A 57,117-nucleotide genomic window follows, 5' to 3' on the forward strand; every position below is an offset into this window, starting at 1 on the left:
AAGGAGGCCCATCGGTGGGGCGGCCGCGCGGTGACCGCCATCAGCAGGTCGTTGTGGGTGTCGGCGACCACGGAGTCACGGTGGAGATCGGCGGACAAGGGCGGGGTCCTTCCTCGCGGGGCCTCACAGGGATCTTGTCCGCCCGACGCTATCGGCGGCACCGGTCCGCTGTCCCGCGAGAGCCGTACGCGGAGGCCGGTGTGGATCACCGGTGGCGGGCGGGCCGGTAGTCTGCGCACGTGCCTACCCTTGCCGACACGGTCGGAGAGCTCGAATCGATCTATGACCCAGCCTGGGCGGAGTCGTGGGACGCCGTCGGACTCGTCTGCGGGGACCCGGCCGCGGAGGTGCGCAGAATCCTGTTCGCGGTCGACCCGACGGCGGCCGTCGCCGCGGAGGCCGTCGAGTGGGGCGCGGACCTGATCGTCACCCACCACCCCCTCTACCTGAGAGGGGTCACCGGCGTCGCCGCCACGACCTACAAGGGCCGTCTGGTCCACACGCTGATCAAGAACGACGTCGCCCTCTTCACCGCCCACACCAACGCCGACGTGGCCGATCCCGGCGTCTCCGACGCCCTGGCCCGCGCCGTCGGGCTGACCGGGCCGCTCACCCCCCTGCTGCCCTCGGCGGGCGACCCAAGGCGCGGCCTCGGCCGCGTCGGCACGCTGCCCGCCCCCCTCTCCCTGCGGGAGTTCGCCAGGAGGGCCGCCGAAGGTCTCCCCGGTACGGCGGGCGGGCTGCGGGTCGCGGGAGACCTCGACCGGGAGATCAGCCGCGTCGCGGTCAGCGGAGGATCGGGCGACTCCCTGCTCGGTACGGCCCGCGCCGCCGGAGTCGACGTGTTCCTCACCGCGGACCTGCGCCACCACCCGGCCAGCGAGTTCGTCGAGGAACCCGGAGGACCCGCCCTGATCGACGCCGCGCACTGGGCCACCGAGTGGCCCTGGCTGACCGACGCGGCGCACCGTCTGACGTCAGCCTTGGCCGCGCGGGGGATTACTGTTGAGACGCGCGTCTCCGAGACGGTCACGGACGCCTGGAAGACAACAGCAGAGTGCGAGGAATTGAAGTGAAAGCAGCCCCGGCAGCCCAGAAGCGCCTGCTCGACCTGGCCGAACTCGACTCCGTCGTCGACCGGCTGGCCCATCGCCGCCGTACCCTGCCGGAACTGGCCGAGATCGACGAGCTGTCCACCCGGGTGGCCAGGCTCGCCACCCAGGTGATCGCCGCCGAGACCGAGGCGGGCGACCTGGCCCGTGAGCAGTCGAAGGCCGAGACCGACGTCGACGCCGTCCGGGTCCGCGCGGAACGCGACCAGAAGCGCCTCGACTCGGGCCAGGTCTCCTCGCCGAAGGACCTGGCCAGTCTCCAGTCCGAGATCGCCTCCCTGCACCGCCGCCAGAGCGACCTTGAGGAGGTCGTCCTGGAGATCATGGAGCGCCGCGAGGCGGCCGACGCCCAGGTCACGAAGCTCTCCGCCGAGCGCGACGAGCTCGCCGCCGCACGCGACGGCGCCCAGGACCGCAGGGACGCGGCCTTCGCCGAGATCGACAAGGAGGCCGCGGAGGTCAGGGGCAAGCGCACCGCGGTCGCCTCCGACATCCCGGCCGACCTGCTCGCCCTCTACGACAAGCTCCGCGAGCAGTTCGGAATCGGCGCCGCGATGCTGCAGGGCACCCGCTGCCTCGGCTGCCGCACCAGCCTGTCCATCGCCGAGATCAACCGGATCAAGGCCACCTCCCACGACGAGGTCGTCCGCTGTGAGGAGTGCCGCAGGATCCTCGTCCGTACCCCGGAGTCGGGCCTGTGACCTCTTTCGTCGTCGAGGCGGACGGCGGGTCGCGGGGTAACCCAGGACCGGCGGGCTACGGCGCCGTCGTCAAGGACGCCGCCGACGGCCAGATCCTGGTCGAGGTCGCCGACCCCATCGGCACCCAGACCAACAACGTCGCCGAGTACCGCGGGCTGATCGCGGGGCTGAAGGCGCTGCTCGACCTCGCGGGCGACGGTGCCTCCGTCGAGGTGCGGATGGACTCCAAGCTGGTCATCGAGCAGATGGCGGGCCGCTGGAAGATCAAGAACGAGGGGCTGCGTCCCCTCGCGACGGAGGCCGCCTCCCTGGCCCGCCGCCTCAGGGTCACCTGGCGGTGGATTCCCCGGGAGAGGAACAAGGACGCCGACCGCCTCGCCAACGAGGCCATGGACGCCGCCGCCAAGGGGGTCCCCTGGCGCTCGTCCGTCTCGGCCCCCGCCGCCTCCTCCGCCTCCTCCTCGGCACAGGGCTCCCTCTTCGACACCGCCGACCCTGCCCCGGCCCCGGTCGTGGAGGCGGTGGCCGTACCGACCACCCCCGCGACCGCGGGCACCGGCTGGCGTCCGCCTACCACCACGGCGACCACGCTGCTGCTGCTCAGGCACGGTGAGACCCCCATGTCCGTCGAACGCAGGTTCTCCGGACTCGGCGACCCCGAGCTCACCCCGAACGGCCTCGCCCAGGCGGAGGCCGCCGCGGCCAGGCTGACGCGGGAGCCGTACGACGTGCAGGTGGTCGTCAGCTCCCCGCTCAGGCGAGCTCTCGTCACCGCCGAGGCCGTGGCCGCCAGGCTCGGCCTCGACGTCGTCGTCGAACCCGACCTCAGGGAGACCGACTTCGGCGCCTGGGAGGGCCACACGTTCACCGAGATCCAGCGGCACTGGCCGGACGAACTGGCCACATGGCTGGCGGACCCGTCCGCCGCGCCGCCGGGTGGGGAGAGTTTTGGGGATGCGGCGCGGCGGGTCCAGGTGATCGGGGACCGGCTGGTCGAACGCTACGAGGGAAGGACGGTCCTGGCCGTCTCCCACGTCACGCCGATCAAGATGCTGGTACGGTCCGCGCTGCTCGCTCCCCTCGCCGCGCTGTACCGCATGCACCTCGACCTGGCCGCACTGTCCCTGATCGAGTACTACGCCGACGGGCCCGCCGTGGTGAAGGCGTTCAACGACACCTCGCACCTGCGCTGACCACGCCCCTCCCCGGGCGGTACGGCCGGGCGGCCCCGTCGGCGGCCTCCGGTCGCCCGGTTGCCTGGTCACATCTCACCCGCTCCCACTTGTCGCCCGGTTGGAGACCACTTGGGAACGATGGGCTCCGGGACACCGATAGGCTTTGAAGTACGGCGGACGAGCCGGCCGGGCGGCCGCGTCGGGTCTGTGAGGACCCGCCGAGGAAGGTCCGGGCTCCACAGGGCAGGGTGGTCGGTAACGCCGACCCGGGGTGACCCGCGGGACAGTGCCACAGAAAACAAACCGCCCCCTTCGCGGGGGTAAGGGTGAAACGGTGGTGTAAGAGACCACCAGCGCCCACGGTGACGTGGGCGGCTAGGTAAACCCCACCCGGAGCAAGGTCAAGAAGGGACGCTCTCCGGAGCGTTCCGCGCGCGACGTCTGAGGGCTGCCCGCCCGAGCCGCGCGGGTAGACCGCTTGAGGCCGACGGCAACGCCGGTCCTAGATGGATGGTCGCCCCTTCACCCAGTGAAGGACAAAACCCGGCCTACAGGCCGACTCGTCCGCCCTCCCCGCCCCTGACCTGCGGCGGAGCCGCCTGGCTCAGGCGGTGTTCGATGCTTCTCGGGTCGAGGCTCACCGTGACCAGGACGAGGGGAAACAGCGCGCTCACCCGCGCACGTGGCAGCCGGTGACCCGGCGGGCCAGGGCCGCCGCCCGGCTCGGAGGCGCCTCGCCGAGTCGCATGCGCCGGTCCTCCTGGCGCATCCCGACCAGGACGACGACGTAGCCGACGAACACCGCCGCGCCCAGCACCAGGCCGATGATCAGCGGGATCATGGTCGCGTTCACGTCCAGATCACCCCCGCCTCGGCGGTGCCGTACGGGCGCGCCGCACCTGACCGCGCCGCCGGTCGGCCGTCCTGCGCCGGGCCGCCTGACGGCGGGTCCACCGCTCCCGCGCCAGGCACTTGCGGCAGGCGAACCGTCCCTCCTCCAGGACCGCGCTGCATCCGCAGGCGGGCGTGTCGTCGATCGGCCGAATGTGGTTGATCACTGTTGTCTCTCCTCTCGTCGCCACCGGTGCTGCCGTGCGGTATCGAGGGTGCGACGAGCAGGTAGGACGTGATCACTACAGGACGGGACATGTACAGGACGTCCGGTCTACGATTGCCCCGTCCCTGGACGTCCCCGGCTTTCAGGCAGGTGAGATGGCGAACGAGCGGTTGCGCACGGCGTTACTCGAACGGGGAACCACCATCGTGGAGGTGGCCGAGGCCGTCGAGGTCGACGCCAAGACCGTGGAACGATGGATCACCCAGGGCCGTGTACCGTACCGAAAGCACAGATTCGCGCTCGCCAAACTCCTCGGGGTCGAGGAGGTCTATCTGTGGCCGGACGCGCTGACTCCCAAACAGGCCGCCGCGGTCTCCGGAAGCGAACTCGTCACCGTCTACCCGCACCGCTGGGCCGTACCAAAGGAGACCTGGGAACGCCTGTTCTCCGCGGCCCAGGGGGAGATCGGCGTACTGGTCTACAGCGGGATCTTCATCGCCCAGGACACCGGCATCATGCGCACCTTCGCCAAGAAGGCCGAGGCCGGTGTGCGTGTCCGTATCCTGCTGGGCAACCCGGACGCGCTCGAAGCCGCCCCGCATGGCGCGGACGAAGGCCTCGGTGACGGCATGGCCGCGCAGACCCGGATGGCCTTGACGCTCTACCGGCCGTTGCAGCAGGTCGAGGGCATCGAGATCCGGTTGCACCACACCATCCTGTACAACTCCATCTACCGCGGGGACGATCAGCTTCTCGTCAACACCCATGTCTACGGCAAGTTCGCCACCGACGCCCCGGTCATGCACCTGCGCAAGGTAGCGGGCGGGGACATGGTCTCGACCTATATCGACAGCTTCGAAGCCGTCTGGGCCGGAGCCACCCCCGTAGGATCGTGACCCATGACGGCCCCGTCCCCAGTCGTCAACGGCGTGGGCGACATCCTGATGCCCCGCCGTACCGGCAACGGCAACTGGGCCTGGGGGAGTCCCTGCCGCGTGGGGAGATCGGCTTCCTGATCACGGACCGGTCGATGCGGCTGCGGCTCGCTCACCTCCTCGACGGCGCCGGGCCGTACATCGGGTAGGAAAACCGGTTGGCCGGGCCTGGCCGGTGTCCATAAGGTGCGCTCGATGACCCTGTTCACGCACCTCTCCCCAGCCGATGACATCCGTTCGATCCGTCGGGCCGGTATCCGCGCCCGCAGCCGCGACCACGACGGCCGGGCCGGGGTGTTCTGCCTGCCGGTCATGCCCTCCTACCAGCTCACCCACCAGTGGGGCCGGGAACTGCACCGCCGCGGCGGGCGGCGCACGATGGTCGCCGTGGACTTCCGGCTGCCCGACGACGAACCGGTCCTGGTCGGCCGCTACAACCGCCGGCACGTCGAACTCGCGAGCGCTGAGGCCGCAGTTCTGATCGCCGGATGTGAGGACGCGCGGGGGTATGAGGTGTTCGTTCCCCGCGCGATCGGCGCCAGGGAGATTCACCGGGTACGCGGGGTCAACCGGGTCACCGGCTGGCGGTACATGCCCGACGCCCACGGCAGGTTCCCCTGCCCGTGCTGCCTGGAACGTGGAGAGTACGGCAGCGCGAAGATCCGCAAGAAGGCCGAGAGCCGCGGCTACTGACCGCTGTGCCCCAGTGCGGCATGTACGGCGTGCACGGCCGCGACGATGCACGGCGTGGCCTTGGTGATCGACCGGCTGACCAGGTGCTCGGGGCCGTACCGGGAGTGGATCTCCGCAAGGCGGGTCTCGACGCCGACCGGCAGGCAGTCCGGGCCGGTGGTCATGTCGCAGTAGGTCAGCGCCTCGACCGACTCGGGGCGTTCCTCGGCGAAATCGGCGCCCAGCGTGTCGAACCTGGCCCGTGGATTCGCCCGCACTGATCAGCAGCTGATGTCCGGTTCAAGCGATTAATTCTGAAATGCCCTCAATTGCGAGAATGGCGGTAATTGCCTTGCTAGGGGGACAGGCGGAGAAACGTAGCGAAAAGTACACAAAGGCAGAAATGGTTCTTGCGTTGCTCTCCGGCTCTCCGGTAATAGTCGGTCGTGATTGCCTTCAGCAGATACCGGGCGAGTGACCTAGTAGGTACTGGGGCTTTCGCTTCGGTCTGGCGAGCATACGATGATCAGTTGGCCGCGCCGGTCGCGATCAAGGTGCTCGCCGAGCACTGGGCGCAGCGTCCGGGCGTCCGGGAACGTTTCCTGCAGGAAGCGCGCCTGCTGCGCCAGGCAGCCTCGCCGCACGTCGTGCAGGTGTACGACCTCGGCGAGGCGGACGGCCGGCCGTACTTCGTGATGGCCTTCGCCGACCAGGGAACCTTGCAGGACCTGCTGGATCAGGGGCCACCTCCGCTGCCCGAGGCGATCGACCTGATGCGACAGATCTGCGCGGGCGTCGCCGATCTGCATCGGCTCGGCGTGATCCACCGGGATCTGAAACCGGCCAACATCCTGATCTGCGGCACCCCGGAAGGCGGACGGCGACTGCTCGTCGCCGATCTCGGCCTGGCCAAGGCCGCCGCCGATCCGACCGGGCTGACCATCGCGGGCACACCCGGCTACATGGCTCCCGAGCAGCGGCAGCCCGGCGGTTCCATCGATGAGCGCACCGACGTGCACGCGCTCGGCGCGATCGTCTTCCACCTGCTCACCGGCCAGGTGCCGGCACCCGACGCGCATTCGCCGCGCCGACTCAGGCCGGAGGTGCCGGCGGCCGTCGACGAGGTGGTCGTCCGCGCGCTCGACCCGGTACGTGAGCGTCGCTGGGATTCGGTGGAGGCGTTCGAACGGGCACTGGTCGCCGCTGCCGCCGGTGGCGGAGCCGGACGTGTGTGGCGTCTTCGGCGGCTGCTGCGACGACTGCCCCGGGTGTGGGTGTACGGCATGGCCGGGCTCTGCGCCGGCACCGGCGTCGCGGCGGCGCTGCTCATCCCCGACTCCCCGAAGCTGGAGGGCACCGACGTCCCCGCCGAGTACCGTGGGCTGATCGTCGAGGCCGGGACGTGGTGCAATCTGGAGGGCCTGAGCCCCGCACTGATCGCCGCCATGCTGAAAGCGGAGAGCGGATTCAATCCCAAGTTGGTGGACACCCCGAAGGACGAGTACGGCATCGCCCGCTGGACCCCCCGAGTCCTGCAGTGGTACCTGTCCCCGGGCATGGACGCCAAGCAGGCGGCTCTCGACCCGGAGATCGCGATCCCGAAGATGGGCGAACTGATGTGCCGGTACGGGCCCCAGGTGGCCGACGTGCCCGGCGATCCCGCACTGAAACTCGCCGCCGTCTACCGGACGAGCTCGGATTCAGTGCGGGAAGCCGGCGGGATAAAGCCCGCCTTGAGGCCCTACACCGACAGAGTACGTGCCTTCTTGGCCGACTACGGGTCCTGATCGGAACGGCAGTCGGCCAGCTCCCGCGAGGCTTAACCCAGGTACAGCTTCACCGAGTTGATCTGGTCGAAGTTGCGAGTCCTGTAGGTGTACATGTCGATGGGATCGCTGACGCAGTTGCCCCCGTTGTACTGGTAGCACTCCGTGGCCAGCGCCGGCCGGCCCCCGTCGGCGACCTGGTTGTTGAACAGGATGCGGCTACCGTAGACGTTGGAAAGGTTGTGCGCGCCGTAGCTCCAGAACATCTTGTCGACGCCGCTCTCCCAGGTCGACCCCTTGTAGAGGCAGACCGCGCCGACCGGACAGCCGGCCCAGGGCCCCTGCTGGACCGAGACGCTGCTGGTCCGCACGGCCCCGTCCCTGGCGGGACCGGTGTCGGCGCTGGCGGAGGTGCTGAACGCGGCCAGCGCGACGGCCGCCATGACGGTGACTGTACCGATCTTGAACATGTCATTCCTTTCGGGTGGTCGCTGTGACTGTCACAGCATCCGCCCGGACGGGACGCCCAGACTATCCGGCAGCTGCCAGGGTCACCCGAGCAGTTCCAGGTGCTTGGCGTTGACCAGGTCGTAGCGCAGGGCGGTCGCGATCAGGGCGGCCCGCTGCCAGTCGGCTCGTCCTTCGCCGGAGCTGTCCTTGATCCGGAGCTTGCGCGAGGCCAAGTACTCGATCTGGAAGGCGATGGCCTTGCGGCTCAGGCCGTACTTCTTGAGCCGTTCCTGGATCTGCGGCGTGCTGGGGGTGACCGTGGAAGCGGGGTCGAGCAGACGCGGCTCACAGAGGGCGACGAGCACCAGGAAGTACTTGGCGGTACGGTCGAGCGGGTACGCCAGAAGGGTCTCCGCGCCCGTCTCGACGAGGTCGGGATCGGTGAAGGCCTGGCAGGGCGCGAACACCAGCAGCGCCTCCTGAGCTCCGGGCACCAGAATTCTGGCGAACTCGAAGCACACCGGGGCGTCCATCCGGCCCGGGGGGACCTTGATGAACTCTCCCCCTCCCTCGGGGTTCTCGACGACGTATGTCACCCGGCCGCTCAGGTTCGTGAGGACCCAGTGGTCGCCGGTGGCACGCAGCCGCCCGGCCCGGCGTGAGACGGCCGGATCGCCGAGGACGATGTCGGAGGTGTCGGCCCTGCCGAAGACGAGCGATTCCCCCGGTTCCAGCTCCCAGCTCCGGTCGTCCCCCTCGATCTGAACGATGATCGATTTCATAATCGCCACCGTAATCCGTACCGAGGTCGCGGCCTGAGGTTTCACCGGAGTCCCGGTCGGCGGGCGCGGGGGCGACAGCACGTACGGGCCGAGAACAGCAGGTGGGGTCAGCGGCGCCAGGGACCCGGCTGGATGAGGCCCGACTCGCAGGCACAGATGACCACCTGGATCCGGTCGCGCAGCCCGAGGCGTCCGCCCCTCCCTACGGATCGGAAGGTGCCCGGCTGGTGTGCTGTTCGTCCCGGCTCCGGATTTCGGTGCACCGAGGGAGGTCCTCGATGCCTCCGCCTTCGGGGATCATGCCCCAGAGGAAGGGGATCAGGTACTGAGGCGGTTCGCCCAGGAGTACGGCCAGTTCGTCCTCGGCGATGGTGAGGGTGAACGCCGCGCCTGGTCGCCTGGGGTTCCATCCCTGTTCGGCGGCTCGCCGGACGCAGCCGGCGACGAGGGCGGGGCGGACCGCGATCGTCCGTTCTCCGAGCCGGTTGTCCGGCCGGGCGCAGGGAAGCGACACCACAAGAACACATCCCGGCTCCGCGGCCCGCTCAACGGTGAGGGGGCTCCAGCCGTTGCCCTGGTGGTAGGTGGGCTTGTGCCGGATCCGCCAGCGGAAGGCGGTGCCGTCGACGCCGATGAGCCGCGAGCCCTTCCTGGGCATCGTCACGGGCGCCTCCAAGCTTCTGCCCTGTTCCGTCGCTGTTGCGTGGGAGCACCGAAAACAGCGGAAGTGTCGTGAGACGCCCGCAATCGTAATCCCTCTTGTCCGTCTTTCCGGCCTGGTCCGGTATGGGGCGTCCGCAGGGCAGGGCCCGGAGATCATGGAGACGCCCGTCCGTCCCACTTGGTTCACGAGACCAACCCGTTTGGTCGAAACGGGACCGGGAGCCGTCCCGTCACGTCAGGGTGGCCTGGAACGGCCGGCGTCGGCCGCTGCCGGGATCGAATGCGGGTTCGATGAGGTCGACGTGCTTCGGTCTTGGTGGACTCTGCCGGGGAAACTGTCCTCTTCCGGCCATCCGCTTTTTCGGAAGGCGCCGGTTGGCGCTGCTTTCCCTTGAACCTCAGAAGAAAGTCGGAAAATGGAGCAGTGGGTCATGAAAGACGAATTCTTCCCGCCCGGTTCTGTTTCCCATGATGACCCTGCGGTCGAACGGGCCATGGAGACGATTGATGTGCTTCGGCCCTCCGAACAGAGAGAACTTCTGCGCAGTTCCTGCCGGGCGGCACTGGCCTTTGAGCGGACCATGAACATTGACCATCTGACGGATTTCGCAAAGAATCTGCTCGCGACCGTTCATTTGCGCGGCATCCCCGCCTATGCGGAAGCGCTGGAAAACGCCCCCAGGGGTCCTCGCGGATCGGGCGAGGCGCTGGACGTCGAAGAGGTGCTGAACCGACTCATGGAGTGACCATGGCGGAGCTCCGGCTCCAAGCGGGAAGTGAAGAAATACTTGCGCGGTGGTGGGAATCGGCCAAGCCCAAGGAGGGCGATCAGCAGCTTGTCTGCGAGGTTCTGCGAACGATCGCCGACGGGACCTGGCGCAGCAGGTGGCATCCGCCCGAGGATCTGGCGAATGATCAACCCGTTCTCCCCATCAGGGCGTTCCGGCCCCGGGACAGCTTGGTGGTGTTGGTCCGCTTCTGGCCGGCGGAGGATCCGCCGGAATTCGAACTGATCAACATCTTCGACGAAGACGACCTACCGGATGAGGATTGACGGTCCGGGGAATTCGCGGCGGATGTGCGATGGCGGGTACGGCCTCGCCCCCGACGTCGGCTCCTTGCGAAGTGCCGGATTCCCGTTCTTCCGGAGCGTGCGCGGAACGAGCAGGAGACGTTGATCGCTCCGCCCGCCGTACCGCCAGGTGGGTCGGCGGCAGCACCGAATGGCGATCGCTTTCTTGAAGTTCCGACGGAAAACGCGTAGGCGTAACCCGGCCAGGGGGGCGATCGAGCTTTTCGCCGTCAGCCGTGTAGATCACTCAGGCCCGCAGGAGGGAACAAGGCCTGGCCACCCGGGTGCGCTCCCTCAGATGTAAACCGATCAGACCGGACGGCTGTCCTCCTGTGGCATGTGTTGTGTGGAACACACGGCCGAGGAGGGTGTTCATGATGGAATACCGGTTCAACTCGCCTCCCGGATGGCCGGTTCCGCCCGTGGGCTGGCAGCCTCCACAGGGGTGGCAGCCGGATCCGTCATGGCCCCCGGCGCCGCCCGGCTGGCAGTTCTGGGTGGCCGTACAGGCGCCGCAGCCCGCCCCCGCCCCGGCTCCGGCACCCACGCTGCCGGAGCGAAGCGGCGGAGGGCTGTTCGGCGGGAAGAAGAAGCTGGAGGCGGAGAACGCCGAGCTTCGGGCGTGGGTCGAGCGGCTTGGCGGGATGGACGCCATGGGTGTCTCCGCGCTGACCGAGGAGCTACGGGCCGAGCACGGGCGGCTGCGGGCGGCCGTGGCGGACGCCACGAGGCGGTTGCGCGAGGTCGAGCGTCAGGTCGTGCGGACCGAGGAGACCGTGCTGCTGCAGGAGGCCGGGGTCTACGACTACCGGCATCCGCTGAGTGACGCGGTGGCGTACAAGGAGCGGCTGGCGGAGGTCAAGGCCCGGATCAAGGCGATGGCCAGGGAGAACCAGGCGGTGCTGGGCTCCACGGGCTGGCAGGTCAACGGGTCGGCGGCCGAGGGGCGCCGGATGGTGCGTGACTTCTCCAAGCTGATGCTGCGCGCCTACAACGCCGAGGCCGACAACTGCGTGCGCACGATGCGTCCGTACAAGCTGCAGTCGGCCGTCGACCGGCTGGAGAAGGCCGTGGAGATGATCGTCAAGCTCGGTAAGACGATGGACATCCACGTCAGTGGCGACTACCACCGGCTGAGGGTCTATGAACTGGAGCTGACCGCCGACCACCTGGCCAGGCAGGAGGAGGAGAAGGAGCGCACCCGCGCCCAGCGGGAGCAGCAGCGCGAGGAGGAGGCCGCGCGCCGGGAGTTCGAGCGGGAGAAGGCCCGGCTGCGCAAGGAGGAGGCCCACTACAGGTCGGCGCTGTCCAAGCTGATCGCCAAGGGTGACGAGGCCGGGGCGGAGGAGCTGAAGGCGAAGCTGGAGGAGATCGGCGCGGCGGTCAGCGATGTGGAGGCGCGAGAGGCCAACGTCCGGGCCGGGTACGTGTACGTGATCTCCAACATCGGGGCGTTCGGTGAGGACGTCGTCAAGATCGGCATGACCCGTCGCCTGGAGCCGGAGGACCGGGTGCGGGAACTGGGGGACGCCTCGGTGCCGTTCCGGTTCGACACGCACGCGTTGATCTTCAGTGACGACGCGGTCGGGCTGGAGGGACGGCTGCACGCCGCGCTGAACGATCGGCGGGTCAACCGGGTCAACCCGCGCAGGGAGTTCTTCCGTGCCACACCCTCGGAGGTCAGGGACCTGCTCCAGCAGATCGCGGGTCAGCACCTGCTGGAGTACCGGGACGTTCCCGAGGCGCTGGAGTGGCGGCAGTCGGTTCACCCGGCGGTGGGGAAGGACGAGGCGCGCGTCTGAGACCGCATGGCGGTGGAGAACAGGCCACCGAGTCGCGTTTCAGGGGCGGGCGGAACCGGAACCCGGCCCGGAGGAACGGAGACCCGGGTCCGCCGTACGCGCCGGGACGTCCGCGTACGGCGGGTCCCTACTCCTGGGAGGCCATGGTGATCGTGACGTACAGGTACTCGTCCAGGACCTTGGCGAGTGACACCGAGGGTCGTCCGGCGAGGAGGGGCAGCGTGTCCTCGTCCGTCCCGGCCGCCTGGAGTACGGCCCGCGCCCAGGCCCGGCCCATCCGCAGGTGGGCGCCGAACGCCGCACCGTCGCGCGAGCCGTGCAACCGTACGGCGATGGCGGCGTCCCAGGGCATCACGGCGCGTGGCCGCAGGCCGTACAGCGCCTTGGCCGCGGCGGTCGGGCCCAGCGAGCGGGCCGCCCGGCCGGTGGCGACGGGAAGGGCGGCGAGCTCCGCGTACGCCCGGGAGAGAACGTCGATCTCCCCGTCGGAGAGCACCGTCAGGCTCACCGACGGCAGGTCGGCGGCCCGGTTCCGCCACCATTCGGCGAGGCCGGAGTCGAGGAGGTCGGGCTCGCCCTCGCGGGGGTAGCGGATGCGGCAGCCCCAGGAGTTCAGCCAGCGCAGCAGCGCGGCCCGGTGCCCGGCACGCGACAGGTCGGCAGCCGGGCCCGTGGTCTCCAGGAACCTCAGCCAGCCGGCGTCGACGTTGGAGAACCCGTTGAACACCCGGGCCGCCGCCCGCAGCCCGTCCAGCGTGGGAGCGTCCGCGACAGGCGCGGTGGAGACAACGGACGGGCCGGTGCCCTGGAGGTGGGCGGCCGCCACGCGCTTCGGCACGACCATGCGCCACGCCTCGACGACGATCTCCCGCATCTCCGCCGGGGTGACGGCGTCCACCCGGACCCGGACCCAGTTGAAGCGCTCGTCCGACGGCACCGGCATCAGGAACTTCTCCGGCTCGGAGGCGACGAGCGCCGCGCGCTCCTCCTTGGGGAAGGCGAAGCCCATCAGCTCCTCGTCCCTGGAGAAGGAGAGGTAGACGATCTTCCCGACCCGGAACTTGATCCGGTCCCTGACCAGGGCCTCATGCGTGCGGGGCAGGGACAGGGCAAGTTCGCGCACCTGCTCGACCGTGACCGTCTGAGCGGACCTCATCGGTTGGACCGGACCTCCTCCAGATCACTCCCACCGCTCGTCGAACGGTTCGGGTGTGCCGACGCCGCGGCCGGAGACCGTCTCTTCGCCGTCGGCGGACCATACGGTAGGCGAAGTCGGGCGTGCCGTCACCGCGTCGACGACCTGGCCGGTCGGCGAGCCGTGGCGGACGGTCCGGACCAGGGCGTCCCGCCGCCGGTGGAGCGCCTCGGCCCGAGATTCCGGACCGAGGCGATGCCCGCGTGGTCCGGGGTGAGGGTCAGGCCGGGTCAGCGGCGACTAGGCGCTGAGGTGCTCGATCACGCGGGCCCGGCATCGTTGGCCGGACGCGGTGAGCACGGTCTGTTTCGCCCGGTGATCGGTCGGGTGCGGCTCCCGCTGGATCAGACCCTGCTCAGGTCGATCAAGGACGAAGGCGGTCTCACAGGACGCCGGAGATCCCCATGACCGGGCGGTAGGCGGCTCCCGGATCGGGATGGGGCGCCCGGGAAGCGGTTCCCGGGCGCCCCGCTCGCATGAGCCGACGTCCTACGGGGTCAGGATGTCGTCGATGGCGGCGCGCAGGTTGGGCTGCGGGCCGATGCGGTGAGGGTCACCGGCGGGCTGGGCCGTACCGGTGAGCTTGAGGGTGTCGCGGACCTGGGCGGGGGTGAGCACTCCGCCGTTGGCCTTGGCGACGCCCTGCAGGGAGGCGACGGTTCCGGCGACGATGGCGCCGGCGCCGGAGGTGCCGCCGAAGCCACCGGCGTAGGTCTTGTTGGGGTCGGTCTCCAAGGGGGTCAGGTCCTGCCAGCCAGGAGCGGTCGTCGACGCCACGCACTCGCCGTAGGCCTGGACGTCCACGCGGACGCCGTACGACGACAGCGGCAGCGCGGTGCGGTCGGCGGAGGGAGGCGTGCCGACGCAGCTGGGGCTGGGCGGGGTCCCCGCCCCGACCATGATGGCGCCGGAGTCGGGGCGGCCCATGATGACGGCGACGTAGGGGTCGGTGGAGTCGTCGAGGTCGACGCCGCTGTTGCCCGCGGGCTCCACCACGGTGATTCCGGCGGCGGTGGCCAGGACGACCTGGTCGTAGACGTTGCTCTGGTACTCCCAGGGGTACTGCTGGGTGCTGGGCTTGACGGCGATCTCGAACAGGATGACGTCACCCGGCTGGGAGTGCGCGGTGGCGTAGGCGACGGTGTCGAACACGGCGGTGCCGGACAGGTGCAGGGTGGCGTGGGGCGCGATGCCGGCCATGCCGACACCGTTGTCGTCCTGGGCGCCGATGATCCCGGCCACCGCGGTGCCGTGACGGATCGAGAGGTCGTTGGTGCAGGGGTCGCCGAACGCGGACGGCACCTGGACGATCTGACCGGTCGCGACGCGTCCGGCGAGGTCCTCGTGGCAGAGGTTCCACCGGTTGGTGTACGCGACCAGTTCGACGGGGCCGTGCCGGTTGGTGGTGGTTCCGTCACCGAGCTGGCCGCTGCTGTTGAGGCCCCAGACGTGGAACGTCTGGGCGAGCTTGGTGATGGTGTGGGCCAGGCCCGCCGCGGCGATGTCACTGGTCGCCGGGATCACGGTGGGGGAGTACCTGTCGACGGTGGTTGCGTCGCCGAGCTGTCCCTGGTTGTTGTCACCCCAGGCGTAGGTGGCCCAGGAGACCGATTCGGCCGTCGCGACGCTGTGCCTGCTTCCGGCGGCGATGCTGTTGACGTTGGCCAGGCCGGGGACGGAGATCGGGGTGGTCCGGCCGGTGGTGGTCCCGTCGCCGAGCTGTCCCTCGCTGTTGTCGCCCCAGGCCTTGACGGTGCCGTCGGACAGGAGCGCCAGAGCGTGGTCGCCCCGGCTGCTGATCTGGGTGACGCCGGTCAGGCCGGTGACGGCGGCGGGGGTGGCACGGTCGGTGGTGGTCCCGTCGCCGAGCTGGCCGATGCCGTTGGCGCCCCAGCCCTTGACGGTGCCGTCGGCCATCAGCGCCAGGGAGTGGACGCCGCCCGCGGCGACCGAGTCCGGCGCGGTGCGGACGCCGGTGAGGCCGGCTACGGCGACGGCGGCCGGGGAGTCGGGACCGACGTAGCCGAGTTGTCCCAGGCTGTTGTCGCCCCAGGCGCGTACGGTGCCGTCGGACAGGACGGCCAGGGCATGGCCGAGACCGGCGCTGATCGCCACCGCGTTGGAGATCCCGGTGACCTGCACCGGGACGGTGCTGTCGGTGGTGGTGCCGTTGCCGAGCTGTCCCTGGCCGTTGTCGCCCCAGGCCCAGATGGTGCCGTCGCTCTTGAGCGCCAGAGAGTAGTCGTCTCCCGCGGAGACGGAGGTGACGCCGGTCAGGCCGGGGACCTGGGAGGGGACCTTCTTGGCCGTGGTGTTGCCCAGGCCGAGCTGGCCCTGGCCGTTGTCGCCCCAGGCCCACACCTGCCCGAGCGCCGGAGTCCGCGTGATCAGCAGCGAGTGGTCCTGACCCGCGGCGATCGTCTGCGGGCCGAAGTAGGGGATGTAGGTGGACTGCTCTTCGATGTCGGTGACGGTGATGCCGTCGCCCTTGCCACCGGTCTGGGCGTTGGCGTAGTCGGCGTCCACTCCCGCGCCCAGCGAGGAGGTGGCGGCGTTGCGGTACCTCTGGTAGGAGGCCAGCGGTTCGGAGGTGGCGACGGGGGTCATCCTGGCCTGGGCGATCTCCACCGAGGGCAGGGCGTTGAGGTCCTTCAGCAGGCCCTCGACGCCGCTCTTGGGGGCGGTGACGACGAACCAGGAGTTCAGGTCGGGCAGCTGCCTGCCGGTCTTCCTCTCCAGCTGGAGCCGTCGTTCGGTGATCTTCGTCTCGGAGACCGAGGACAGGGGCCTGATGGAGGCGTCCTTGTACCTGGCCAGGACCCGCTGGATCTCGGTCGCGTCCTCGGAGTCCTTGGCGACCAGGCCCTGCCCGCGCAGCCGTACGGCGAGGCCGGGCTTGAACTTCACCGAGAGCTCGGTCGTGGAGAAGCCCTTGGGCAGAGGCCCGTGGGTTCCCGGGGCGGTGCCCTTGTCCTTGCTGTGGTCGTAGGCCGGGGCGGGCTCGGCCGAGGCGGGGCCCGCGGCGACCACGCCGGACAGCGCGCCGACGGCCACGGAGAGCAGGGCCGCGGCGAGTCGCCGTGACCGTGGTCCTCCGCGGCTCCGGGAGTCAGAGCGAAGTGACAACAAATTCTCCTCTGGCGTCGTTCTCGGCGTGCGGGCACGGAGCATTACAAGCCGTGACTCCAAGAATGCGGAAATCGATGGAACGCCTGTCCTGCCGCCTCGGACCAAGGCCTTTCCGTATGCCGCGCTTCGCCGTACATCATGAAAACAACCGATCCGACGAGTCAGCATGACCGAGAACCCGTGTGAAAATCAACTGTGAAAATGGATTGCACGGTCAGTTTCCGAGCGGGCGCGTGAAGTGATTTTCGATGATTCATGGAACGGAAAGAAGCTCCCTCTCCGTGGTTGACAGGGGAGGATGCGCGACGTATGGACGATGAACCTCGTTTTCCTGAGGGGGTAAGGAACGTCACAGACCTGCGGATGTTTACCGGATCGATCTCCGTTTGCCGACGGGGAGGACGTGTCGCTGAATGGCAGGAACGCGGCCGGTAATTCGTGACCGAGTGATCGCCCTCCGTGTTACACAGAAACGCAAACAAACGCCTGGACGGCGCGAAATCTTCGGCATTCCTCCATGCGGAACGAGAAAAAGGAATTCGCACGGAACGGCGCGCCCCGCCCGGAGGCGGGACGCGCCGGTGTTTTCCGTGAGGTCAGGCCGGGGCGGGGGAGCCTGCGCCGGGGACGAGCAGCCGAGGAGCCCCGGTGCCGTCCGCGGGGACGGACCAGACGTTGTTGGTGCCGTCGCCGGTCTGCAGCGCGTAGGCGACGGTCCGGTCGTCGAGCCAGGCGGCCTGGTCGTCCACGCTGCGCGTCTCGGCCAGCGGGGTGACGCGCCGGGTCGCCAGGTCCAGGACCGAGAGCCGCCAGCCCTTCTTCGGGTCGGCGTCGACGGCGGACTTGTAGGCGATCCGGGTTCCGTCGGGAGACAGGGACGGGCACTCGACGTTGTCCCGCAGCGTCCTGACGGTCCCCGCGGCGAAGTCGCCCTCGACCAGGTGACGACGGCCGTTCGTGGACAACGTCGCGTAGAAGCGGTTGTCGTCCGAGGCGAACGTGACGCCCCAGAAGTTGACGTCGGAGTTCCGGTACGGCCTGCCGTCCAGCGTGATCGAGAAGTCCTCAAGCGAGGAGACCAGCCGTCCCGTGCGGGTGTCGAGGATGCCCGCCCGGGTGGAGAAACCGGTCGTCGCGTAGGAGTGCCCGTCGATGAACAGCGTCCAGGCGACCATCCGGCCGCTGGCCGAGACACGCAGCCGGTTCGGGAAGCCGGTCAGCGGCAGGCTCCTGCGCTCCTTGAGAGAGGGGTCGAGGACGATCAGCCCGGACGAGCTGAGCGGGCCGACGGGTTTGAGGCAGGCGAGGGTTCCCCCCGCGACGTAGGCGCGGTCGCAGCGCAGCTCGGTGACCTCGCGCGGACCGCCGGGATCGGCACGGGAGACCGTCGACAACAAGCCGTTGGTCAGCACCTGCAACCGTGGCCCCGCGCCCGGAGCTCCGGAGGAGGCGGACGAACCAGAGGAAGGGGCGGACACGGGCCGGTCCCCGGCCAGTGCCGTGTAGGTGACGGCGACCCCGGCGAGCAACAGGGCCGCCAGGACCGTCACGAGGACACGTGCGCGCGGGCTGAGAGTGATCGTGACTCCTTGGTGAGCAGGAAGACGGTCAGGGGCAGGGCGAGCAGGGCCGCCACGGCCGCGGCGAGACAGGCGGCACCCGCGCCCCAGGTCTGCCAGGCCAGGCCGAAGAGCACCGAGGAGACCGAGTAGGCCAGGGCCTGGCCGCTCTGCACCAGGGCCATCCCGGTGGCGCGCAGCTCGGGCGGGAACACCGAACCGGCCAGCGCCATGAGGACGCCGTCGGTGGCCGCGTAGAACGTCCCGTAGAGGGCCAGCACCGTGACGACCAGCGGCAGGCCGCCGAGCGGGCCGTACAGCAGCAGGTAGACGGCGGCGAGCAGGGCGTTCCCGCCGGCGAACACCCACAGCCGTCCGATCCGGTCGGCCAGCCTGCCCAGCGGCGCGGCCAGCAGCAGATAGACCAGGCTCGTACCGACCGCGAGGATCGGGAACCAGCCGATCCCCAGCTCGACACGCCGCTGCAGGACGAGATAGACGAACCCGTCGCCGATCGTGACCAGGCCGAGCAGACACGCGGCGGGCAGCAGACGGCCACGTCCGAGCCGGGCGACGGCCCGCCACGAGACCTCGGCCGGGCGAGGACGCGGACCGGCCGCCGCGGGCACGAACAGCACCAGGATCAGTACGGCGAGCAGCGCGACGCAGAAACTCGTCACGAAGACGGGTCCGAACGCCCCGTTCCCCAGCGCGAGCACGGCGAGCGTGGCGATCGGCCCGAGGAAGGCGCCGGTCGCGTCCATCGTCCGGTGCACCCCGAAGGCCCTGCCGAGCCGGTCCTGCGGGGTGGCGAGAGTGATCAGCGCGTCCCTGGGGGCCGTGCGCAGGCCCTTGCCCGCCCGGTCCGCCGTGATCATCAGCCCGATGAGCGGCCCCGAGGCACCGGCGGCGAGCAGCCCGAGTTTGGCGAACGCCGACATCCCGTAGCCGAGTCCGGCGACGGTCTTGTGCCGGTTGACCCGGTCGCCGACGTATCCGCCGACCAGCCGCAGCAGCACGGTCGCGCCGGTGTACAGGCCGTCGATGACGCCGTAGGCCGCCGGGCTGAACTGCAGCCCGACGACCAGGTACAGCGGCAGGATCGCGGTCACCATCTCCGCCGAGACGTCCGTGACGAGACTGACGGCGCCGAGCGCGAGCACCGTGCCGCCGACGGCCCTGACGGGGCCGCCGGCGGTCCGGTTCCTGTCGAGAGTGGAGAGGTACACGTCGTCAGTGGCAGGCGGTGGTGCCGCTGTCGGTGAAGGTCTTGCCCGCCTCGGGCACGAACTGCCAGCTGTAGCTGTTGGCGTGCAGGGTCACTTTCAGGACGCCGTAGGTGTCGCTGTTGCGGACCTCACTGTTGGGCAGGATCGTCCCGAACGAGTAGTGGCTGGCGCCGCCGGAGCCGACGACGAAGTGCCGGATGCCCCGGGCGTTGTCGAGCTGGTTGGCCGGGTTGATCGGCGCGAACCGCTCGTACTGGTGGTTGTGGCCGGTCAGGATCAGGTCGGCGTCGTTGTCGTACAGCGCCTGCACGATCGGGGCGACCGAGGTGTCCGGCGAGTGGTTGGCGCCGGAGGTGTAACGCGGGTGGTGCCACATCGCGACCGTGCACGGCTTGGTGCTCGCGGCCAGGTCGGCGCGCAGCCACCGCTCCTGCGCGGACCCGGCGTTGCAGCCGCCGACGGCCGAGCAGTTGGAGTTGACCACCACGACGTGCCAGTTCGCCCCGAGGTCGTAGGAGTAGTAGCCCTTGGACGGGTCGCCCGCCGACGCGCCGAAGTAGCCGTAGTAGCCCGAGGCCCCGGAGGTGTTGTAGTCGTGGTTGCCCGGCACCGGCCTGGTCCGCGCCTTGTGCCGTCCCCAGGTCGGGTCGTAGTAGGTGTTGAACTCCGAGGTGGTGCCGTTGTTGTAGACGTTGTCGCCCAGCGTGAAGACCGTGCCGGGGATGGAGTCGAGCAGCGCGGCGGTCGCGCTGTCGCCGGAGCCGGAGTTGGAGATGTCGCCCGCCCCGACGAGCACCGGATCGCCGGAGGCCGTCGAGGTCGGCGTGGGAGTCGGGGTCGAACCGGTGTCGGTGGTCACCACCAGCTGGGGCGCGGTCGAGGACCCGCTCTCCCGCGCGTCGTAGTCGGCGCCGTCCGAGCTGGAGGAGGTGACGCCGATGCTGTAGGTGCCGTTGCCGGTCACGTACGGCGTGACGTCCAGCTCGTACCAGGAGTTGCGGGCCACCGAGCCGAGCGTGCCCAGCGTGGCCCCGTCGATGGACGGCTGGTTGTTCCAGGTGGTGCCGGTCTCGGACCAGGTGGTGCTGCCGACGGCCTTGAAGGTGCCGCCGCTGCCGCTCTCCGAGCCGCTCACGTCGTCGGTGTGGACGCGCAGCTTGACGTTGCCGACCGTGCCGGTGACGCCGGTGACGGTGAACCGCAGGAAGAACCGCTTGACCGGGGAGCCGTCGACGCCGAGCTGTCCGGAGGTGCCGTAGTTGGTGCCGGTGTGGCTGTTGTCCACATAGGTGTCGGCCACCGGGGTGAAGGTGGTGGAGGCGGCGTTGGCCACCCCCGCGGACAGGGAGACGGCCGCGAACACGGTCGCGCCGCCGACGGCGACGGCCGCGGACGCCGCCGTGAGCGCCCTGCGTCGGGAGGGTCGAGACGGTCGGAGCAGTCGGAACATGCGTCACTCCTCATGCACGGAGGGTTGTGGGAGGCAAGCACGGACGCTAGGCCGCCAAGGACTCGGTTCGATGAGCGCGGAGGAATCAGACGGAGACGGGAAGGTTAATGACCCACACACCAACCGGGAAAAGCATGGTGGCCGAATCGGGGTTACGGATGTCTATCCACAAGGCCAGGTACCGGCCCGAGCACGTGGACCCGGGCCGTGGGGATGTCGAAGTAGAGGCCGACCAGCTCCAGCCGCCCCCGCCCGACCAGCTCGGCCACCCGGGGAACGGTCAGCAGGTTCTCCAGCTGTTGGACCACGTTCGTACGGCACAGCCGGTCGAGCGCCCCCTCGTCGGCTCCCGCGTCCGGGCCGGAGAGGAAACGCGCCAGGCTGTGGTCACCGTGACGCAGCCAGCGGCCGAGTGAGGGCAGCCCCGCGGCCTTCTCGCCGCCGTCGAGCAACGCGGCCATCGCCCCGCAGCCCGAGTGGCCGCAGACCGTGATCGTCCTGACGCCCAGCGCGCCGGTCGCGTACTCGATCGCGGCCATGACCGAGTCGTCGCGCGGCACCGCGCCCCAGCGGGGGACCAGGTTGCCGATGTTACGGACGGTGAACAGATCACCCGGCCCGCTGGCCGTGATCAGGTTGGGCACGACCCTGGAGTCGGCACAGGTGATGAAGAGATGGGAGGGGTCCTGCCCACGGGCCATCGCGTGCAGGAACGGTCTGACCAGCGGCGCCGTACGGCGGTGGAACTCCCGCGCCCCGGCGAGCAGGTGGTCGGGGGCCGGGACCGGTCCGGCCCGCTCCGGCGGAGACCCAGCCGGGGAGGGCCCGGCCGGCAGTAGCGTGGGACCGCGCCGGTGCGCCCAGGGCAGCCACCAGCGCTCAGGGTCGCGGGGCGGCGACTTCGCCGGGAACATCCTGGCGCCACCGGCGGCCATGGCGTACCACTCGTCGTGAAGCTCGTCGACGTCCACGCTGCCGCCCCCGCGCTCGTGCTCCTGACGCCAGGCGTGCACGGCCTCGAAGGCCGCGTTGTCCATGAAGTCGATGTTCAGGTCGAGGTCGACCGCCACGCCGGGGGGAACGGTGTGCAGCTCCGCGACGATCCTGGGCACGCCGAGGAAGGTCAGCGAACCGCCGATCAGCACGTGCCAGCGGCCGTCGGGCTCGGGCCTGGCCCGGACCGTCACCCCGGTGAGGCGGCGCAGCGCGGACAGCGCGGCCAGACCGAGACCGAGCAGCACCCCCTCGGGAAGACCGAGCAGCACGACCCCGGCCATGGTGGCGAAGTAGATCGGGATCTCCCCGTGCCCGTGCAGGCCACGCAGACGTCGCAGATCGGCCATCCGGACGCCGATGAAGATCAACAGGGCGGCCAGCGCCTCGGCGGGGATCAGCGTGATCGTCCGCCACAGGCAGACGGCGAACAGCAGGATCCACAGGCCGTGCAGGACCGCCGACCAGCGGCTGCGCGCCCCGGCGCGCAGGTTGGCCGTACTGCGTACGATCACTCCGGCGACGGGCAGCCCGCCCAGCGCGCCGCTGACGATGTTGGCCACGCCCTGCGCGGCGAGCTCCCTGTCCAGGTCGCTGCGCCCGCCGTCACGCTGCTTGTCGACGGAGACCGCGCACAACAGCGACTCGACCCCGGCCAGCAGCGCCACCAGCAGCACCGCTGCGACGATCCCGTGCCAGTCTCCCTCCGGCCACACCGGGGCCACCCAGCCGACCAGGCCGGCCGACAGATCGAGCCGGGTGACATCCCAGCCGGCCAGCAGGGCGGTCGCCGAGGAGACGGCCAGGGCGGCCAGCGGCGCGGGCACGATCCGTGACCGCCGGGGCAGCCGGTTCCAGCCGAACATGACGCCGACGGTGAGCAGGCCGACGAGGACCGCGTGACCATGGACGGCGGCGAGCTGGCCGGGCAGCTCGGCGAGGTTCTCCACGGCGGAGCGCTGCGGGGCGCCGCCGAGCACCACGTGCACCTGGCCCAGGGCGATCACCAAACCCACCCCGGCGAGCATGCCGTGCACCACGGCGGGGGAGACCACCAGCACCGCGCGGGCCACCTTGAAGGTGCCGAGCAGCAGTTGCAGACCGCCCGCCAGCAGGGTGATCAGGCAGGTGGCCCGCCAGCCGTACACGGCGATCAGTTCGGCGACCACCAGTGACAGCCCGGCGGCGGGCCCGCTGATCTGGACGGCGGAGCCCCCGAGGAGGCCCGCGACCACCCCGCCCGTCACCGCGGCGACCAGCCCGGCGGCGGGCGGCGCCCCGGAGGCGACCGCGACGCCCAGGGACAGGGGCACCGCGAGAAGGAAGACCACCAGGGAGGCGGGCAGATCATGACGTACTACGGAGGCGAGGGTGCGTCCGGTGAGTGCGATGTCACTCTTCGTGTTCGTCCCCATGGGCAGACACTACGCTGCCGACGCCTCGCGGTTCAGTGGCCCGGCGTGGCCTGTTACGGACGCCGGGACGGATCGGTCAGCGGTAGTAGTCGGGGTAGTCGGGCTCCTGGGCCCGGTGACGGCTGCCACGGGGAGAGGGCCCCGCCTGCCCGTCGGGGGTCGTCGCGACCTCGGGGACACCGGTGCCGTACAGGTCGCCGTAGCTCGGCCACACCGTGCCCGCGCCGCCACCGGGGGCGGGGGTGGGCTCCGGCCAGGCGGTGGAGGGGACCGGTTCGTGGCCCTGCCCGCCGGAGGGCCTGCCCGCCGTGCGCGGCTGCTCGTCGTAGGAGCCGACCGCCTTGGAGGGCGCGGTCGGGGTGGAGATCGCCGGGGTCGGCCCGGTGAGCGCGTCGTCGTCGATGGTGGCCCAGCCCGTGCTCACCTCGTAGGAGGTGGCCGAAGGGGCGGCGGAGGGGGCGTTGTACACCGGGTTCTGGTAGGAGGCGTACGACGGACCGGGATCGTCGAGGATGTCCGGGCTGCCGGCCGCGGGCCAGCCGCCCGAGGTGGGCGAGGTGGCCCGCGCCCACGGGTTGTCCGCGACGGGCCTGGACGGCTCGGGCACACCGCCGGAGCCGTACGGCGCGGGCGACGGGGCAGCGGCACCCGGCGCGGTGTTCGGGGAGGCGCCCGCGGGGAAGGCGGCGGGGAACCCACCGCTGGTGGTCGGGCCCATCGGAGGCATCGGCGGCGGAACCTGCCCGGCCCCGGGGTCCCGTACGGGGGCCCCGCCCACACCACGTCCGGCGGCACCGGAGGCGGGGGCGGGGGCGGCGCCGCGCGGGCGGGGCGCGAGCGGCTCGTTGAGCGGGTCGGGTCGCGCGGGCGCACCCGGCAGGGGGCCGGGGCCCGTGTTGCCACCGGCCGCGGCGTTCGCGGCGGCGGCGCGCCCGCTCCTGCGGGAACGTGGTGTGCGGGGCTCACCGAACGCGCCGGGCGTCGGGGCCGCGAAGGTCACCGTCTTCTGCTCGGCGAGCGCGGCGGCGGTGGGGGCCGGGTTCGGCTGGACCGGTTCGATCAGGTCGGCGAGGCCGGACGGCAGCGAGGCCGAGGCGACGGCGGGGGCGGGCGGCGGCACGGGAACCTGTGCGGGCCTGGGGGCCTGCGGCCTGTTCGGCAGCGGCGCCTGCACGGTCACCGCGTCGGCGGCCGAGGCCGCGATCGGGACGACAGGGGGGACCGGCGGAACCGGGGCCGCGGGCGGCTGGCCCGGCGTCTCCGACGCGGGACGGCTCGCGCCCATCTTGGCTGCCAAGGACCCTCCGAAACCGCCCTCGTCAGCCTGGAGCCGCGTCCAGTAGTCGTCGTCGTAGTCGTCGGCCTGGCCGAACTCGTTCACGCCGCGTTTCCCCCGCGAACCCGCGGGACGGGGCGGACGGGGCGGCTTCGGCTCGTCGAACGGGGTCAGGTCGGGACTGAAGTGCTTCATCTTCGGTTCCCGGGTCGCGAAGTCGTCGATGGACAAGGCAGGCGTCTGCGCCTCCTTCTCCTCCAACTCGCGAAGGCGTTCCGCGGGGAGCGCACTCTCCCTGCGGTTCATCGACCGCATGCCCAGTGCCACGACGACGAGCACGAGGAGCACGACGGCGACCAGACCTGCTACGACCGCGATCATTGCACCACCCTCAAGGCCATGGCCTTCCAGCGGCGCCGGTGAGGTCGCGCGGCCATCGACGCGACCTGCCCCCTTGCATCACCTGCGCACGGACATTGGATCTGATTGTGTCGGACCACTATGAGCGTTGTCACACCCTAAGTGAAGAATCGGTAACCATTACTACCTCCGGTGTTTGACCTGTCACTCGATGTGCGTCGTGGTGAGCCGGCCCCAGGCGATCGTCCTGGAGGCGATGCTCTTCAGGGTCTTCTCAAGGGAGGCGCCCTTGGGAAGCTCGATCCGGTCGTTGAGCGCGTAGACGGTGAAGCGGTAGCTCTCCTTGTCGCGGCAGGGCGGGCTGTAGCCCGTCTTACCGCTGGTGGTGCTTCCCTCCACGGCGCCGACCGGGACGCTGTCATCGGCCAGTTCGTTGGTGCGCGGGTCGATGTCGAACACGACCCAGTTCACCTCTCCACCGGTGCGTGAGTTGTTGTCGACCACGATCGCGACCGACTTGGTGTCGTTCGGAATCCCCGACCACCGCAGTGGCGGGTTGCCCGCCGACCCCTTGCACGAGTAGTCGGAGGGCAGAGCCGTGCCGTCCCGCAACTGGGGGCTGGAGACACTGATCGGCTCCAGCTGCAGCCGGTCGGCGGACGCGGAGCCGCCCGTCAGGCCACAGCCCGAGGCAACGACGACGAACGCCGCGGCCAGTGCCGTCCCCACGGCAGGTCGCGGGCGGCGTGTAGACGTGTGCGGCTGCCCCATGCCCGATGATGCTACGCGGATCTGGCAGATGCGCAGACCGGATCGCGAGGTTCCATGGCGCGGAAAAACCCGGGAATCGGACACGAACCCGGGGCGGAGAGAGCGCTTCCCGGTTCGGGGGCCGCCGCCCCGGCGGGAGGAGGCGCCCATGCCCCGGAGCCCTCGCATCCATCCCCACCTGCCGATATCCGGAGCCGATGATCGACGATCAAGGTATGGGCGCGGCCTCGCCGCGGGCGGGACGGCCGCCTTCCGGACGGGCGGCCCGGCCCGGTTGTGAATCCTGTGGAGTCGCGGTGCGGGAGTGTCGTGAACGCTCGGGAAACCTCTCGGGGTCGGTTCCCCCCGCGCCCGGGCTCCCCCGGCCTCCCCACGGCCCTCTGGGGCGACGCCAGAGGGCACCGTACGGCCAAGCCGTACAACGCGGGCATGACGGTCAGCCCCCTGGGACGGAACCCTTTAGGCTGGCACCGTGAGAGACCACGCCGAAGAGCACGCCGAACCCGAGAGGGCGGCCACGGCCCTGCCCGGCACGGGTGGTCATGGTCCCTCACGCGACCTCCTGAGGGTCCCCCTGCGGGCCCCGGCGAACGCGGTCTCCCGCAAGGCGATCGCGCTGTGGCTGTTCGAGGGGCTGTTCTGGTCCGTCGTCCTGATCGGGGGGTCGTTCCTCCTCACGCGCTGGATCGACGGCGACCGCTGGTCCTGGCTGCCCGGATGGGTGCTCGGCAACATCTGGTGGCTGCCCGCGCTGGTGACGCTCGCCACCCTGCCCGCCGCGATCGCCGAGCCGTTCTGGCGCTACGCCGTGCACCGCTGGGAGCTCAGCGGGGACGTGGTCTACGCCCGCTCCGGCTGGATCAGCAGGGAGTGGGCGTTCGTCCCGGTCAGCAGGATCCAGACGGTCGACAAGGCGCAGGGCTGGTTCGAGCGGGTCCTGGGACTGGCCACGGTCGAGATCCGGACGGCCTCCCACGCCGGGTCCTCCACGATCAAGGGCCTCGACTACGAGGTCGCCGCGACCCTGGCCGAGGAGCTCGCACGGCGGGCCGAGGAGCTGAGGGACGACGCGACGTGACCGGTCAGGACGAGGCGCCTCCGAGCCCCGGCATTCACCAGGGGCCGGGGGCCCCGCTCCCTGGTCCGCCGCAGCGGCTGAGCCCCAAGGTGCTGCTGACCGAGCCGATCAGGATGCTCCCCTCGCTCTTCCTGCCGCTGGCCGGGGTGCTGTTCGTCGGAGGTTTCTCGCCGAGCTCCTTCCTCTGGGCGGCCCTCGGCGTCGCCGGTTCCGTCGCCTATGCCGTGGTCCGCTGGGCCACCTTCACCTACCAGGTCGCCGGGGACAGGCTCGAACTCACCCGGGCCCTGGTCAGCAGGTCGGTACGGACGATCCCGCTGGAGCGCGTCCGTGGCGTCGACGTCAGCAACCCGCCGCTGCACCGGCTGCTCGGCATCGCCGTTCTGAAGATCGACACGGGCGCGGGCGGCGAGGACAAGCAGGAGGGTGAGCTCGACGGGGTGACGGTCGCGGAGGCGGAGCGCCTCAAGGCCGTGCTGCTCCGGCACGCGAGGGCCGGCGCGCAGACGGGCGAGGGCGGCCGTGACCCGGTGGCCGTGCCCGCCGGGCCGTACCAGGAGGGGGTCTCCACGCCGGTGGACCGGCCGCAGGCCGAGCGGGTGCTCTTCGTGGTGCCGCGCCGGTGGCTGGCCTACGGGCCGTTGTCCGGCGCCTACCTGCTGACCCCGTTCGCGCTCGCGGCCGGCGCGGTCGGCCTGGCCTTCCAGTGGGGCAACGAGCTGCGCGTCGACGGACGGTTCCTGGTCGGCGCGGGGGAGTGGCTCTGGGACCACCCCGTGGTGCTGCTCGTGGCCCTGGTGCTGCTCGTACTGGCCATGCCGGTCGCGGGGGGCGTCATGTACGCCGTGTTCAACTGGGACTTCACCCTGCGCGTGCGGGAGGGGTACCTCGTCGCCGGGCGCGGTCTGCTCACCCGCAGGAGCGTCTCGCTCGAACGCCGCAGGGTGCGCGGGTTCGAGCTGGTCGAGGGGGTCGCCGAACGCTGGGCGGGGGTCGCCAGGGCATGGGCCGTCGTGACCGGGCTCGGCGACTCGCAGACCCGGGGTCAGTTGTTGCCCGTGGTGCCCAGGTCCAAGGCGCTGGACGTGGTCGGGGAGGCGGTCGGCCCGACGATCTCCCGGCTGCGGCCGCATCCGCCCGCGGCGCGCAGACGCAGGCTCTTCAGGGCGGTCTTCCCGTGGCTCGTGATCGCGGGCTGCGCGGGAGCGGCCGGGCTCGTGTGGTCGCCGCTGTGGTGGGGGCCCGCCGCCGTCGCCCTGCTCCTGGCGGCACTCGGCGTCCCGCTGGGCCTCGACCGCTACCGTTCGCTCGGCCACGCCTACGACGGGGCCCGCCTGTCCGTCAGGTCGGGTTCCCTGCGCCGCTCCCAGGTCGTTATCGAGGAACGCGCGGTGGTCGGCTGGAAGCTGACCCAGACGCCCTTCCAACGCCAGGCCCGGGTGCTGACCGTGACCGCCGGGGTCGGGGCGGGCAGCGGAGGCTACTCGGCCTTCGACGTCGGCGAGGCCCAGGGTGTGGCCTTCGCCGCGGAGGTCACCCCCGCCTGGCTGGCGCCGTTCCTCCTGACCGGAAACTCCGAGCGGCCCAAGCCGGTGGAGTGAACACCTTCCGTACGGCGAGGCGGGGGCGGCCGGTCTCCCGTGCCGCCCCCGCCTTCGCGTGTCCTGTGGTCAGTCCTGACGTCTGGCGCCGAACATGATCTCGTCCCAGGTGGGCACCGAGGCGCGCCGTCCCCTGGCTCGCTTCGCGGGCCGTGCGGGGGCCGGTTTCGGCGGCTCGACGGGTTTCTCCGCGACCTTCTCCGGGACCTTCTCAGCAGGTTTCTCGGTGACCTTCTCGGCGACCTGCTCTGGGATCTTCTCCGGGGCCTGCTCGGCGGCCCTCTCCACGACGGGATCGGGGGACGCGGCGGTTTCCTTCCTGGCCCGCTCGTCCAGGCTGAGACGCGCGGCGGGCACCGCGGCCGCCTCCTCCTCCGCGGGTTCGGCGGGGACGCCGGTCTCCGCGGACCCGGTGGACCCCGTGGTCTCTGTGGTCTCCCGGACCTCCGGGGACGACTCGGCGGGCGTGGCGACCTCGGTGGTCTCCGTGACCTCGGGGACCTCGGGGGCCGCCGGTTCGGACTCCATGACCTGCTCCCGCGTGGCGAGCGGCCTGGGCGTCACGAGCACCGGGGACTCCTGGGGCCGCATCCGGGCGACGGGCGCGGCCTCGGGGGTCCTGATCGGCTGCTCGAACGGGGCCATGGAGTCGGGCGCGCGCAGCGGAGGCACGGTGGGCCTCGGCGGATCGTAGCCCGGGGGCAACGGCGGCATCGGAGGCTGTGTGTAGGCGGCCGGAGCGGAGCGTTCCTGGGGCGCGGGCGCCTCCGGCGGCTGGGGCGAGTCGTCGGAGGGCGACTGCTCCTGGCGCAGGACCGAGGGGAAGGAGACCGGAGGCTGGCCCAGCGGCTCGGGCGCCAGCGGGGGCACCGGCGCGAGCTTGGCGACCCGGGGCACGAACGGGGTGACCGTGCTGTCCTCGGCCGGCTCGGCCTGGTCGCCCGACGACAGGCGCATGGCCTCGTCGTCGTGCGGGGTGATGTGACGCCGCCGCGGGTCGAAGATCCATTCCGCCCTGCGGCTGTGACCGTTCCACACGAAACCGAGCTTGATCCGCCACAGGTTGTCGTCCCGCTTCGCGGAGTCCCAGTCGATCTCGTCGGCGGGCACGCCGCGACGGGTCAGCCGTTCGGCGACCAGTTCACCGAGGGTGGGGCCGGGAGCGGAGTCCCCAGGAAGCCGTACGGCGCAGCGTTGCGCCTGCTGGGCCATGTACTCACGTTCCTGGAGCACGGGGCCCTCGAACCACCGCACGCGCTCGACCGGGATGCCCGCCGTGGCGGCGATCTCCTCGGCGGTCTCTCCTGCGCGTATCCGGGCCTGGATCTCCTTGGGGCGCAACGGACTCTCCACTTCGATCTCGTACTGGCCGAGACGGGAGAAGTTGCCGCGGACGGCAGCGCGGAGCCGGTCGTCGACGGGCAGCGTGAACCGGGTCCCCCGGCCGGCCGTGGCCAGCACAAGATAGGTCCCGTCCTCACTCACCGCGACGAGACGGAGCTCCTGCATGCGAGTCCCTTCGTCGTCGTGCTCAATCTTCCCCCGGACCCTTGAGTCTCTCGCGTGTGCCGGTTGCCTGCCAGCACCGTACCCGGCATGTCCGAACATCGCCTTCCTGGATGGGGCTCGCAGCGATGTGACGCCGGTCACATTTGCTCCATTTACCTGCTTATCGGGCACCGTTGTGGAGCAGTACATTCGGAGTCCCCGACGGATTCTCCCCAATAACCCAGGGCGCCGTCGCGAACTTGGTGCAAGAGCCCCCGGTTCGGGGCGACCGGCCCGGGTGACGGTCGTCTCCGGCGGACTCCCTCGGAGCCGGGCGACGCGGGCGTCTGCGAATCCGCTCCGGCATCCGCCGTCGAGGCGACAGGCCGCCGGCACGTAACCCTTCGGGGAGGCCGCACGAAGGGGGCGGCCCGGGAAGTTCCCTGGATCGCGGGACGCGCCGGTCAGCCCAGGACGGTGTCCAGATAGTCGTTGGAGAACACCCGTCCCGGATCGAGCAGGTCCCGCAGCCGCAGGAAGTCCGCGAAACGCGGATAGACCGTGGCCAGGTAGGTCGCGTCGCGGGTGTGGAGTTTGCCCCAGTGCGGCCGGCCGCCGAGCCGGACCATGATCTCCTCGACGCCCTCGAAGTAGTCCGGGTTCGGGGTCGGCCGGTAGACATGGCAGGCGACGTAGGCCGAGTCGCGGCCGTAGGCGGTGGACAGCCAGGCGTCGCTCGGCGGGGTGACCCGAACCTCGATCGGAAAGGTGATCCGCCAGCCCCGGCGATCGATCAGGTCACGGGTCTCCCTGAGGGCCTGGGCGAGGTGCTCGCGCGGGATGGCGTACTCCATCTCCAGGAAGCGCACCCGCCGTACGGTCGCGAAGACCTCGTAGGAGGTGTCCACGCGCTCGGAGGCCGACAGCGCCGAGGCCGACAGCGCGTTGATGCCGGGGATGGCGGCGGGCAGGCGCGCGCCGAGCCCGCACAGCGCGCCGAACACCGTGTTCTCCAGGAAGACGTCGTCCAGCCAGTGCCTCAGGGCGCTCTGCGGCCTGGCCGGGCCGGGGTGGCGGTTGTTGCGCTTGGTCAGGCAGGTGTCGGTGTGCGGCAGCCAGAAGAAGTCGAGGTGCTCGTTGTCCGCGGTGATCTTGTCGAGCGAGCCGAGGATCTCGCTCAGCCGCATCGGCTGCCTGACGCTGTGCAGCAGGAACGAGGGCTCGACCGCGAAGGTCAGCGCGGTCACCACCCCGAGTGCGCCCAGGCCGACCCTGGCGGCGTCGAAGAGGTCCCGCTCGGTGACCCCGTCACGGATCTCGGCGGTGCCCTCGCGGGAGACGGTGACGCTCTCGCCGTCGGCGAGCACCAGGTCCAGTGCGATCACCTGGTCGGCCAGACCGGCGATCCTGCCGCCGGTGCCGTGGGTGCCGGTCTGTACGGCTCCGGCCAGGGTCTGGGCGGTGATGTCGCCCATGTTCGCCAGCGCCAGGCCCCTGCGGGCGAGTTCCTCGTTGAACACGCTGAGCGGGGTCCCCGCGGCCGCCCGCACCCAGCCCTCGCCGGTCTGCAGGACGCCGGTCAGCCGTTCGGGCCGCAGGAGCAGGCCGTCGGTCAGCGCGACGCCGGTGAAGGAGTGCCCGGTGCCGACCATGCGCACCCGCCGCCCCGTCTCGGCCGCCCGCCGTACGGCCAGGGCGACCTCCTCGGCTGAGGAGGGCGCGTGGACCTCGGCGGGGACGGCGGACTGGTTGCCCGCCCAGTTGCGGAAGGCGGCGGGGGTCCGGCTCATGGTCGCTCCTCGGCCGGGGATGTCGCGTGGCGTGCCCGGCTCACGCCGCGGGCACGGCTCCGTCCCGCCAGGAGACATGAACCATACTCACGATTGCTCCTGGAGAACAGGGGGCCGCAGCCAGGCGAAGCCGCCCACGCCGACGGCCACGGCCAGCAGGGCGCAGCCGAGCGGGAAGATGTAGGCGCTGGAGGAGCCGTAGAGGTCGGTCAGCCGTCCGGCGGCCCACGAGCCGAGCGCCACGCCGAAGCCGACCGCGGTGGACAGCCACGCCATGCCCTCGGTGAGCAGGCGGGCCGGGACCAGCCGCTCGATCAGCGAGTATCCCGTGATGAGCGTCGGGGAGACGGCCAGCCCGGCGAGGAACATGAACGGCGCCATCACCCCGACGTGCTCGATCAGGGCGAAGGGGGAGACGCCCAGGGCGAAGATCCCGAGGGTGGTGACGAACCGGCTGCGCATCGAGGACTTCCAGCGCCGCGCGCCGTACCAGAGGCCGGACAGCAGGCTTCCCGTGGCGATGACCGACAGCAGCAGCCCGGCCGCGGCCTTGGCGCCGTGCTCCTCGGCGAAGGCCACGGTGATCAGGTCGACCGAGCCGAAGACCGAGCCGACCGCCAGGAAGACGCACGAGAGCAGCGCGACGCCGGGAATGGTGATCGGGCTCCTCGAACTCTCCCCCTTGGGGATGATCGGGGGCTCGGTGCCGCGCTGCATGGCGAAGGCGACGGTGCCGATCACCGTGGAGACCAGGGCGACGATCAGTCCGGCGTACGGGCTGACCGAGGTGGCCAGCGCGGTCACCAGCGCGGGACCGGCCACGAAGATGACCTCGTCCGCGATCGACTCGAAGGAGAAGGCCACGTGCAGCTCGTCCGAGCGGCCCAGCAGGTGGGACCAGCGGGCCCGTACCAGTGAGCCGAGGGACAGGGCGCTGGCGCCCGCCAGGGCGCCGGTGACGAACAGGGTCCACGCGGGCGCGCCCAGTCCGCCGCAGAGCATCAGGCCGCTCAGTGAGACGCCGTGGGTCAGTACCAGGGGGACGGCTATCCTCGCCTGGCCGTACCTGTCGACCAGGCGGCCCGACAGGGGGGCGGCGACGGCGAAGGTGACGCTGACGGTGGCCGCGACCGCTCCCGCCATGGCGTAGGAGTCGGTGAGGGCCTCGACGAGGAGCACGATGCCGATGCCCAGCATCGACATGGGCATCCGTCCGAAGAAGCCCGCGATGACGAACCCCTTCACGCCGGGCCTGTTGAACAATCTCCGGTACGGCCCGACCACGGACTGCCCCTTTCCCACATTTTCGTCGTCGATCGTATCGACCATTTCTAACCAAACCATCACACGGCAACTCATTTTTCGCGCAACAGAGCGAACCGGTGGTGCTTGGGCTAACGTGAGGGCAGTGTCACATCATCCCAGGTTGGGGGTATTGGTCGCGATACTCGCCGTGACCGCCCTCGCGGTCACCACAGGTGCGATCTTCCTCGTCCTGAGCCCGGCCGACTCCCCGGCGCAGGTCCGTACGGAGACCTCCGACCTCCGGCGGGACACGACCGTGCGGGACCTGGCCAGGCTCGCCCCGCAGGCCGACCTCACCCAGGCGAGCCCGCCCCCCGCCACCCCGGCTCCGGTGGTCGCGGCGACCGGCGGGCCGGGGATCACCCTCACCCCGCCCCGGCTGTTCGTGGTCTCCCAGTCGACGCTTCCCGAACGCACCAAACAGGACATCGCCCGGCTCGGGCACGTCCAGAAGGTCGACTCCTTCGACGGGGGAGCGGTACGGGTCTCCGGCGCCGCGCTCAACCTGCTCGCGGTCGAACCGGCCCGTTTCCGCGCCTGGGCGCCCAAGGCCGTGGCCGACCAGCCGAGGGTCTGGGAGGCGCTGAACAGAGGGGAGCTCATCGCCGACAGCGCCGCGGTCCGGCGGCTCGGGCTGGTCCTCGGCGCCAGGTACCAGGTGGACTCCGGACCGGCGCTGCGGGTCGCCGCCTCGGCGTCCTTCGGCCTGCCCGGGGTCGACGGCCTGGTCGGCGCCGAGACGGGACGGCGGCTCGGCCTGCTGCCCGGGGTGGCGCTGCTGGTCAACGGCCCGGAGAAGGCGGTCGCCGCGATGGACGCCGGGGTGCGCAAGCTCCTCGGCTCCGGCGCCCAGGTGGTCGTCGTCGGCGGGAGCCGTACGGCCAGGAAGACAGAGGTGAAGGCCGAGCAGGTGCGGGAACGGGCGCCTACCGGCAACAGGGCCACGGTCGGGCGGCCGGGCAGCTATCTGGAGCTGTACCGCAAGGCGGCCACCGTCTGCCCAGGTCTCTCGTGGACGGTGCTGGCGGCCATCGGCCAGGTGGAGAGCTCACACGGGCGCAACAACGGCCCCTCCTCGGCCGGAGCCCTCGGCCCGATGCAGTTCATGCCCGCCACCTGGAAGGCCTACGGCGTGGACGGGGACGGCGACGGCGTCGCCGACATCTGGAGTCCCTACGACGCCGTGCCCGGCGCGGCCAACTACCTGTGCGCGAACGGCGCAGGACAGGGCGGCAAGAAGCTGGCGAAGGCCGTGTGGTTCTACAACCACTCCACGGCCTACGTCAACAAGGTCCTGTCCGTGGCCCAGGCCTACGCCCGCGCCTACCCGTGACGGCGGGGCGGGGCCGGACAGCAGGTGGCCGCGCACGGGACGGGCTCGGGCTCGGCGAGCAGTTCGCCGACCATCGCGACGAACCGGGGATGGGTGCCCGCGGTCGCCGCCCTGGCCAGCGGGAGACCGAGCCCGGCGGCCGTCTGGGCGGCCTCGACGTCGAGGTCGTAGACGACCTCCATGTGGTCGGAGACGAAACCGATCGGCACCAGGACGACCGCCGGGGCGTCGACCTTCTGCAGGTGATCGCAGACGTCGGGCTCCAGCCACGGCACGTGCGCGGGGCCGCTGCGGCTCTGCCAGACCAGGTCCCACTCCCGCTCGCCGCCCAGCCCGGCGACGACCGCGGCGGCGGCCCGGCGTAGCTGTGCCTCGTACTGCCCGCCGCCGGGCCCGGCCGTCCTGGCCATCGAGACGGGGACGCTGTGCGCGGTGAAGACCAGGCGCGCGGCGTCCCGGTGCTCGGCGGGCAGCCGATCGAGGGCCTGGCGGGTGTGGTCGACCATCGCCGCGACGAACCCCGGGTGGTCGAAGTAGTGCCTGAGCTTGACGACCTCGGGGGCGCCCTCGACCGCCGCCCTGGCCAGGGCGATGTCGTCGAGGTACTGCCTGCACGCGGAGTAGGAGGCGTAGGCCGAGGTGACGAAGGCGGCGGCCCTGCGCACGCCGTCGGCGGCCATCCGCCGCAGCGTGTCCTCAAGGTAGGGATGCCAGTTGCGGTTGCCCCAGTAGACCGGCACGTCGACGGTCGGCTCGACGGCGGCGATCAGGTCGCGGCACTGCTGGTTGATCGGGCTGCGCCCCCCGAAGCGCTGGTAGTGCGCCTCTACCTCCAGCAGCCGCTCACGCGGGACTCCCCGGCCCCGCACCACGTTCTCCAGGAACGGCATGACGTCGCCGGGCTTCTCAGGCCCTCCGAACGAGACGACGAGCAGCGCGTCGTAAGTCCCCATGACTCTCATCAAACCGCATGGCGGGGAATCCTCCCGCATCGCCGCGCATCATCGCGCCGGGGGGAGCCGAGTGGTATGGAAAGTGGCCTCCCGGCGGGAGTGATCGAAGAAGAGGCGCAGGGTAGGTTCCAAGCGTGACCCCATTTAGCGACATCCGCGATTATGTCGGTGTACCCCGGGTGACTTCCCTGCGGCTTTCCCCCGACGGGACTCGCCTGGTGAGCGTGGTCCAGGCACTCAACCCCGACGGAAAGTCCTACGGCACGTCCCTGTGGGAGATCCCTCTCGACGGGCGTGAGCCGTACCGGTTGACCCGGTCGGTGAAAGGCGAGACAGGAGCGGAGTTCACGGCCGGCGGCGATCTGCTCTTCTGCTCCCGCCGCCCCGACCCGACGGTCAAGGAGACCGAGGAGGGGGTCCCCGCGCTCTGGCTGCTGCCGCGCGCGGGAGGAGAGGCGAGGCAGGTCGCCTCGCGGCCCGGCGGTGTGGCGGGGTTCGCCACCGCGGGCGGGAACGTGGTCTTCGGCTCCGACGTGCTGCCCGGAGACGAGGCGACCGAGGCGGAGCGGCGCAAGGCGCGCAAGGACAACGGGGTGAGCGCGATCCTGCACGAGGACCTGCTGGTGCGCCACTGGGACCACGACCTCGGGCCGGGTGAGGTCAGGCTGTTCGCCGGGGCGCTCGGGCAGGAGCGGCTGACCGGGACCATGGACCTCACCCCGCAGCCGGGCAAGAGCCTGGCCCTCGCCTCGTGGGACCTCACCCCGGACGGCGCGACCGTCGTGACGAGCTGGACGGTCCCCCTGCCCGGCGGGGAACTCGGCTCCCATCTGGTGGCGATCGACGTGGCGGACGGCACCCGCAGGGTCCTGGCCGAGCAGGACGGTCACGACCTCGGGGAACCCGTCGTCTCGCCGGACGGGCGCCTGGTCGCGTGCGTGCGCGAGGTACGGGGCTCGACGGACGTGCCCGTGGAGAGCGTCCTGTGGATCGTGGACATGGCCACGGGGGAGGGGCACGTCGCGGGCCGCTTCGAGAGCCACCTCCTGTGGCCGGTCGACTTCGTGTGGGCGCCCGACTCCCGGACGCTGTACCTGGCCGCCGACCATCAGGGGCGCCGCCCGATCTTCCGCGTCCCCGCCGACGGCTCCGAGGCGGTACGGCTCACCGCCGACGACGGCGCCTACCTGTCGCTCCAGGCCGCGCCCGACGGCTCGGTCTACGCGCTGCGCGGCGCCGTGGACAGCCCGGCCGTCCCGGTCCACGTCACCGTGGACGGCACGGTCGGGACGCTGCCCTCCCCGGCCCCCCGTCTCGAACTTCCCGGGACCCTGACCGAGGTCAGCGCGACCACCGACGACGGCGAGACCGTCAGGGCCTGGCTGGTGCTGCCCGAGGGCGCCTCGGCGCAGAGCCCGGCGCCCCTCCTGCTGTGGATACACGGCGGCCCGCTGTCGAGCTGGAACGACTGGTCGTGGCGGTGGAACCCGTGGATCATGGCGCAGAACGGCTACGCGGTGCTGCTGCCCGACCCGTGCCTGTCCACCGGTTACGGCCTTGAGGCGATCCGGCGGGGCTGGGCCGACTGGGGGCCGCGCACGTACGCCGACCTGATGGCGATCACCGACGCCGCGCTCGAACTGCCCGAACTCGACGCCTCGCGGACCGCCGCGATGGGCGGTTCGTTCGGCGGTTACATGGCCAACTGGATCGCCGGGCACACCGACCGGTTCAAGGCGATCGTCACCCACGCCTCGCTGTGGAACCTGGAGCAGTTCATCGGCACGACCGACGCCGCCGTCTACTTCCAGCGCGAGTTCGGGCCCCCGGGCGGGCAGCCGTACCGGGACCTGTCGCCGCACCTGTCGCTGGAGCGGATCTCCACGCCCATGCTGGTCGTCCACGGCGACAAGGACTACCGGGTGCCGATCGGTGAGGCCCTGCGCCTGTGGTGGGACCTGCGGCGCTCGGAGGTCGAGTCGAAGTTCCTGTACTTCCCCGACGAGAACCACTGGGTGCTCAAACCGGGCAACGCCGTGGTCTGGTACGAGACCGTGCTCGCGTTTCTTTACCGGTACCTCAAGCCTAGCTATGGTCCTCCGAAGCTCTCAGGCACCTTTGACCTGGGAAGTCTCACCCCGGATGACTCACAGTAACTTCCTCGCGCCACCTGAGGGCGACTAGTCCTGATCAGGACTAGTCGCCCTTTCAGCCTCAGAAAGTACGAAACTTCCCATGCCGGGCTCAGTCCTAACGAGTCTGTCTGCCCGTAGTGCCCTGTGAACCTTCTGGCCTGTCGCAGTGGCTATGCCGTAGGTGGCTTGAAGTTGCAGCACGGACGGCACTTGGTCGCCAGGCGCAAGTTCGCCTGACTCAATCCGACCTCTGATGAGTTCGTAGATCTGTACCCATCGGGGGATACCGGGCTTCCACTGGAAGTCTTGATCACTCACACGACCAAGCTAGGTAGGGGATACCTACCTAACCAAGATGTCGCATGCCTAGCTTGCTATAGCACGGTGTACTACTATCGCTGGCATGACTTCTAACTCAGTAGGGGAACGGAAGATCTTCTTAGTACTTGAGGGCAAGAAGGTCAGCGTTCCGGCAAATGAGCCAATCGTCTACTTTGCAGAGGCATACACCGATACCTCGACTCCCTACCCGTCACATGTCTATGTAAGTGCTCACCAGGATGCAGCATGGAAATTTCTGAGAGAAACCATCGCTAACGGTGGATACGGACATGTCATCGTTTACGACGTTACGCTTATCGCCAGGCCACAGCGCCTCAAGTGCATCGGTCGTATCGACTCTCCGACGCAGGATCCGGTAATCCCATGACAGTAACCACCTTTGACATCGAGGCTTTGAACCAGGAGCAGCTACGGGGAAGCAGATGCGTTGTCTGCAAATCTGACTGGATAATCGAGGCTAACTCTGGACGTGGAGGGAGGGTCAAGAAGAAGTCTGTCGGATACGGTCCTAGCGGAAAACCTCTCTACATGTGTTGGTACCACAAGCCGTAATCTCTCTTCTCTATTACCTTCTAAGAAGCTACTAAGAGCCACTGCTTAAGAGCAGTGGCTCTTTTGGTATCTCAAGGCGGGTGCGCACGGGACAGTCATGATCCAATTAGCTTGCCCTCTGCGAGCCTGAGAGCTACGGAGACAAGATCATCTCTCTTCGTGACAGCAGGGGGACGGTGGAGACGCGACACGCGATTGTCCTGGTCACTGGCCGGTTTCCTGCCGCCTTCTCGCCAGTCGCCATGCGGCAGGGAAAGGGGCTTGCCCCGGGGCAGCCCTGAGCTATAGTCTCTCTATATCTCGGTTTGATAACAGGGATCATGATCCTGATTGCTAGAGCACATCAAACCACTCTTTAACTAAGACACTCACAAAAAACACTAATCAAAATCCCGTGGTGTCTTCTTAAGAGGGGTAGATTGTGCATTTTCCGCTTTTTGTAGCTGAGGTTTTGAGCGACGCTCCCTCGCTATCGCAAAGCCAGATATCTAAACTGCGCACGTTATTTAGATTTGACGATGAGCCCCTAGAAGAGGTGCCCGAGGAGGTGCCCAATGCGGCTTGAGGATGTTTTTGCTCCCATAGGGGGAATCGTAAGCCCTTTCGGAAAGCAGCTTACTCCATTCAGAGTAACTAACAAGACAAGCAATCGCTTAGACGCCATCGCCCATGAGTGCGAGGTTAAGAAGGTGGAAGTTATCCGATTTGCGCTTGCCTATGCGCTTGAAAATGCCGACTGGGAAGATCTAGCAAACATGAGAACAATGTATCAGGAGATTAAGAGATCCTATTAGCAACCTCAAAAGCCCAAAGGCCCGCACTGAGGGCTTCAGTGCGGGCCACTGTCCGCCGGTTGAATCAAGGCCACCGACAGAAAGGAGAAGCGGTATGGGTGTACCGAGAGGGAATTTAAGTGTCGGATGCCAGCAATGTCAAGCTGAAAGCAGCGATCAAATGGTCAGTATGTAGGGGGTACCACGTTTTTCCCTATGACCATGTGACCGGTAAGGCTCACATCCGGTACCGGACAGGGCAAGATTCGGCCACTACCGACTATGAGCAGATACTCAAGTGGTGGAACAGGTGGCCAGATGCGGGAGTAACGGCAGACCTCAAGAAGTCTCACTATGTGACTGTGGATGTGGATGGAAAGGATGGGAAACCAGGTTACGCGAGTCTCGAAAAATGGGAATCTGAGTACGGCCTGTTATCTCGTGAAACTGAACATCACAAGTCACGCAGCGGAGAGGGAGAGCATCTAACGTATGTTATCCCTGAGAGGTACAGAGGACATCAGCTTACTAACAGGATTAGCCCTAACGGGTATCCCGGATTAGATTTCGTCCTCAACACTCTGCATCTGCCGACTAGTGAAGAGTCGGTTATCAATGACATGGATCCCGTAGAAGCGCCTGAGTTCCTTATGGAGTGGCTTGTAAGCCAACCTAAGGCCGACAAGCCATCCACTGTCCAGGTTGAGAAGCCGACTAACCATGATCGACTTAGCGAGGAACGCAAAGCCTTCTGTGATTCTGAAACGGACAAGGTGATCAGATGCGAGGTAGCAGAGTTGAAGGAAGCTCTACGGGGAGACGCATGGAATCAACCTTGCTATAACTTCGCTACCCGCATCTATGAGCTTGCTTACCGATACCCAGAATCCTATGTGGGACCTGCTGAGGCAGACTCCCTAATCGATAAACACTGGCCTACTCCTGATGGCGGCAACTGGAGTGTTGCCAACGTAGAGAAGACTAGGAACTCTGCTAGAGAGACAGTTCGCAAGAAACTAAGCACAGAAGGGTATCTAGCCTTCAAAGCTGGTGAGCTGGATTTCGCGTCGATAGGAGATTTGCGAAAGGAAGTCTACCGGCAAGAGCTGAGGTCAGCTTTTGTCAATGACCGAGAACTGGGGGACATCGAAGAACGGACATTTCTATGGGAAGACAGGATTGTTGCTGATTCCTTCTGTCTTCTACAGGGCGACGGTGGGGCCGGAAAGGGAAGCTTCACGGTGTGGGTGATGTCTGAATTATCGCATGGCCGGTTACCTGGTGCCCACTACGGAAAACCTACAAAGAGTTGTTTCGTCTCCTCAGAGGATAGTTACAAGCAAGACGTTAAGCCACGCTTGAAAGCACAAGGGTACCGGGAGGGGTTCATAGAGTTCATTGATAGGGAGAGGATGAAGACAGACGGCACTCTGCTACTGACTGACATGAAGTCGGAAGTCCTAATAGAAGAGTGTGCTAGGCGCAAGTGTCGCGTTCTGGTCTTAGACCCTGTTGGAGACTTCTTCCCTGATGAACTTAACCCGGACAACCGGAAAGACGTTCGTAAGGTCCTAAGACACTTACAGGACTTAGGGGCAAGACATGGCGTGACGGTTATAGGCATCATCCATGAGAACAAGAGCAATACAGGGTCAGCAGCAGACAAGGGGGGAGGGACTAAAGCTTTCCGAGACGTTGCTAGGTCCGGATTTCGTCTAGCTGTTGGGAAGAATAAAGACGGCGAAGAAGTCAGAACGGCTAGCCATCTGAAAAGCAACTACTCGGCGCTACAGAACAGCTTTATCTATCACATCGAAGAAGCATGGGTTGCTAAGGACAACGGAGAGAGGGTCAAGACTTCCAAGTTCGTCTTGGGGCCATCCACTGAGGAGACGGCAGATGACATTGCAGAGTCCCAGACCATGAGCCGTGCAGAACGCAGCTTCGCAAACAAGGAGACCGTTAAGGCAAAAATAGCTCTCCTCAAGAAGCTTCTAGAAGCTGGGGAAGAAGGTATAGAACCTAGTGACGGAAAGTTGCTAGCAGAAGCTTTAGGGGTCAGTACTTCGACTATGAGGCAGAAGGCATTAGGCGAGTTAATCAATGACGGCATAGCAGAGAACACGGGGTCACGAGGCAAGGCCGGTAAGTGGAGGCTTCTAGATAAGAGGAAGGCTGAACACTACCTACGGGAAGTTGATAGCCACATGTCTAAGGACTTAGGAATCCCTATGTAGTCTCGCCTCCTTGCGGCCATCGAGACAGGCACGTAGGACCGTGTCATTTATCCTTTGGCATTTGCTACACGGGGTAGCCATCCAAAAGATACGGCGGACCAATGACACTGAGATGGGGGAGTCCTGCATTCCCCTGACCTGCAAAGATAAAAAATAAAATGATTTTCCTATGCCTAGGGGGCACCTGTCATGATCGGTTAGGGGGTACAGAGCGTGAGGGGAAATGAGACTAGAGGTAATGAGACCGGAGGTAATGACACGGCAGACACGGCCTAGCTTCCCTCAGCCGCAGCCTCAAGTGACAACCTCTTGAGGTTGCTAAGTCGCGTAAGACTTAACCAATAGATCCAAGAGCAGCACTAGTGTTCAGGTATCGAGTACAACCAGTGATTAGCACGGGGTATGACGAACACGATTACCTCTCTGTCCCATGCTCAACAGGTCCTACGCTCTGAGATTTTGGACCATTAAGAGTGAGATTCCTTTGTTCCGCTCTTCTTAAGAGGCAGCAACAGTAGGTGTCTACGGCCATCGGCTCCATGGTCAGCCACAGGCGAAGTCGGCAGGGAGAAGGGAGAGCCTTAGCAAGGCATACGAGCTATGAGCAGCGAGAAGACCAAGGAGGGGTAGGGGGAGGGAGTCTGACGGAAGATGAGGGGTCTCCTGTTCGAACCCGCCCAAGAAAATTTCCACACACAGACCCGAACAAAAATCGATCATGGCTAGGGAAAGGAGGGGGGTTAATGGGTTCTGGGCGACCTAGGAAACTTCCTGTCAGCAATGGAGGTAGTCAGGCGTGGAAGGAACTGCGTTTAGAGATTCTTATCCGTGATGGCTACACATGCCAACACTGTGGGATTGGAGTTCAGGAGGGGGATGGTTCTGCACACCTTGACCACATCATTCCAAGGGTGGAAGGCGGGAGCACTACTCCAGATAATCTCAGAATTCTATGTAGGACCTGCAACACGACTAAGGGAGCTATGGAAGGTGCTAAGAACGCTCTAGCCAAGAGGGCGCTAAAGACATCAGAAGCTGAGGGGGCAGAGAAAGTATTTGTCCCTACCGAGGGAAACCCCGAGCCGGGAGTTTGGACGTTCTAATGAATGATGACATTTTCGGGGAAGTTCTTAAGGGCCAATGCAACCCTGCTAGGAAGAGATTGGACCCAACTAGAGATGAGTTGGCTATTCCGCTTGAGTATCTAGCCGTAGGCATCTCGGGAATGACGGATAGTGAATTAAGGGAAGCTCATAGGGTGACGTGCTTCGTAAGAAGCCAGCTCTTAGACGTTAACTATCTAGCGAACTTCTTGCAGACCATATCCTTTGAGATTGAGAACGCTTTGAAGACGAGGAAAATCAAGTATGAGGGCATGGCAAAGAGGCTTCCCGGTAGCTGGGAGGAAGCCGTTTCAACTCTCCCCCTTGAAGATATAGAGATCGAAACTCTAACACCATTGGATGAATCTCTCTTGCTTGACAGGAGCGATTGTTTGTGATATAACCGTAATCAACGGAACGGCCTTTGAGGTTTCTTCGACCCCTTACTCAAAGGCCGTTCCTTAGTCCTTTCCCTTATTGCGTTCGGACGTACGGGCATCCAATCCGGAGTAAGTCCCGAGGAAGCCTAGCTAGGCTTTGCGAAGCGACTAAGGGACTTCTTTCTAGTTAGGAGTCTCTTAATGAGTCGTCATGCTGACATCCTTTCCAGGATGGAAGAAATCACAGTCGAGATTGAACGTCTCGGAAAACATCAGAACCTCACCCGTTCCCAGGAACGTAAGTACAACCAACTTTCGGCGGAGTTCGAAGGACTCGACACTGAGCGACGCCAGTTAGAGCGTAATGCAGATATTGAGAATCTGAGGAACCTCTATCAGTCGGGACAGGTAAAGATCGAACGCGGTGTTCCCGGCAATGGCTTAGGCGGGTTTGGTGATATGTCGAGTGCTAACGGTTCTGTGAGGGACAAGGCTCTTAGGGCCATTGAGCGTGTGCAGGGTTGCCCTGATGACGCTAAGCACCGTGCCTTTAAGGTCTTGGATACGGCTAAGGGTGCGGAGCTTTCCAGCTTCGCACGGTGGGCCGTAGTCGCTAGCGATGCCCATTATGAGCGAGCTATGGCTAAGATCTTCCGTGACCCTGTTAACGGGCACCGTGAATGGAGCGATGAGGAACTTAGGGCTTTCCAGCAGGTTCAGGAGTACCGGGCTATGTCGCTGGGTTCTGATACTGCTGGGGGCTACCTAGTCCCCTTCACTCTTGACCCTTCCATCATCCTGACCAATTCGGGTACCTCTAATCCTCTGCGTCTAATCTCTCGGGTTGAGACCACTGCAACGGACTCTTGGAATGGAGTGACAAGCGCTGGTGTCGTAGCCCATTGGGATGCCGAGAACGTAGAGACGACAGACGATAGCCCGACTCTTGGTCAGCCTTCTATCCCGGTGCGTAAGGCAACAGCCTTTGTAGCTGCCTCCCTTGAGGTGACTATGGATTCCGACCTTGGTCGGCAACTAGCCGGGGTCTTTGTTGACGCTTTCGACAACATCGAAGGACAGGCATTCACTACAGGATCGGGATCGGGACAGCCCAAGGGAGTAGTCACCGCTGTTAATGCCGTCTCTGGTTCTGTCATCACGGATGCCACTAACGCCATTGCTGCTAGTCAGGCTTTCAACATGCAAAGCGTTCTTCCGGCTAGATGGCGTCCTAGGGCTCAGTGGATGGCGAACCTGAGCATTATGAATATGTTCCGGTTGCTTCCTCAAGCGGCTGGACTCAACTATCCGATGGTGGATGACTCGACTTACCCACCTAAGATGCTTGGTTGGAACTTCCGGGAAAACTCCCATATGGATGGGACGTTAGGCGCTGGGGCGGACAACGTCCTCTTGGCTGGCGATTTCACGCAGTTCTGCATTGTTGACCGGGTTGGAACTACAGTCGAATTTATTCCGCACATCTTCGGTTCGAACGGTAGGCCAACCGGAACTAGGGGTTGGTATGCGTATAAGAGGACAGGGTCAGATGTCCTTGTTCCCGATGCGTTCCGGCTTCTCAATCTGAACGGCTAAACGAAGAAGGCCCGTACCTCTTAGTGAGGTACGGGCCTTCTTCGTGTTCCTACTGTTCGTTGACCCACTTAACTTTGACTCTCGCTTTGAGCATGTTGTCTATCTGCTCATCGGTCTTGTGTTGTCCGGGGACGGTTGTCTTCAGTATTCGGATGGATTCAATCAGGGTGCGGACTACATCTTTTTTGGCTGGAATGTCAAGTCGGTTCCATCGGGTACGGATGATCTGTAGGTTTCCCTGCGCATCCTTAGTAAGGTCCTCGATGCATTGAGGAAGTGTTACGGGCCTAAGAGCCTTCTCTATCTCTTCTATGCGGGGAAGGATCCGTTCCTCTTCTTGGCTCAAGGCCAGAAGTGAGAGCTTTTTTCTAGAGCGTAGATCTAGGGCTGTCTGGTGATCTGCTCTGAGTTCTTCTAGTTCTGCGTAAAGATCTTTATTGTCTCGTGTTGTTAGCTGCTCAAGCACGTCGCCTTTGGCGAGCCGGTTGCAGATGGCCTCGCCGATGGCTGCATCTACCCAATCCATTCGGATGGTTACGCATCCTGTCGCCGCGTAGCACTTATACCTATCAGGACCTTCTCTGCCACCCATACGGGTTAAGTACTCATTGCATACCCCGCACCTTCCCAAGAAGGCTAGTAGGTACTTAGCTCTACCTGGCTTAGTGGTCTTACGTTCGGGATCCTTAATAAGGTTGTTGGCTTTCCAGAAGAGTTCCTCAAAACCTTCGTCTTCTACGATCGGTGGCCATGTTGCATCTACTAGCCCCCGCTTGCCTATGTAGGCTTCATTAGTGCAAATCTTGCGAACCATCGCAGGCGACCACTGGGGTTTCCCCTGGGATCTAGGGTGAGGCTTAAGCCCCTGAGCTACCGAGGGGCTATCAATTCCCCTGAGATTCAAATCCTTGGCGATGGCTGATACAGGTTCGGACCTAGCCACGCGCCTAATGATCTCGTGAACTATAGGTGCTAGTTCAGGTACCGGGACGCGAATCTTCGCCCTGTGGTTAGTGGGATCCACTTCGATGGCGTAGCCGTAAGGTGGGCGGGAGTGCGGTCTTCCTTGTTGCCTGTTGGCTTCCATGGCGCGCTTAACCCGCTCTGATGTCTTCTCTGTCTCGTCTTCCGAGTCTACGCCTTCTTCAATAAGCGTCTTGCGGTCTCGTCTTTGCGTGGGGTCGTATGTGCGGCCATGGCTCGTGACATGTATTAAGACCTTGTTGTCTCGGCAAGTGTCCACCAATAGGACCCATTCCGAAAGCTTGCGCCATGCTCGGGAGGTTTCCCAGATGAGAAGAACGTCTAGCTGCCCTGAGTTAAGTTCTTTTTCGAGTGCAAGCCAGTCGGGACGCTCTTTGGTGGAGTAGCGAGATGCCGACAGGTCGTTGTCTCGGTACATCCGCGTAGGTGGTAGATCCCAGTGGTTAGACTGAGCTGCACGGAGATTTAGGGCGTCCTGTTCTTCTACTGAACGTTCATCGTGTTTCTTGCCTTTTGAGTCTGATCTTCTCGCGTAGGAGGCTGCCCGCATGGCAGTAGGTTACAGGTACCGGAGAGGAAACGTGACCGTGCTCGCCTTCCTCGCCCAGCACGTCCTCGGCAGGGAGTGGAAGCGACCGGAGTCGCTGTCGTGACGCGCGGCGGGCCGCCGGCCGGGGAGGACGCGAGGCTTCTCGCCCGGCTGGCCGAGGAGATCTCCAGGGAGGCGGGGGAGATGCTCCTGGCCAAGCGGCCCGCCAGGCCCGAGGTCCTGGCGACCAAGTCCAGCCCGACGGACGTGGTGACCGCGCTCGACCAGGCCGCCGAGGAGTTGATCCGCGACCGGATCAGGCGGACCAGGCCGGGCGACGCGATCCTCGGTGAGGAGGGCGGCTCGACCGGCGAGGGCCGGGTCCGCTGGATCGTCGACCCGATCGACGGAACCGTCAACTTCATGTACGGCCTGCCCGAGTGGGCGGTGAGCGTCGGCGTCGAGGTGGACGGTGAGGTCGTCGCCGGGGTGGTCAACGTCGTGCCCAGGGGCGAGGTGTTCACCGCGGTCAAAGGCGAGGGAGCCTGGCTGGCCGGGGAACGGCTGCGCTGCACCACGGGCGTGTCACTCGACCGGGCCCTGATCGCCACCGGGTTCGGCTACGGGGCCGGACGGCGCGCGGTCCAGGCGCGGGTGCTCGCCCACGTGCTGCCGCGGGTGCGCGACATCCGCAGGGGCGGCTCGGCCGCCTCGGACCTGTGCTCGGTCGCCGCCGGGCGGGTCGACGGCTACTACGAGCGCGGCCCGCAGTACTGGGACCACGCGGCGGGCGGCCTCATCGCCGCGGAGGCGGGGGCCAGGATCGGCGGTCTGGGGGGCAGACGGCCCAACCCGGACCTGACGATCTGCGCGGCGCCCGGTCTCTTCGAGGAACTGCACGATCTGCTGGCACCGCTGGACCCGGAACGCGACGATTGACGGGCCCGGGACCCGTCCGGAGCACGAACAGGCCCCCCGGGCAGGGCGTCGGGGGGCCTGTTCGCTCAGCGCTGGACGGGGACGACGCCGTTGTCCGTTGCCAGACGGCGGAGATCCTCGATCTCGGCGGTGAAGGTGTCGGCGAGGTAGTGGTCGCCCGCGGACCTGGCTTCCTGCAGGTTTTTGTAAGCCTGGTCGAGGCGGTGTTCGATCGTGGTGGTGAACTCGCCCATCTCACCTTCTTTCTCACGGGGGCTGAAGGATTGGGCTGGCGGGGGACTGGGTTTTGAGCTCTACCCACGCCGATGGGATGGCTAAACCTATATGTGTCTTACATCACGGATTGTTCGTATGGTGAGACCGGCCTTACCCCCGTCTTACGCGGGGTATGGCGACAATGAAAAGTCGCTGCCGCGGGTTTCGCGGATCTTTCACGGGAGGTAGCAGAGGTCGTGCGCGTGCTTGTGGTTGAGGACGAGCGGGTGCTCGCCGACGCGATCGCCACCGGGCTCCGGCGCGAGGCCATGGCCGTCGACGTCGCCTACGACGGCGCCGGCGCGCTCGAACGGACCGGATACGTCGACTACGACGTGATCGTCCTGGACCGGGACCTGCCCAAGGTCCACGGCGACGAGGTCTGTCGCCGCCTGGTCGCCGACAGGACCGCGTCGCGGATCCTGATGCTCACCGCCTCAGGCGACGTCGACGACAGGGTGGAGGGGCTGGGGCTCGGCGCCGACGACTACCTCGCCAAGCCGTTCGCCTTCGTCGAACTCGTCGCGCGGGTGCGGGCGCTCGGCCGCCGCTCCGCCCCGGCGCTGCCCCCCGTTTTGGAGCGCTCCGGGGTCCGTCTCGACCCGGGCAAGCGGCTGGTCACCAGGGACGGCGAGGAGATCGCCCTCACCAAGAAGGAGTTCGCGGTCCTTGAGGAGCTGATGCGCGCCGAGGGCGCGGTCGTCAGCCAGGAGGACCTGCTCGACAAGGCGTGGGACGAGAACATCGACCCCTTCACCAACGTGGTGCGCGTCACGATGATGACCCTGAGGAAGAAACTGGGTGAGCCTCAGGTGATCGAGACGGTGCCCGGGGTGGGATACAAGCTGTGAGCGCGGGCGAGGGCGCGGGGAAGGGCCGCTTCGCGGACGGCCCCGCCGAGGAGGCGGGGCAGGGGGTGCCGACCCACCCCATGATCAGTCCGCACTCCGAGCGGAGCGCGAGGAACGGCGGGCGCCAGGCCACCGTGACGCCGGTCCGCGTCCAGGCGCCCCCGCCGACCGGGCCGCCCGCCTGGGACGGGCCGCCCCCGCCCGGTGACACCTCGCTCTCGCCGACCCCGCTGGAACGGCTGCACACGACGGTCAGCAGGATCAGCATCCGCTGGCGCCTGACCATCACCTACGGCGTGCTGTTCTTCATCGCCGGGGTTCTGCTGCTGTTCGTCATCTACATGATGGTCGGCTGGGCGATCGAGTCGGCGTGGCCGAGGGCGGTCACCGACGACATGCCCCAGGACCTCGCGGTCCAGGTCCAGCAGTGGTGGAACTCCAACCTGCACCTGGCGGTCACCGGGGCGCGCAAGGCCCTGCTGACCAGGTCGGTTCCCGCGCTGGCCGGGGTCGGCATCCTGGCGATCATCATCGGCTATCTCGTCGCCGACCGGGCGCTCAGGCCGATCCAGCAGATGACCACGACCGCGCGCAGGCTCTCCGACAGCACCCTCGCCCACGAGCGGATCGACCTCGAAGGCCCCGACGACGAGCTCAAGGAGCTGGCCGACACCTTCGACGCGATGCTGACCAGGCTCAACGTGGCCTTCGACACCCAGCGGAGGTTCGTGGCCAACGCCTCGCACGAGCTGCGCACCCCCCTGACCATCAACCGGACCGTCCTGGAGATCGCGCTGGGCGACCCGCAGGCCTCGGAGGACCTCAAGGCGCTCGGCCGTACGCTGCTTGAGGTCAACGCGCGCAACGAGCGGCTCATCGAGGGGCTGCTGCTGCTGGCGCGCAGCGAGCGGGAGCTGAGCGTGCGCAAGCCGGTGGACGTGAAGGACGTCGCGGAGACCGCGGTCGAGCAGCTCGTCCCGCGCGCCAAGGAGGCCGGGGTCGTCGTGACCACCGAGCTGCAGAGCGCCGAGACGGTCGGCGATCCGGTGCTCCTGGAACGCTGCGTCTCCAACCTGGTCGAGAACGCCATCAAGCACAATCTCCCCGAAGAGGGACGCGTGTGGGTGCGCACGGGAATTGTTGAGGGGGCCCTCGTCGTTCAGGTGGCCAACACGGGACCGCACGTGCCCGCCTACGAGGTGAACAGCCTGTTCGAGCCGTTCCGGAGGCTCAACGCCGAACGGATCGACTCCTCAAAGGGGGCCGGGCTCGGGCTGTCCATCGTTCGCGCGGTCGTGCGTGCTCACGGGGGCAACGTGGCCGCCGTTCCCAGGGACGGAGGAGGCCTCGTGGTGACGGTGAGACTTCAGTCGCGCTGATCCGGCGGGGGGCGTCTCGTTCACGCCGTACATGTGGTTGGATGTGCCGTCGAACACGGTGGTGCATGCCGCCAATGTTGTGGTTTACGCCATATTTGGCTAACCACGCCCATTGGTGGGAGGTCCCTCACGTGTGGGGAGGTTCATCGGCCATTCCGACGGGGTACCGAAGCAGGAATCTATCTGGCGGATCGGGCACAAGTTGGGCCTCTCAAGCGTTACACACGCGCGAACGAGCGCAAACGGATCACAAGCGCGGACAGATAGATAGATGAGGGGGATGGAGCAGACCGATGGCTACCGACTACGACAGCCCACGCAAGACTGACGACGACCTCGGCGAGGACAGTCTTCAGGAACTGCAGGCCCGCCGTACCGACAAGTCCTCGGGCAGTATCGACATCGACGAGACGGACCTCGCCGAGTCGCTTGAACTGCCGGGCGCGGACTTGTCCAACGAGGAGCTCTCGCTCAGGGTGATTCCTCGCCAGGCCGACGAGTTCACCTGCGCGCGGTGCTTCCTCGTGCACCACCGCAGTCAGCTCGCCACCGAGAGGAACGGCCAGCAGATCTGCAAGGAGTGCGCGGCCTGACGATATTCCGACGGCCGTCCGAGGTCGTCCTCCCGACGACGGGAAGGACGCCGGGACAGCCCTGAGGAGGTTCCGCGACATGACGTCAGAGAACAAACAGACCGGTGCGAAGCCGGGCGACTCCATCGCCGGGGAGTCGGCCGGCGCACCCGCGAACGAGGACCGCGCGGCGAACGGGCGAACCGAGCCCGCGGGCACGCGGGAGCACCGGCCGGGCCCGGCCGAGGGCGCCGGGGGCGCCGGGAGCACGGCCGAGGGAACGGCCGACGGGGCGAACGACCAGGAGATGGCCGAGCTCGTCGGAAAACTCATCGAGCCGGAAGGGCTCGCGGGCACCGAGCGGCGACGGCTGCTCGGCCGCCTGACCACACTCCTGGCCAGAGGGTCGAGGAGGGCCAAGGCGACGGGGGTCGGCCGGGGCCGCTGGCTGGCCGAGGTGTTCACCGCCGTCGCCCCTCGCATTCCCATCCGAGATCTGGCCACCCTCTCCGAGCACCACCACGGCCTGACCTCCGAGGCCCTCGCCGACGATCTCGTGCGGACGGCCGCCAAGGCGACCATGACGGTCGGCGCCATCGGTGGCGCGCTGGCCGCGGCCGAGTTCGTCACCCCGCCCCTGCTGCTGTCCGCCCCCGCCCAGCTCGTCGCCGAGACCCTGGTGGTCGCCGCGATCGAGGTCAAGCTGCTCGCCGAGCTCCACGAGGTTTACGGGGTACGGGTGCCGGGAACAGGGGCCCAGCGTGCGATGGTCTTCGTGGCCGCCTGGTCCAGGCAGCGCGGCGTCGACCCGCTGTCGCCCGCCACGGTCGGCATCGCGCTCGGCGCGGCGGCCAAGACGGCGCTGCGCAACAGGCTGCTGCGCACCCTCGGCCGCCATCTGACCACCCTCGGCCCCTTCCTCACGGGCGCCGTCGCAGGTGGGGCCCTCAATCGCGCCGCCACAAGAAGGCTCGCGGAGGCGGTCAGGGGTGATCTAAGAATTAGTGGGGCGCTTCCACCCGGTAAGTCATAGAAACGCCTGAATTGGGTAGTTGTTAGGAGTAGTCCGACTACCTGGAGGATTTTGTGCAGGGCCGCAGCTCGTTTCTGATCGTCGCAAACCGCCTCCCCGTCGACCGTGTGGGTGACGACATGTGGCGGCGCAGCCCCGGCGGCCTGGTCACCGCGATCGCTCCCGTCCTTCAGCGACGTGAGGGCGCGTGGATCGGCTGGCACGGCGCCCCCGGTGAGTATCTCGACCCCTTCGAACACGACGGCATGCACCTCATCCCCGTGCCGCTGTCGGAGTCGGAGGTCGAGCTCTACTACGAGGGCTTCTCTAACACCACCCTGTGGCCCCTCTATCACGACGTGGTGGCACCCCCGGTCTACTCCCGCGTCATGTGGGAGGCCTACCGGACGGTCAACGAGCGTTTCGCCAGGGCCGCCGCGGAGGAGGCGGCCGAGAACGCGGTCGTGTGGATCCAGGACTACCAGCTGCAGCTGGTCCCGGCCCTGCTCCGCAGACTCCGTCCAGACCTGCGCATCGGGTTCTTCCTGCACATCCCGTTCCCACCGGTCGAGTTGTTCTCCCAGCTGCCCTGGCGAAGGGAGATCGTCGAGGGGCTCCTCGGCGCCGACATGGTCGGCTTCCAGCGCCCCGGCGGCGCGTCGAACTTCATCCGGCTGTGCCGCCGGCTGCTCGGCCTCCAGCACCACAAGAACGAGATCTACGTAGAGGACCGGGTGGTGCGGGCCGCGGCCTTCCCCATCTCGGTCGACTTCGGGGAGCTCGACTCGCTGGTGCGCGAACCGCACATCACCGAGCGGGCCAAGGAGATCCGCGCCGAGCTCGGCGACCCCGAGTGCCTGCTGCTCGGCGTCGACCGGCTCGACTACACCAAGGGCATCGGCCAGCGCCTGAAGGCCTTCGGCGAACTCCTGTCCGAGGGTTCGATCAAACCGGGGGAGGCGGCCTTCGTGCAGATCGCGACCCCCAGCCGGGAGCGGGTCGAGGAGTACATGCGCCTGCGCGACTCGATCGAGCTCCAGGTCGGCCGGATCAACGGAGAGCAGGGCGAACTCGGCCAGCAGCCGGTGCAGTACATGCACCAGTCCTACGGCCGGGAGGAGCTGGCCGCGCTCTACCTGGCGGCCGACGTGATGGTGGTCACCCCGCTGCGCGACGGCATGAACCTCGTCGCCAAGGAGTACATCGCCTGCCGCAACGACCTGCGCGGGGCCCTGGTGCTCAGCGAGTTCGCCGGGGCGGCCGACGAACTGCGGCAGGCGTTCATGGTCAACCCCTACGACGTGGACGGCCTCAAACGGACGATGCTCGCCGCGATGCGGGCCACGCCGCACGACCTGTCACGCCGGATGCGCTCACTGCGCAGGAGGGTCGCGACCTACGACGTGGATCGCTGGGCCAAGGAGTTCCTCGCCTCGCTCGAATCCTGACCCGGAACGCACGGCGCCGCGCCCCGTCCCCGCCTGACCGGCGGGCGGCGGGGCACGGCCGGGTCAGAGCGAGATCTCCTTGGCCGCCCCCCGCAGGGACTTCCACGCGTCGTAGCGCTTCCTGGCGGTGCGGGCGACCACGATCTGCGCCACCTGCATGCCGACCCCCATCACCACGGCGTAACCGATCGCCTCGCCCATGCTGATGTCCAGCGACTCGTTGTCCGCGGGCGGCTTCTTGCCGGTCGTCTTCTCCCAGGCGAACCCGATGACCTTCCGCGCGGCCCAGGCGGTCGCCAGCCCCGCGAGGCCGCCGATGACCCGCCACGCCAGATCCTGCTTCTCGGACTTGTCGGCCATGTGGCCCCCTCCCCGCTGTTTTCGCTTCGCACGAGAACACTAGTCTCCTCCGTCACGAGGGCACACGACGCCATACCAGACGCCATACCATAGGGAGGCATGACACCACAGCGACCGCGCCATGCGCCCATGCCCGAGAAGCCTTCTCTCGACGGGCTGGAAGCCGTATGGTCGGCCCGCTGGGAGGCCGAGGGCACCTATCGCTTCGACAGGACGCGCACCCGGCCGGAGATCTACTCCATCGACACCCCGCCGCCGACCGTCTCCGGGTCCCTGCACGTCGGACACGTCTTCTCCTACACCCACACCGACACGATCGCCCGCTTCCAGCGCATGCGCGGGCGGGAGGTCTTCTATCCCATGGGGTGGGACGACAACGGCCTGCCGACCGAGCGTAGGGTGCAGAACCACTTCGGTGTGCGCTGCGACCCGTCCGTCCCCTACGACCCCGCCTTCCAGCCCCCGGCCAAGCCGGACGCCAAACGCCAGATCCCCGTCTCCCGCGGCAACTTCATCGAGCTGTGCGAACGGCTCACCATCGAGGACGAGAAGGTCTTCGAGGAGCTCTGGCGCAGGCTCGGCCTCTCGGTCGACTGGTCGCTGACCTACGCGACCGTCGACGGCCTGGCGCGCGCCGCCTCCCAGCGCGCCTTCCTGCGCAACCTCGCCCGCGGCGAGGCCTACCTGTCCCAGGCCCCCACCCTGTGGGATGTGACCTTCCGTACGGCCGTCGCCCAGGCCGAGCTTGAGGACAGGCCGTGGCCCGGGGCCTTCCACCGTGTCGCCTTCACCCCGGCCGGAGGGGCGGGGGAGCGGGTCTGGGTCGAGACGACCCGGCCCGAGCTGCTGCCCGCCTGCGTCGCGCTGGTCGCCCACCCCGACGACGAGCGCTACCGTCCGCTGTTCGGCACCACGGTCACCACGCCGCTGTTCGGCGTCGAGGTGCCGGTGCTCGCCCACCGCCTTGCCGAACCGGACAAGGGCTCGGGCATCGCCATGATCTGCACCTTCGGCGACGTCACCGACGTCGTCTGGTGGCGCGAGCTGGACCTGCCGACCCGGGCCGTCGTCGGCAGGGACGGCAGGATGCTGCCCGAGGCACCTCCCGGCGTGCCCGCCGAGCCGTACGGCGAGCTGGCGGGCAGGACCGTGCACGGCGCCCGCGAGCGGATCGTCGAGCTGCTGCGCGCCCGGGGCGACATGGAGGGCGAGCCCAGGCCGGTCAACCGCCCGGTGAAGTTCTACGAGAAGGGTGACCGGCCGCTGGAGATCGTCACCACCCGGCAGTGGTACATCCGCAACGGCGGGCGGGACCAGACCCTCAGGAAGGCGCTGCTGGCCCGCGGCGAGGAGCTGTCCTGGCATCCGCCGCACATGAAGGTCCGCTACGACAACTGGGTCGAGGGCCTGTCCGGTGACTGGCTGATCTCCAGGCAGCGCTTCTTCGGCGTGCCGATCCCGCTGTGGTACCCGCTGGACGAGACGGGGGAGCCCGACCTCTCCTCGCCGATCGTGCCGCCGGAGTCGGCGCTGCCGATGGACCCCGCCTCCGACGCGCCGCCCGGATACACCGAGGAGCAGCGTGGCAGGCCGGGCGGCTTCGCCGGCGACCCGGACGTCATGGACACCTGGGCGACCTCCTCACTCACCCCGCAGATCGCGGGCGGCTGGGAGCGCGACGAGGACCTGTTCGCGCGGGTCTTCCCGATGGACCTGCGCCCGCAGGCCCACGAGATCATCCGCACCTGGCTGTTCTCGACCGTGGTCAGGGCGCACCTGGAGGAGGGCACCCTGCCCTGGCGCGACATCGCGATCTCCGGATGGATCCTCGACCCCGACCGCAAGAAGATGTCCAAGTCGGCGGGAAACGTGATCACCCCGCTCGGGCTGCTCGAACAGCACGGCTCCGACGCGGTCCGCTACTGGGCGGCCTGCGGGCGGCCCGGTACGGACACCACCTTCGACACGGGCCAGATCAAGATCGGCCGCAGGCTGGCGATCAAGATCCTGAACGCCTCCAGGTTCGTGCTGGGGCTCGGGAAGGACGGTGGCGAGGTCACCGAGCCGATCGACCTGTCGATGCTGGCCAGGCTCGCCGAGGTGGTCGAGGAGACGACGAGGGCCTTCGAGGCCTACGACTACGCCCGCGCGCTCGAAAGGACCGAACGGTTCTTCTGGGAGTTCTGCGACGACTACCTGGAACTGGTCAAGCTCAGGGCCTACGGGGACGACCCGGCGGCCGGGTCGGCGCACGCCGCGCTGCGCCGGGCGCTGGACGTCATGCTCAGGCTGTTCGCCCCGTTCCTGCCCTTCGTCACCGAGGAGGTCTGGTCCTGGTGGCGTGAGGGCTCGGTGCACCGCGCCGCCTGGCCCCAGGCGCACGGCCTGGCCGAGAGGGAGGGGGACAGGGGGCTGCTCCCCGCGGTGGCCGGGGTCCTCCACCACGTCCGCAAGGCCAAGTCGGACGCCAAACTGTCGATGCGCGCCGAGGTCACCCGGCTGACCGTCGCCGGAGGTCCCGCGGGCCTGGTGCGCCAGGCGCAGGACGACCTGTGCGGCGCGGGCGTCGTCGAGGAGTTCGTGCTCACCGAGGGCGACGGCGACCTGCTTGTCGAGGTCACCCTCGTCTGAGTCCCCGGCCGCACGCGAATCTTCCCTTGCCGTCCCGGGCTCCTGCCGTACGGTCGAGACACGAGCAGGTGAGGAGGAGGACATGATCCCGGGTTGCGGCAACTGTGACTGTTACCTCGACGACAGGGTGATCACCCGGCCGCCGGGAGAGCGTTGATCCACCCGCCGTGGGGCCCGCCGGGCCCCACGGCCTTCTTACGGTCCGGTGCCGCGGCTTTGCGTGTTGGGCCGATAACCATGCGCGTCACAGGCCGTGGCATGACAGTCTGGAAGGGTGATCTCCGATCGGGAACGCCTGACGAACCTCGTGCCGCGCACCTTGCTGCGAGTGGCGGTCTGGTGCCTCTGCCTGATCGTCATCGGCTGGGCGGTCTTCTACTTCGCGCAGTTCATCGCGACACTGCACATCGTGGTCCTGCCGGTGGCCATCGCGCTGCTGCTGACCGCGCTGCTGTTCCCGGTGACCCGCAGGCTCAGGGCGGTCGGCGTCCGCCCCATATACGCCACCTGGATCACGATGCTGGTGGCCTTCGGGGTGCTGGGCGGCACGGGCTGGTTCATCGGCCTGCGGGCCAACGACGAGTTCCCCGGCCTGGTCGACCAGGTGCGCGCCACCTCGAAGACCGTCGAGCAGTGGCTCTACACCGGCCCCCTGCACCTGCAGCCCAACCAGCTGACCTCCTGGATCGACGAGATCACCACCCAGATCACCGCGCAACGCAACCAGATCACCCAGACCGTGCTCACCGGCGCGACGGTCGCCTTCGAGGTGCTCGCCTCCATCGTGCTGCTGATGTTCGTCACCTTCTTCCTGCTGAAGGACGGCGACCGCATCTGGAGCTGGTTCCTGAAGGGCTTCGGCTCGGCGGCGCCCCGGGTGGACAAGGCGGGCCGTACGGCCTGGGTGACCCTGTCGCACTACGTGCAGGGCACCGTGGCGGTGGCCGCCGTGCACGGCGTGGTCATGGGCATCGTGCTCGCCGGGATGGGTGTGCCGCTCTGGGCTCCGCTCGCGGTGATGATCTTCCTGGCCAGCTTCATCCCGATCGTCGGCATCTTCTTCGCCGGAGGCGTCGCGACCCTGGTCACCCTGGGGGCGAAGGGCCCGATCTACGCTCTGATCTTCCTCGGCATCCTGATCGTCGAGCAGCAGCTGGAGAACCACGTCCTGCAGCCGCTGATCGTCGGCAGGGCGCTGAGCTTCCACCCGTTGGCGATCATCCTGGTGCTGGCCGTCGGCGGCATCCTGGCGGGCATCGCCGGGGCGGCGGTCGCGGTCCCGGTCGCCGCCGTCATCTACCGGGCGATCCCCGAACTCATGGCCGACCCGCCGATCGCCCTGCCCGCGGCGCCGGAGCACCCGCCACCGGCGGACGAGCCGGGGGAGGAACGGGGAGACGAGCCGGAGGGTGCCGAGACGGCGACTCCGGGGCCGGACTCCGCCGTGAATGAGGAGTCCGCCCAGCACAACGGGTAACGTTCTCCTCCGTGACCCGTTCCACCTCGTGCTCCGCTTTCGCACACGGCGGCCCGTCGCCGTCCACGCGTGACAGGTGTGCCTCCGGCGCGGGCCGGAAGGCGTACCGTGAGGCTGAGGGACGTCGCGGCGGTCTGTACGGCCCGGCCGCCACACGCGTCGTCGCGTTCCGCATCGGCGAGCGCGCCGGCCGGAGCGCCGGCGTGGACGGGGAGCGCTCCGCCCGCGCCGACGGCCGGGCGGTCACCGACGAGCACCACGATGACGAGGGGAACCCGTGACCGGCAAAGTCGAGGTGTTGATCCACCGGCTCGACACCGACCTGCCCATGCCGTCGTACGCCCATCCCGGTGACGCGGGAGCCGATCTGCGCGCCGTTGAGGACGTCGAGCTGCTTCCGGGTGAGCGGGTCACGGTCGGCACCGGTGTGGCGATCGCCCTGCCCGACGG

General features: G+C 67.8%; 52 protein-coding genes and 1 other RNA gene (1 of these 53 only partly in view). 31 read left to right on the top strand and 22 right to left on the bottom strand.

Translation table 11 applies throughout. From position 1 onward, the window contains the following. Nucleotides 1-239: 239 nt before the first annotated feature. From ACFOYY_RS19065 to rnpB, 4 genes are all read left to right on the top strand, one after another. Nucleotides 240-1,076, top strand: a complete 837-nt coding sequence (locus tag ACFOYY_RS19065) for a Nif3-like dinuclear metal center hexameric protein (RefSeq protein WP_352016207.1) — start codon at nt 240-242, stop codon at nt 1,074-1,076. After that, a complete protein-coding gene (locus tag ACFOYY_RS19070) occupies nt 1,073-1,813 on the top strand; it encodes a zinc ribbon domain-containing protein (protein WP_352016206.1) in 741 nt (246 codons plus the stop codon). The genes ACFOYY_RS19065 and ACFOYY_RS19070 overlap by 4 nt, the downstream gene beginning before the upstream one ends. Further along, nucleotides 1,810-3,006 carry a bifunctional RNase H/acid phosphatase gene (locus ACFOYY_RS19075; RefSeq protein WP_386190441.1) on the top strand — a complete coding sequence of 399 codons (1,197 nt, stop codon included), beginning with the start codon at nt 1,810-1,812 and terminating at the stop codon, nt 3,004-3,006. Before ACFOYY_RS19070 ends, ACFOYY_RS19075 begins: the two co-directional genes overlap by 4 nt. Nucleotides 3,007-3,166: 160 nt before the next feature. Continuing rightward, nucleotides 3,167-3,555, top strand: an RNA gene (gene rnpB, locus ACFOYY_RS19080) — RNase P RNA component class A. Between the two features lie 103 nt (nt 3,556-3,658). Here rnpB and ACFOYY_RS19085 read toward each other — a convergent pair. Both ACFOYY_RS19085 and ACFOYY_RS19090 read right to left on the bottom strand, forming a co-directional pair. After that, entirely contained in the window at nt 3,659-3,841 is a 183-nt protein-coding gene (locus ACFOYY_RS19085) for a hypothetical protein (protein WP_386190442.1), read from the bottom strand. Nucleotides 3,842-3,848: 7 nt separating this feature from the next. Then, on the bottom strand, nt 3,849-4,046 hold the full coding sequence (locus ACFOYY_RS19090; protein ID WP_386190443.1) for a hypothetical protein: 198 nt from the start codon (nt 4,044-4,046) through the stop codon (nt 3,849-3,851). Between the two features lie 154 nt (nt 4,047-4,200). Here ACFOYY_RS19090 and ACFOYY_RS19095 point away from each other — a divergent pair, with 154 nt between their 5' ends. Genes ACFOYY_RS19095 through ACFOYY_RS19105 form a run of 3 tightly spaced genes read left to right on the top strand, consistent with a single transcriptional unit; the run spans nt 4,201 to nt 5,673 of the window. Continuing rightward, nucleotides 4,201-4,941, top strand: coding sequence for an XRE family transcriptional regulator (locus tag ACFOYY_RS19095; protein WP_352016202.1), 741 nt, complete (start codon nt 4,201-4,203; stop codon nt 4,939-4,941). Then, the gene (locus tag ACFOYY_RS19100; RefSeq protein ID WP_362775420.1) at nt 4,938-5,129 is read left to right on the top strand and encodes a hypothetical protein; all 192 of its coding nucleotides are present in this window, start codon (nt 4,938-4,940) and stop codon (nt 5,127-5,129) included. The genes ACFOYY_RS19095 and ACFOYY_RS19100 overlap by 4 nt, the downstream gene beginning before the upstream one ends. A 46-nt stretch (nt 5,130-5,175) precedes the next feature. Beyond that, on the top strand, nt 5,176-5,673 hold the full coding sequence (locus ACFOYY_RS19105) for a hypothetical protein (RefSeq protein ID WP_386190444.1): 498 nt from the start codon (nt 5,176-5,178) through the stop codon (nt 5,671-5,673). Here the strand turns inward: ACFOYY_RS19105 and ACFOYY_RS19110 are convergent. Continuing rightward, nucleotides 5,667-5,930: a hypothetical protein gene (locus ACFOYY_RS19110; RefSeq protein ID WP_386190445.1), complete on the bottom strand. Its 264-nt coding sequence runs from the start codon at nt 5,928-5,930 to the stop codon at nt 5,667-5,669. The genes ACFOYY_RS19105 and ACFOYY_RS19110 overlap by 7 nt on opposite strands. Before the next feature lie 168 nt (nt 5,931-6,098). On the opposite strand from ACFOYY_RS19110, the gene ACFOYY_RS19115 reads away from it, so the two are divergent. After that, nucleotides 6,099-7,439, top strand: a complete 1,341-nt coding sequence (locus tag ACFOYY_RS19115) for a serine/threonine-protein kinase (RefSeq protein WP_386190446.1) — start codon at nt 6,099-6,101, stop codon at nt 7,437-7,439. A 32-nt stretch (nt 7,440-7,471) separates the two neighbouring features. Here the strand turns inward: ACFOYY_RS19115 and ACFOYY_RS19120 are convergent, their stop codons facing one another. The 3 genes from ACFOYY_RS19120 to ACFOYY_RS19130 all read right to left on the bottom strand — a co-directional run bounded on the left by ACFOYY_RS19120 (nt 7,472) and on the right by ACFOYY_RS19130 (nt 9,314). Beyond that, entirely contained in the window at nt 7,472-7,888 is a 417-nt protein-coding gene (locus ACFOYY_RS19120) for a hypothetical protein (protein ID WP_362911661.1), read from the bottom strand. Nucleotides 7,889-7,969: 81 nt separating this feature from the next. Continuing rightward, on the bottom strand, nt 7,970-8,650 hold the full coding sequence (locus ACFOYY_RS19125) for an FHA domain-containing protein (RefSeq protein ID WP_386190447.1): 681 nt from the start codon (nt 8,648-8,650) through the stop codon (nt 7,970-7,972). Nucleotides 8,651-8,852: 202 nt separating this feature from the next. Next, nucleotides 8,853-9,314, bottom strand: coding sequence for a hypothetical protein (locus tag ACFOYY_RS19130; protein ID WP_386190448.1), 462 nt, complete (start codon nt 9,312-9,314; stop codon nt 8,853-8,855). A 415-nt stretch (nt 9,315-9,729) separates the two neighbouring features. On the opposite strand from ACFOYY_RS19130, the gene ACFOYY_RS19135 reads away from it, so the two are divergent. The 3 genes from ACFOYY_RS19135 (at nt 9,730) to ACFOYY_RS19145 (ending at nt 12,187) form a co-directional block, all read left to right on the top strand. Then, a complete protein-coding gene (locus ACFOYY_RS19135) occupies nt 9,730-10,059 on the top strand; it encodes a hypothetical protein (RefSeq protein ID WP_362911658.1) in 330 nt (109 codons plus the stop codon). Between the two features lie 2 nt (nt 10,060-10,061). Further along, nucleotides 10,062-10,367, top strand: coding sequence for a hypothetical protein (locus tag ACFOYY_RS19140; RefSeq protein ID WP_386190449.1), 306 nt, complete (start codon nt 10,062-10,064; stop codon nt 10,365-10,367). A 392-nt stretch (nt 10,368-10,759) separates the two neighbouring features. Further along, a complete protein-coding gene (locus tag ACFOYY_RS19145) occupies nt 10,760-12,187 on the top strand; it encodes a DUF4041 domain-containing protein (RefSeq protein WP_386190450.1) in 1,428 nt (475 codons plus the stop codon). 127 nt (nt 12,188-12,314) lie between these two features. Here ACFOYY_RS19145 and ACFOYY_RS19150 read toward each other — a convergent pair whose 3' ends face one another. From ACFOYY_RS19150 to ACFOYY_RS19185, 8 genes are all read right to left on the bottom strand, one after another. After that, nucleotides 12,315-13,343: an MmcQ/YjbR family DNA-binding protein gene (locus tag ACFOYY_RS19150; RefSeq protein ID WP_386190451.1), complete on the bottom strand. Its 1,029-nt coding sequence runs from the start codon at nt 13,341-13,343 to the stop codon at nt 12,315-12,317. A 528-nt stretch (nt 13,344-13,871) separates the two neighbouring features. Continuing rightward, nucleotides 13,872-16,508: an RCC1 domain-containing protein gene (locus tag ACFOYY_RS19155; RefSeq protein ID WP_386190452.1), complete on the bottom strand. Its 2,637-nt coding sequence runs from the start codon at nt 16,506-16,508 to the stop codon at nt 13,872-13,874. 599 nt (nt 16,509-17,107) lie between these two features. After that, complete coding sequence (locus ACFOYY_RS19160; RefSeq protein ID WP_386190453.1) at nt 17,108-18,061, bottom strand: TolB family protein; 954 nt, start codon at nt 18,059-18,061, stop codon at nt 17,108-17,110. After that, nucleotides 18,058-19,299, bottom strand: coding sequence for an MFS transporter (locus ACFOYY_RS19165; protein ID WP_386190454.1), 1,242 nt, complete (start codon nt 19,297-19,299; stop codon nt 18,058-18,060). The genes ACFOYY_RS19160 and ACFOYY_RS19165 overlap by 4 nt, the downstream gene beginning before the upstream one ends. Before the next feature lie 4 nt (nt 19,300-19,303). Continuing rightward, the gene (locus tag ACFOYY_RS19170; protein ID WP_386190455.1) at nt 19,304-20,749 is read right to left on the bottom strand and encodes a CBM96 family carbohydrate-binding protein; all 1,446 of its coding nucleotides are present in this window, start codon (nt 20,747-20,749) and stop codon (nt 19,304-19,306) included. 152 nt (nt 20,750-20,901) lie between these two features. After that, nucleotides 20,902-23,157, bottom strand: a complete 2,256-nt coding sequence (locus tag ACFOYY_RS19175) for a SulP family inorganic anion transporter (RefSeq protein WP_386190456.1) — start codon at nt 23,155-23,157, stop codon at nt 20,902-20,904. Between the two features lie 76 nt (nt 23,158-23,233). Then, nucleotides 23,234-24,814 carry a hypothetical protein gene (locus ACFOYY_RS19180; RefSeq protein WP_386190457.1) on the bottom strand — a complete coding sequence of 527 codons (1,581 nt, stop codon included), beginning with the start codon at nt 24,812-24,814 and terminating at the stop codon, nt 23,234-23,236. A 183-nt stretch (nt 24,815-24,997) separates the two neighbouring features. Continuing rightward, complete coding sequence (locus ACFOYY_RS19185) at nt 24,998-25,522, bottom strand: YbhB/YbcL family Raf kinase inhibitor-like protein (RefSeq protein ID WP_352016185.1); 525 nt, start codon at nt 25,520-25,522, stop codon at nt 24,998-25,000. A gap of 514 nt (nt 25,523-26,036) precedes the next feature. On the opposite strand from ACFOYY_RS19185, the gene ACFOYY_RS19190 reads away from it, so the two are divergent. Continuing rightward, the gene (locus ACFOYY_RS19190) at nt 26,037-26,642 is read left to right on the top strand and encodes a PH domain-containing protein (protein ID WP_386190458.1); all 606 of its coding nucleotides are present in this window, start codon (nt 26,037-26,039) and stop codon (nt 26,640-26,642) included. Next, a complete protein-coding gene (locus ACFOYY_RS19195; protein WP_386190459.1) occupies nt 26,639-28,243 on the top strand; it encodes a PH domain-containing protein in 1,605 nt (534 codons plus the stop codon). The genes ACFOYY_RS19190 and ACFOYY_RS19195 overlap by 4 nt, the downstream gene beginning before the upstream one ends. A gap of 69 nt (nt 28,244-28,312) precedes the next feature. Here the strand turns inward: ACFOYY_RS19195 and sepH are convergent, their stop codons facing one another. From sepH to ACFOYY_RS19210, 3 genes are all read right to left on the bottom strand, one after another. Next, nucleotides 28,313-29,752, bottom strand: a complete 1,440-nt coding sequence (sepH, locus tag ACFOYY_RS19200; protein WP_386190460.1) for a septation protein SepH — start codon at nt 29,750-29,752, stop codon at nt 28,313-28,315. A 443-nt stretch (nt 29,753-30,195) separates the two neighbouring features. After that, complete coding sequence (locus ACFOYY_RS19205) at nt 30,196-31,521, bottom strand: D-arabinono-1,4-lactone oxidase (RefSeq protein WP_386190461.1); 1,326 nt, start codon at nt 31,519-31,521, stop codon at nt 30,196-30,198. An 87-nt stretch (nt 31,522-31,608) separates the two neighbouring features. Then, complete coding sequence (locus ACFOYY_RS19210) at nt 31,609-32,850, bottom strand: MFS transporter (RefSeq protein WP_386190462.1); 1,242 nt, start codon at nt 32,848-32,850, stop codon at nt 31,609-31,611. Between the two features lie 97 nt (nt 32,851-32,947). Here ACFOYY_RS19210 and ACFOYY_RS19215 point away from each other — a divergent pair, with 97 nt between their 5' ends. Beyond that, on the top strand, nt 32,948-34,159 hold the full coding sequence (locus tag ACFOYY_RS19215; protein WP_352016180.1) for a lytic transglycosylase domain-containing protein: 1,212 nt from the start codon (nt 32,948-32,950) through the stop codon (nt 34,157-34,159). Here ACFOYY_RS19215 and ACFOYY_RS19220 read toward each other — a convergent pair. Beyond that, nucleotides 34,150-35,112 carry a ferrochelatase gene (locus ACFOYY_RS19220; RefSeq protein WP_352016179.1) on the bottom strand — a complete coding sequence of 321 codons (963 nt, stop codon included), beginning with the start codon at nt 35,110-35,112 and terminating at the stop codon, nt 34,150-34,152. The genes ACFOYY_RS19215 and ACFOYY_RS19220 overlap by 10 nt on opposite strands. 134 nt (nt 35,113-35,246) lie before the next feature. On the opposite strand from ACFOYY_RS19220, the gene ACFOYY_RS19225 reads away from it, so the two are divergent. After that, entirely contained in the window at nt 35,247-37,268 is a 2,022-nt protein-coding gene (locus ACFOYY_RS19225; RefSeq protein ID WP_386190463.1) for a S9 family peptidase, read from the top strand. A gap of 24 nt (nt 37,269-37,292) precedes the next feature. On the opposite strand, the gene ACFOYY_RS19230 is transcribed toward ACFOYY_RS19225, so the two are convergent. Then, nucleotides 37,293-37,565 carry a GntR family transcriptional regulator gene (locus tag ACFOYY_RS19230; RefSeq protein ID WP_386190464.1) on the bottom strand — a complete coding sequence of 91 codons (273 nt, stop codon included), beginning with the start codon at nt 37,563-37,565 and terminating at the stop codon, nt 37,293-37,295. Nucleotides 37,566-37,650: 85 nt separating this feature from the next. Between ACFOYY_RS19230 and ACFOYY_RS19235 the strand changes: the two genes are divergently transcribed. The 6 genes from ACFOYY_RS19235 (at nt 37,651) to ACFOYY_RS19260 (ending at nt 44,230) form a co-directional block, all read left to right on the top strand. Next, nucleotides 37,651-37,956: a hypothetical protein gene (locus tag ACFOYY_RS19235; protein WP_386190465.1), complete on the top strand. Its 306-nt coding sequence runs from the start codon at nt 37,651-37,653 to the stop codon at nt 37,954-37,956. 739 nt (nt 37,957-38,695) lie between these two features. Beyond that, the gene (locus tag ACFOYY_RS19240) at nt 38,696-38,935 is read left to right on the top strand and encodes a hypothetical protein (protein WP_386190466.1); all 240 of its coding nucleotides are present in this window, start codon (nt 38,696-38,698) and stop codon (nt 38,933-38,935) included. 119 nt (nt 38,936-39,054) lie between these two features. Then, entirely contained in the window at nt 39,055-41,151 is a 2,097-nt protein-coding gene (locus ACFOYY_RS19245) for an AAA family ATPase (protein WP_386190467.1), read from the top strand. Between the two features lie 743 nt (nt 41,152-41,894). After that, nucleotides 41,895-42,254, top strand: a complete 360-nt coding sequence (locus ACFOYY_RS19250) for an HNH endonuclease (protein ID WP_386190468.1) — start codon at nt 41,895-41,897, stop codon at nt 42,252-42,254. After that, nucleotides 42,254-42,652, top strand: coding sequence for a hypothetical protein (locus tag ACFOYY_RS19255; RefSeq protein WP_386190469.1), 399 nt, complete (start codon nt 42,254-42,256; stop codon nt 42,650-42,652). Before ACFOYY_RS19250 ends, ACFOYY_RS19255 begins: the two co-directional genes overlap by 1 nt. Nucleotides 42,653-42,865: 213 nt before the next feature. Continuing rightward, entirely contained in the window at nt 42,866-44,230 is a 1,365-nt protein-coding gene (locus tag ACFOYY_RS19260; RefSeq protein WP_386190470.1) for a phage major capsid protein, read from the top strand. A 49-nt stretch (nt 44,231-44,279) separates the two neighbouring features. On the opposite strand, the gene ACFOYY_RS19265 is transcribed toward ACFOYY_RS19260, so the two are convergent. Beyond that, nucleotides 44,280-45,764: a recombinase family protein gene (locus ACFOYY_RS19265; RefSeq protein ID WP_386190471.1), complete on the bottom strand. Its 1,485-nt coding sequence runs from the start codon at nt 45,762-45,764 to the stop codon at nt 44,280-44,282. Between the two features lie 99 nt (nt 45,765-45,863). Between ACFOYY_RS19265 and ACFOYY_RS19270 the strand changes: the two genes are divergently transcribed. Beyond that, nucleotides 45,864-46,682 carry an inositol monophosphatase family protein gene (locus ACFOYY_RS19270; protein ID WP_362911626.1) on the top strand — a complete coding sequence of 273 codons (819 nt, stop codon included), beginning with the start codon at nt 45,864-45,866 and terminating at the stop codon, nt 46,680-46,682. A gap of 65 nt (nt 46,683-46,747) precedes the next feature. Here the strand turns inward: ACFOYY_RS19270 and ACFOYY_RS19275 are convergent, their stop codons facing one another. Continuing rightward, nucleotides 46,748-46,915: a hypothetical protein gene (locus ACFOYY_RS19275; protein WP_184715807.1), complete on the bottom strand. Its 168-nt coding sequence runs from the start codon at nt 46,913-46,915 to the stop codon at nt 46,748-46,750. A 219-nt stretch (nt 46,916-47,134) separates the two neighbouring features. Here ACFOYY_RS19275 and ACFOYY_RS19280 point away from each other — a divergent pair, with 219 nt between their 5' ends. The 5 genes from ACFOYY_RS19280 (at nt 47,135) to ACFOYY_RS19300 (ending at nt 52,199) form a co-directional block, all read left to right on the top strand. Beyond that, nucleotides 47,135-47,788 (top strand): response regulator transcription factor, encoded by a 654-nt coding sequence (locus ACFOYY_RS19280; RefSeq protein ID WP_184715809.1) that lies wholly within the window; start codon nt 47,135-47,137, stop codon nt 47,786-47,788. Between the two features lie 80 nt (nt 47,789-47,868). Next, on the top strand, nt 47,869-49,167 hold the full coding sequence (locus ACFOYY_RS19285; RefSeq protein WP_386190631.1) for a sensor histidine kinase: 1,299 nt from the start codon (nt 47,869-47,871) through the stop codon (nt 49,165-49,167). 293 nt (nt 49,168-49,460) lie between these two features. After that, nucleotides 49,461-49,760, top strand: coding sequence for a DUF4193 domain-containing protein (locus ACFOYY_RS19290; protein ID WP_184715811.1), 300 nt, complete (start codon nt 49,461-49,463; stop codon nt 49,758-49,760). Between the two features lie 79 nt (nt 49,761-49,839). Next, on the top strand, nt 49,840-50,772 hold the full coding sequence (locus tag ACFOYY_RS19295) for a hypothetical protein (protein ID WP_386190472.1): 933 nt from the start codon (nt 49,840-49,842) through the stop codon (nt 50,770-50,772). A 53-nt stretch (nt 50,773-50,825) separates the two neighbouring features. Next, on the top strand, nt 50,826-52,199 hold the full coding sequence (locus tag ACFOYY_RS19300; RefSeq protein ID WP_352016174.1) for an alpha,alpha-trehalose-phosphate synthase (UDP-forming): 1,374 nt from the start codon (nt 50,826-50,828) through the stop codon (nt 52,197-52,199). 63 nt (nt 52,200-52,262) lie between these two features. Here ACFOYY_RS19300 and ACFOYY_RS19305 read toward each other — a convergent pair whose 3' ends face one another. Then, on the bottom strand, nt 52,263-52,559 hold the full coding sequence (locus ACFOYY_RS19305; RefSeq protein ID WP_352016173.1) for a DUF4235 domain-containing protein: 297 nt from the start codon (nt 52,557-52,559) through the stop codon (nt 52,263-52,265). A 129-nt stretch (nt 52,560-52,688) separates the two neighbouring features. Between ACFOYY_RS19305 and valS the strand changes: the two genes are divergently transcribed. From valS to dut, 4 genes are all read left to right on the top strand, one after another. After that, on the top strand, nt 52,689-55,190 hold the full coding sequence (valS, locus tag ACFOYY_RS19310; RefSeq protein WP_386190473.1) for a valine--tRNA ligase: 2,502 nt from the start codon (nt 52,689-52,691) through the stop codon (nt 55,188-55,190). A 274-nt stretch (nt 55,191-55,464) separates the two neighbouring features. Further along, nucleotides 55,465-56,667, top strand: a complete 1,203-nt coding sequence (locus tag ACFOYY_RS19315) for an AI-2E family transporter (protein ID WP_386190474.1) — start codon at nt 55,465-55,467, stop codon at nt 56,665-56,667. An 11-nt stretch (nt 56,668-56,678) separates the two neighbouring features. Then, nucleotides 56,679-56,948, top strand: coding sequence for a hypothetical protein (locus ACFOYY_RS19320; RefSeq protein WP_386190475.1), 270 nt, complete (start codon nt 56,679-56,681; stop codon nt 56,946-56,948). Then, on the top strand, nt 56,945-57,117 hold the start of the coding sequence (dut, locus tag ACFOYY_RS19325) for a dUTP diphosphatase (RefSeq protein WP_352016169.1). It continues 271 nt past the right edge of the window; the window shows 173 of its 444 coding nt (coding positions 1-173); its start codon is at nt 56,945-56,947; its stop codon lies beyond the right edge, outside the window. Before ACFOYY_RS19320 ends, dut begins: the two co-directional genes overlap by 4 nt.

The sequence above is a fragment of the Streptosporangium jomthongense genome (assembly GCF_042650425.1).
Lineage (GTDB): Bacteria > Actinomycetota > Actinomycetes > Streptosporangiales > Streptosporangiaceae > Streptosporangium.

Excerpts from the sequence above, each read along its gene's own strand:
- ACFOYY_RS19095 (WP_352016202.1), top strand. The coding sequence starts at position 4,201 with ATGGCGAACGAGCGGTTGCGCACGGCGTTACTCGAACGGGGAACCACC.
- ACFOYY_RS19105 (WP_386190444.1), top strand. The coding sequence starts at position 5,176 with ATGACCCTGTTCACGCACCTCTCCCCAGCCGATGACATCCGTTCGATC.
- ACFOYY_RS19120 (WP_362911661.1), bottom strand. The coding sequence starts at position 7,888 with ATGTTCAAGATCGGTACAGTCACCGTCATGGCGGCCGTCGCGCTGGCC.
- ACFOYY_RS19125 (WP_386190447.1), bottom strand. The coding sequence starts at position 8,650 with ATGAAATCGATCATCGTTCAGATCGAGGGGGACGACCGGAGCTGGGAG.
- ACFOYY_RS19135 (WP_362911658.1), top strand. The coding sequence starts at position 9,730 with ATGGAGCAGTGGGTCATGAAAGACGAATTCTTCCCGCCCGGTTCTGTT.
- ACFOYY_RS19140 (WP_386190449.1), top strand. The coding sequence starts at position 10,062 with ATGGCGGAGCTCCGGCTCCAAGCGGGAAGTGAAGAAATACTTGCGCGG.
- ACFOYY_RS19145 (WP_386190450.1), top strand. The coding sequence starts at position 10,760 with ATGATGGAATACCGGTTCAACTCGCCTCCCGGATGGCCGGTTCCGCCC.
- ACFOYY_RS19150 (WP_386190451.1), bottom strand. The coding sequence starts at position 13,343 with ATGAGGTCCGCTCAGACGGTCACGGTCGAGCAGGTGCGCGAACTTGCC.
- ACFOYY_RS19170 (WP_386190455.1), bottom strand. The coding sequence starts at position 20,749 with ATGTTCCGACTGCTCCGACCGTCTCGACCCTCCCGACGCAGGGCGCTC.
- ACFOYY_RS19175 (WP_386190456.1), bottom strand. The coding sequence starts at position 23,157 with ATGGGGACGAACACGAAGAGTGACATCGCACTCACCGGACGCACCCTC.
- ACFOYY_RS19180 (WP_386190457.1), bottom strand. The coding sequence starts at position 24,814 with ATGATCGCGGTCGTAGCAGGTCTGGTCGCCGTCGTGCTCCTCGTGCTC.
- sepH (WP_386190460.1), bottom strand. The coding sequence starts at position 29,752 with ATGCAGGAGCTCCGTCTCGTCGCGGTGAGTGAGGACGGGACCTATCTT.
- ACFOYY_RS19205 (WP_386190461.1), bottom strand. The coding sequence starts at position 31,521 with ATGAGCCGGACCCCCGCCGCCTTCCGCAACTGGGCGGGCAACCAGTCC.
- ACFOYY_RS19210 (WP_386190462.1), bottom strand. The coding sequence starts at position 32,850 with ATGGTCGATACGATCGACGACGAAAATGTGGGAAAGGGGCAGTCCGTG.
- ACFOYY_RS19220 (WP_352016179.1), bottom strand. The coding sequence starts at position 35,112 with ATGGGGACTTACGACGCGCTGCTCGTCGTCTCGTTCGGAGGGCCTGAG.
- ACFOYY_RS19235 (WP_386190465.1), top strand. The coding sequence starts at position 37,651 with ATGACTTCTAACTCAGTAGGGGAACGGAAGATCTTCTTAGTACTTGAG.
- ACFOYY_RS19240 (WP_386190466.1), top strand. The coding sequence starts at position 38,696 with ATGCGGCTTGAGGATGTTTTTGCTCCCATAGGGGGAATCGTAAGCCCT.
- ACFOYY_RS19250 (WP_386190468.1), top strand. The coding sequence starts at position 41,895 with ATGGGTTCTGGGCGACCTAGGAAACTTCCTGTCAGCAATGGAGGTAGT.
- ACFOYY_RS19255 (WP_386190469.1), top strand. The coding sequence starts at position 42,254 with ATGAATGATGACATTTTCGGGGAAGTTCTTAAGGGCCAATGCAACCCT.
- ACFOYY_RS19260 (WP_386190470.1), top strand. The coding sequence starts at position 42,866 with ATGGAAGAAATCACAGTCGAGATTGAACGTCTCGGAAAACATCAGAAC.
- ACFOYY_RS19265 (WP_386190471.1), bottom strand. The coding sequence starts at position 45,764 with ATGCGGGCAGCCTCCTACGCGAGAAGATCAGACTCAAAAGGCAAGAAA.
- ACFOYY_RS19275 (WP_184715807.1), bottom strand. The coding sequence starts at position 46,915 with ATGGGCGAGTTCACCACCACGATCGAACACCGCCTCGACCAGGCTTAC.
- ACFOYY_RS19285 (WP_386190631.1), top strand. The coding sequence starts at position 47,869 with ATGATCAGTCCGCACTCCGAGCGGAGCGCGAGGAACGGCGGGCGCCAG.
- ACFOYY_RS19290 (WP_184715811.1), top strand. The coding sequence starts at position 49,461 with ATGGCTACCGACTACGACAGCCCACGCAAGACTGACGACGACCTCGGC.
- ACFOYY_RS19295 (WP_386190472.1), top strand. The coding sequence starts at position 49,840 with ATGACGTCAGAGAACAAACAGACCGGTGCGAAGCCGGGCGACTCCATC.
- ACFOYY_RS19305 (WP_352016173.1), bottom strand. The coding sequence starts at position 52,559 with ATGGCCGACAAGTCCGAGAAGCAGGATCTGGCGTGGCGGGTCATCGGC.
- valS (WP_386190473.1), top strand. The coding sequence starts at position 52,689 with ATGCCCGAGAAGCCTTCTCTCGACGGGCTGGAAGCCGTATGGTCGGCC.